Below are 44,076 nucleotides of genomic sequence, written 5' to 3' on the forward strand. Positions count from 1 at the left end.
GGTCGAGTACCCGCCCGCAGCCACGGCCCGATCCGACGAGCACGGGAAGGCGCGGTGGGTCCGCCTGCCCGGATGCTCGCATCCTAGGTGTCCCGGCCGATATCCGGCACCCGCCGCACCGCGCCGCCGCGAACCGACCTCGCCGGTGACGAGCGGGACCTGCCAGCCGGCCGTCCATCGGCCACGGCGCCGACGGAGTCGACGCCACCGCGCGCGCCGACAATCAAGAACCGCTGCCGGATGACGTAAAGCGCTGCCGCGCAGCGGTTTACAGTTTGAATCCAATACGTACGTTTGGTACATTATGGGGGTCGGGTTGGTCGCCTGAACGGCGCCCCGGCTTCTGCTCCCCGCTCGCTCATGGGCGGAATTCCGCGCAGCCACCGTCCTGTCACCCCCTCGGAAGGAACTCCACCGCGATGGTCGATTCGATCACCGAACCCGTCCGCACCGCCGCCGACGGCCCTCACGCCCGCCCTGCATTCGCCGGGGAACAGCGCTCGCGCACGCTCACCTGGCGCGTCGGCGCGCCCGGTGCCGCCGCGAACCCACGCGCCCGCCTCTGCATCGACCACCACAACTGCGCCGGATACTTCGCAACCCTGCGTGCGCTCGCTGCCACACCCGGGTCGGATCATCGCAGCGACCCGATCGCCAACCGTGGCACCCGGATCCTGGTCCTGCACACCACCAAACCGTTCAGCGCCAAGGAAATGAAACGCGCTCAGCGACTCGCTCTCACAGAGCTGCGACGGCTCTACGACGAGAACACCCCCGAAATCCTGGCCTATTTCGATCGCGCCTCCGAGCATCACCACCCCTGACACCCCACCGGCTCGCCCCGCCGGTGGGAGGCGAGCCGCCAGCCCCCGTTTGCCCTGCCCTCGAAAGGCATACCTGTGTCCGAATACTTCCTGCTCTCCGAGGTCCACGGCCCGGAGGCAGACCAGCTCTGCTACCGCCATTTCCACACTTCCGTCGACGGCAGGGAGGCCACCATCCTCGAGGACGGTCCCCGGCCGACCGAGACCAGCAAGGTGCTCGAACACGCACTCGGGTTCCCCGCCGATGCCCTGGGTGGATCGCCGGTCGATATCCGGGTCGAACTCGCCGTTGGCGCGCTGGTCTTTCCGGTGCAGGTCCGGGCGCGACTGTGCACGCTGCCGTCGTGCCTGGCCTACTGCGATGACGCCGAATGCCGCGCCATGGTCCCTGCCGTCCGCGAACCCGAACCCGGCGATCGCTGCCCCCAATGCCGCAACAGCGAACTCGTGCCCTGGAACGAATGCGGCTGGCTCGACGTTGCCCACGACCAGCGCTGGAGCTACGACTACGAACAGATCGTCGCCTGCATCTACCGCGACGAGCAACGCGAGGTCCGCATAGGCGAATACCACGGCCGTGTCATCGCGGGGGCATGGGCCAACCCCCACGACTATCCCGAGCTGTACCGATGGGTCGACGGCGCCACCGACTGCGCCCCGGAAACGCTGCGAGCCGAAGCCGAGAAGCTCGGCGGATCACTGCGCGGCTGCAAGGACCGCTGGAAGGAAGTCGGCCGCCCCGACCCGCAGATCGCCGCCGCCTACGCCCTGGAGAACTACCTGACCGACCTGGCCAACCCCCCGGCCTGACCGCCAAACCCGGGGCGCCGCACACCCAGCCGACGCCCCGGGCCCGCCACCGCACCGCCACGAAAGCCGCCGATGTCCTCACCGCTGTATCTCACCCCACCGTGCACCCCGGCCGTCCGCGCCGCGATCCGTGCCGGGCAGCTCGGTATGATCGCCAGCCCGCCGCAGGGCAACCGGATCGAAGACGGCTACACCTGGTGTGCCGACAATGCGGTCTTCGGCGGCAAATACCCCGGGGATGACCAGTATCTCGCGTGGCTGCGCAAACACCGCCGCCACGCCGAGCGCTGCCTGTTCGCCGTCGCGCCCGACGTCGTGGGCGACCACGTCGCCACCCTCGCCCGGTCCCGCGACATGCTCCGGCGCATCCGCGATCTCGGATACCCCGCCGCCCTGGCCGCCCAAAACGGTATGGAGCTGTGCAGCTGGGACCCCTGGGACGAGATCGACGCCCTGTTCATCGCAGGCGACACCGACTGGAAACTGAGCCGCCACGCCGCCGAACTCGCCGCAGTCGCCTCCAGCCTCGGGCTCTGGGTCCACATGGGCCGCGTCAACTCCGCCCGCCGCTACACCACCGCCACCGCATTCGGCTGCGACTCCGTCGACGGCACCTACATCACCCAGGCCCCCGACAAAAACCTGCCCACCCTGCTCTCCTGGACCCGCCCCACCGCCGACAACGAGACCCCACACACCACCGACGCGTAACCCCGCGCGCACCGGGCCGGCGCCCGCCCCACGGCCGCCGAGTGTCCGGACGATGGGCGGCCACAGACCGGCACACCTGAGCATATTCACCAAATCTATTGCCACGCAACGTATTACACGTTGCCTGTAATACGTACGTTTGGTACATTTCAAGAGCTGGGGCGTACGTCCTCGAGCGAATCCCCCTCGATCAGCACCCCACATGTGCCGACCGACTCCGAAATCCCCATTCCGAGGAGAACTTTCATGAACGCCGAGATTCTGACCGCCACCCGGAAACTGTGCGCGGACCTGACCGCCGACGGACTGAACGCCCAGCTCGACGACGGAATCGACAGTGTCGGCGACCGGCAGCCGCTCATCGACATCTGCCTGCCCGGCGGCGACCGCTACGAAATCTGGGCCCGCATCGTCACCGGGACCTACGCGATCCGCAAACCCCAGGACGACGGCTCCGGCACCTCCGAGGCACTGGCCTCCTCCGTCGGCCCCCTCTTCGTCCGGGCGATCTTCCTCGGCCTCGCCGCCCTCGAACAGGACAGGAACAACCCCGACACCGACACCGACGACTCCGGCACTCCCGCCGCCGCCAGCGGCCCCGAGCGCGACCGGCCCTGACTCCGCGCACACCGCCGGTATCGGCTCCACTCCCTCGCGCCCGGTCCGGGCGCGGGGCCTGGGGTGCCGATCCCCGAACCCGACACGAAAGCGAGACACCATGAACAGCAAAGACGAACGCGGCAAGGTGGTCGAGGTCCTGCGCGGCCACACGACCGCCGAAACTTCGGTCAGCGTGGACGACTACCCGTACGCCAGCACGTGGACCACGAGGCGGTACTGGGTCGAAACCGCCGAGAAAGGCGCGAAGAAGGGCCAGCAACGGCGGGTGGCCCAGACCCTGAACCCGAAGACCGGCCGATGGAACAAACCCCGCCTCAGCGGGTACGTGCACGGAATGCACCTGGTCCGGTACGAGAACGGCCAAATCGACGCCATTACCGAGCCGCACTGGGACTACATCGAGTGGGTGCGGTTCTGGCTCACCGGTATCTGGGACCACCTCAACGAATCCGAACGCAAGGTCAACGGGATCCTCCAAGACCTCCTGCCGCGCCGCGATCCCAAAGGCTGGCAGAACTGGTTCACGCTGGCCGACCGGATGACCGCTCGAGACCTGCCGCCCTACGACCAGTTCGACCGCGGCGACCTCACGGTGTACCTGGACGAGTCCCGCTACACCGACCTGCGTCAATACCTCGAACTCGGCGGACCCGACCTGCGGGTCGAAGGCTGGTTCAAACCCAGCAAGACCGCGATTGCCTGACACCCTCCGCTGCCCTCGGATCCCGGCATCGGCCCGCCCGTGCCGGGAGACCGGGTGGAGGTCACCACGCCGCACCGGCACCCGCCACGGGCGCCGGTGCGACGGACGAGGCAGCCACCCGCCTCACTCTCAAGCAGAAAGGCACACACCCCTCATGGGCGTACCAGAGATCACCGAGACCGACTACGAGGCCGCCCGCATCGGCCAGAACGCCGGACCGATCGACGAACTGTCGGAGCACACCCTCGCCAGCTGGCGGCGAGCGCACCCCGGATGGGACGGCCGGTACTGGGCAGTTCTCAACGACATCGAATTTCCGGTCAACGTCCTCACCGTCAGCGATCCACCCGGACCACACGGGCAGACCAGCCGAGACTCACCCCTCGGACGCAGCACCGTGATGTGGAACGTCGGAGTCGTCCCCGGTCGCGGTTTCGCCAAGGCGGAACTGACCGCAATGGAGAGCTACCAGGACGATTGCTTCCGCGCGACCCTCCACGCGGTAGTGGTCAAAGGGCCCTCGCTCCTCTTCCACCCACCTCGGTTCCTCGATATCTACACCGTTCCCGCCGAGGGCCCCCGCGCCACCGCGCTCGACGAACTCCTCGATGTCGCCGTCGCCGAGGTACAGCGCCGCTACGACGCCGCAGATCCCGAAGTGTGCCAATACTTCGACCCCACCTCCGACTGCTACACCACCCCGTAGAACCGCCAGCGCACTCGCGCTACGGGTCAGCCGGCAGCCGACACCCCGGTTCCAGTTCCGGACGTGTCGGCCGCCCGCCCGCCGCGACTGATGCCGCACGGCGCACGGAACGACTCTCCGTCAGGCCGGAGTCTGCACGAAAAGTGTTGCGGCACAGAACGATACGATTTGCACACAATGCGTACGTTTGGTACATTTTTGGTGTGGGGCCGACTGGCTCCCCGCACCAAATCCTCCCGCTGGCACCCGATAGTGCCCATTCATCGCGCCCACCCATCCCCGCGCCCCCGTGTGGGGCGCCGGGGTGATGCGCACGCAATCCGTGACGAAAGCGAGAAGCCATGGACAGCCACACCAACCACCAGGTCGCCGAAGTACTGCGAGGACACGACACCCTCGACAACGCACTGGTCGCACCCGATCAGCCCTATAACCGTGGCGGCAGCATCCGGACCACCTTCCGGTACTGGCACGAGACCACCGGCCGAGGACAACAGCAGCTGTTCACCCAGGCCCAGGACCCGCAGACCGGGATATGGAACCTGCACCGCTATGGCCCACCCGCCGCCGCCGTGTTCCTCGTCCGCTACCACAACGGGCGATTCGGCGGCATCGAAATCCCGGTGGTGTGGTGGCCCGCTGGCTGGGTTGCGTTCTGGCTCACCGGCATCTGGACGCATCTCACCGCCGATGAACGCAGCCGGATCGCACAGCGGCTGGGCCTCATGAAGGCACGCAACGAAATGCACTGGAGTGCGTGGAGTTCGCTCGTCGATCACATGCGCCAGCATCAGCTGCCCGCCTTCGAGCAGATGCTCGACATCCGAACGCATCTGCGTCCCGACGAATACGCGGCCCTGGCCCGATACATCCGACTCGGTGGCCCGGACCTGCGCGATGAGCACTGGTTCACCATCCCCACCGACTCCGGTCCGGCGGAGATCGAATCCCGCCCCGCCGACCAGTAGGTGCCCCGGGCGCGTGGAGGCCACCCCGCCGCACCGGCTCGCACTGCGGGCGCGCCGGTGCGGCGTACGAGGCAGCTACTCGCCTCACCCCTCTCGACAGAAAGACACCCCCGCTCATGCCCATTCATGAACTCACCCGCACCGAGTACCGGGCCGCCCGCAAACACGACAACGCCGGTCCCGCAACGCACCTGCGCGACAGCACCATCAACGCCTGGAGGCAGAGCTGCCCCGCCTGGAAGGGCAAGCATTGGGCCCTCATAGAAGGCACCGCCCTCGTCCCCGCCAACGTCGTCGCGGACCCGCCGACCGAGTCCCCCGAAACTGCTGCGGAGCGCGGAGACCTACCTCAGGCGCCCGAGCACATCGACCAGAGTGCTGGCACCGACGCGGTGGCCGAGGACAAACCCTTCCGAATCGAGATCCGCACCGACTTCTACGGCACCGAAGCTCAGGCATGGATTCACGCTCAGCAGCTCGCGAACCAGTGCTTCGGCGAGATCACCGCAATGTTCGACGTTGAGAACGACTTCGAGGAACTCCCCTACGACGACGAGCACGTGTGAACCGGGCATCGGCCCGTCGCGGACCTCGCCCCGCCGCCACCCCGGTGCCGGTGCGGCCGTCACCCCGGGCACGCAACCTCCATCCAACGATCCGGAAGGTCACTATGACCACGCTCGATCTCATCGCCCCGACCGGTGCGCTCACCGATCACATCGCACGCCGCCTGTGCACCGAATATCTGACCACCCTGGTCGAACTGGCCACCGAAGTAACCACCTGGTCGACCTCGTGGACCGAACTGCTGTGTTGCGCAGTCGATATCACCAACACCGAGGAACTGATCGTCTGCGGATGCTGCAATCGCCCGGTCGTCCTCACCGTCGCCGACGACGAAGAGCCCGACAGGCCCGGTACCGCCACGGTCGACATCATCCGAGTGCTCAACCACCAGGACCGCATCCTCACCGAGCACCGCTACCACCGGCCGCCCTCCGAGCCCCCGCGCGGGCCCCAACTCGATCTGCCCGCGCAAGCCCTGTAGGCGCTGCGCATCGTGCTCGACGACCTCAGCGCCTCAGGAACCCTGTCCACATGCCGGGCCGCCGCCGAGGCCCACCCCGGCGACGGGGACACATGATGAGCCTCGCCATCGGACACCGCGATCTGCCGCCACGCCACGGTTTCGACCCGGGTGCCGCGACCGCCCCCGCACTGTCCGGACTGCACAGCACGTAACCGACCGGCGGCCGGTCTCGACATGGCCGCGCCGCCCGGCAGGCCGCCGACTTCCGATACCGGTCGCGGCGCATGCCACGCCGAAACCGCACATCCTGCGCCCTCCCGGCTGTGAGCCGGGAGGGCCCCATCAATCGCTTCGCGAGAGGAGCCCCGCCCATGCCCAGCCTCGAACTCGTCATCGACGCTGCCGACCTCACACCACATATCGCCGAATGTCTGCGAACCGACTACCAGCACACCACACGCGATCTGACCGCGGACCCGACCAGATGGCCCGAGCTGTGGACAGAAGCTTTCCGGGCCGCCACCGAAGCCACCAACGATCGCGGCTGGGTCGTCAGCTCGTGCTGCCGCCACCCGATCGCACTCTGGGTCGAGAACGTCAAAGACGTCGACGAGACCGGCGGCCACAACGTCGAACTCGTCGAAGCCTGCACCCCGTCGGGACGCGTCCTGGCGCAGCAGGTCTACCACGACCCGCTGCCCCCGCGTCCCGGCCGCGACCAATGCACCGACATCACCGCTGACGCCCTGCATGCCCTGCACGCCGTAATCGCCGACCTCCGCATTCCCGAGTGCAGTCCGCAGTGCCCATCGGCCCAAGTGCCTCCCTGGGGCGACAAACCGGCTACCTGGATCGACGAACCACCGTTCTGATCGCTGCGGAGCCCTCACGCCGCTGCACCGGCCGAAACAGCCGGTGCAGCGTATGAGGCTTCCGCCTCGCCACGGACAACCCAGCAAGGACCACCGATGCATCACCCCCGACCCCGACCGCGACACCTGCCCGACTTTGCTCACCGCCACGGACAGCCCCGGCCGGCGACGCGGCACCCCGATCCCGGCGCCGGCGCGCGCCCCACAGCGGCCGCGCCGCGCGTCGTCACGGTGCGCGCCGACCCCCGCAGCATCCACCACAGCATCACCGACCTCCTCGCCCGCGACCCCGCACGCTTCGAAGGCGCCTGGACCGACGCCTGGCCGGACCTGCTGGAGGCTGCCTTGCGCGCCACCTGGCGCGACGCGCTCATCGCCTGTGCCTGCTGCCACGTTCCGCTGCTGGTGGCCCTGCAACACCGCAGCGCCGACAACGACCACCACCGATCGGTCTCGGTCGAAGCCCGCAACCTCGCCGGGCACGTGCTGTCACAACGCCCGCTCTCCCCGCCGATCCCACCGCCCGCCGGGACCGCAGACGTATCCGCCGCCATGCACGCACTGGACGCAGCACTGGACGCCCTCAATCAGCGGCCCCAGGCCACCCTGTGCAACGGCCTCGCTCCCACCGCGCCCGACGACCGAGCCAGCAGCGGCCGACCGGCCGCCGAGACGGTCCGGGTAGCGGTCATCACCACCGACGAGGACGACCGCGAATTCTGGAAGATCACCACCTGCCCGGTCGATGTGCTCGGCTACTACGACGGAGAAGCCTACGAGATCCCGTACACGATCAAAGGCGATGTCGTAGTCCTCGACGCCGTACCGGGCTTCCCCGCCGGTTGCGCGACCTGGTCGCAATTCAGCGACAGCGAGCCCGATCACGAACAGCCCCATCTCAGCGAACTCGCCCGCGCCCGCGCCGAGCATTTGAACTGCGAGCACGCCCTGTTCGGTGGCACACCACTCGATGGCTGGGTCCAGGACCCGGCCCCGACCGGCGGGCTGATCGAAGGCTGGACCTTCAACGCACTCACCTGGACAGCGACGATCACCCGAAGTTACGCCGACCCCGACACCGCCCACCTGTCGCTGTCCCCCCGCGACCGCCCGACCGTCACCGACACGATCACCTGCCGTGACACCGACGACGCGAAGCGGACCGCAATCGGCCTCCTGCGCAGCCACATCCTCGCCGAAGCCGACGTAGACCACACCCAGCCATAGAACCCCGAAAGCGAGAGACATCATGAACGCCTCGATGCCGACCATCACTGCCGACCAGATCAGCCGACCCGGCGACGGCACCGCCACCATTGCCATCTTGTCCGAGCTGGATGGTGTGCGCCTGCGCTACCACCTCTACTTCACCGATTCCATCAGCTATTGCGTCTTCACCGTCAAGGCATTCCACGCACCGGAGCTGGAGTGGAAGCTGCTGTGGGCGATCCCTTCCGGGCGGTACCGCTACCCGCAAGGCCCCATAGACAACGCGGCACTCCTCGATCCGGCGTCACCGGTGATCGCCCGACCGCGCGAGCGCGACGCTGCGAGCCTCGCGGCCAGCTGGAACAAAATCGTGCAGGACCTCGCCTCGCACGCCGAACAAATCCTCAGCCCGGGTCAGTGACCCACCGAGCACCCTCTGATACCCCGAAGGACACCTTCATGCCACTGCCACAGCAGGCCATCGCACGCGCCGAATGCGTCGCGGCGGACTTCGCAGCGCTGTACCACGACGGTTCACCCGTCGATGACCGCGACTACCTCGAGCGCGTCGCCGACCAGCTGACCATCGCCTACCTCCGCTCCGAAATCCTTTTCGCGAAGCAGTCGTTCAGGCATATCGCCCGGCACCTCCACGCCAACCCCGACCTGCTCACCTCCGCCCCGTACGAACGTGCCGAGAGGCGCCGACAGCGGATCAAGGAAGCGCAGGAGTTGCGCTCGCGGGCCGCGACCCTCGATGACGCGGCCGAGGCCGGGAGGCTGCGGGCGGCCGCAGCCGCCGCCACCCCATGCTGGAGGCTCATCGTTCGCGCGGACCGACCCGACACCACCGATATCTGGGACGCGCTCATCCTGCTCGATCTGCTCACCGGATTCACCACCGCCGCCGGGCCGATCCTGCGAGACCTCGTTCTGAGTCGCAGTTTCGAACTCACGACCACGATGCGCGATCAGATCCAGCAGATCACCGAAATGTATGTGATGCGAGCGAGCATCAACGCGGGGGAGGTCAGCGCCGACGCCGAGTTCGTGCGGCGCGCCTACCGGGCATGCGGCTACTGGCAGCAGGTGATGCCCCGCCTTACCCCCGCCGACCCGATCCACGACGACCACGCCGCGATCGGCGCGGCCGCAGTCGCGGCCCTGTCCTGGTGCCTCATCCGGCACGGTGTGGCACAAACCGAGCTGCACCTGAGCAACCTCACCCACAACCCGAAGCTGGCACCAGCCGCCGACGCGCCACACTGAATCCGATCCGAACAACCGACAGCCCCGGCCGACCATCGTCGGCCGGGGCTCTCTGCGCTCCGCGACGCGACCTCTACTGAGCCGTCATCGCTTCGGCTTGCCCGTCATCGCGCACGCCGTCCTCAGCCGGCCCCGGCCCGGGCGAGATCCGTTCGCCGCCCGGGAGCAGATCCACGTCGGGCTCGCTCGACTCTGCGCGCGGGGCGCCGGACTGGTCTGCGCTCGCGATCTTGAGCAACACGGCCACCTGCCGTGCGCTCTGACCGGTCGCCTCACCGATGTCTGCGACGCTCATCCCCCGCTCACGGATGCGGGCGAGCGCGCCCGCCTGGCGCCGACGCACACCGTGAACCGTGGTGTGGCACCCTCTGGCAGCGGCCAGCGCGGCGGCGCGGAACTCGGCAGCAGCGGTATCGAGGGCCGCCTCCAGCTCACCGAATCCCTCGACCTGCCCGCCGGGCTCATCGGCCGAGATCCGTTCCACCTGAGTCCGGAACGCGGCCACAGCCCCCGCGATCGACCGATCCCGGACTGTTCCCGCCCGCCGAAGTTCGGCGTCGAGTGTCTCCGCGGCCGCGGCCGCGGTACGGCTGTGTTCCAGGAACTCCGCGAGATCATCGGTGGTGGCTTGCATCGCCGCCTGCATCTGCGCCGCGCGCTGCGCCATAATGCGCTTCGCATCGGCACGGGCACGAACAGCGGATTTCCGACCTGTTGACATGTGCGCTCCTCCGTATCGCACCACCCGGATTCCACCGTACGCGTGGTGATGAGCCCGGCGCGCTCACCCGAGACGGCAGCGTCGGCCCCCCGCGCGGCGCGCGTTCATCAGCCGCCGGTCCCCGGGGCTACGCGACGACCCATCGGTTCGTGTCGCTCGCGACCGATCGCCTCCGTTCCCGTTTCTTCCTCGCTCCCTCAATCTGCCCCTCCGCGTCTCCTTCACGCCGCTCGCCCCTCGATGCCCTTGACCCGTCTTCCCGCATCGCTGCAACAGCCCTCTTCCAAACCCCCTCACTCACATCAAATCTCTTGCATTCTGGCCGTTAACTTCCCGTACCCTCGAAGATATGGGCGCCAACCTGCACAAGCTTTCAGCTGGTGACGGGTACACCTACCTCACAAAACAGGTCGCCGCGATGGACTCCAGCGAGCTCGGCGCGGCCACCCTGGCCGACTACTACTCCATGAAGGGTGAGGCCCCCGGGCGCTGGCTCGGTTCGGGACTGCGGGGCCTGCAGACGGTTACGGTCGGCGATATCGTCACCGAGGCCCAAATGAAGAGCCTGTTCGGTCTCGGACGCCACCCCAACGCCGACGCCATGGAAGCCGAAAAGATCGGTGAGTTGGTCGAGAAGTACTTCACGATCTACCGCCGCCGCGGACTCAGTGTCCGCAGCGCCCAGGCCAAAGCCCGGGACCGGGCGGCAGATGAGGCGTTGAAGGTGAGCCGGCTGGGCACGCCGTTCAAGGTCTTCAGTCAGGCCTCGGAGTTCCGGCAAGCGGTCGGCGCCGCGTTCAGCGAGTACAACACCACCCGCGGCCTGAAATGGAACGAACCCGTTCCAGAATCCGAGCGGTCTCGAATACGCACCGCGATCGGCCACCAGATGTTCGCGGCCGAGTTTGGCCGCGCACCGCTCGACGACCGCGAGCTATCAGGCTTCATCGCGCGCAACTCCCGCCAAACGACCCAGGCCTGTGCAGGCTACGACGTTACGGTGTTCCCGTTCGGCAAGAGCGTGTCCACGATGAAAGCGCTCGCCCCCGAGGAAGTCTCGGACGAGATCCTGTTTTGCCACCTCGCCGCCGCTGCCGATGCTGTCCGCTTCCTCGAACAGCGCGGCGTGTACACGCGCACCGGCGCCAACGGCGTCGCGCAGATCGACACCACCGGCGTGGTCGCGACGCTGTTCACCCACCGCGATTCCCGCGCCGGCGACCCGTACCTGCACTCCCACATCGCGATCTCGAACAAAGTGCAAACCGCCGACGGGCGGTGGCTGGCCCTCGACGGCCGCGCACTGCACAAGTTCGCGGTCTGGGCATCGGAGTACTACAACACACGCCTCGAGGTCTACCTCCGTCAGCGCCTCGGCCTGCGGTTCGAAGACCGCCCGAACAAAGATCCGAACAAGCGAGGGACCCGCGAAATCGTCGGGATCGACCTCGGACTGTGCGACCTGTGGTCCTCCCGCGATGCCGCCATCGAAAAACGTCGTGGCGAACTCGCCCGCCAGTTCCAGGCGAAATACGGGAGGGAGCCTTCACCACGCGAGGCATATGCACTCGCCCAACGCGCATCGGTGGAAACCCGCCAACGCAAACACGAACCCCGCTCCGAAGCCGAGCAGCGTGCGACGTGGTACGCCGAGGCCGTGCAATTCCTCGGCTCCGAGCGTGCGGTGTCGGACATGCTGCACGCCGCAATGAACCCCGCCCCAAGCGACACCGCACCGGTGGCGCCGCATGAACTCGACGCCTGGATCGAAGCAGCCGCTGACACCGTGGTCGAGCGCGTCTCTCGCGATCGTTCCACCTGGCAGGTCAACCACATCGGCGCCGAAGTCGAACGCACCGTACGCGCCGCCGCCCTCGACCCCGCCCTCGTCGCCGATGTCGCCGAACGCGTGCTCGATGCGGCACTGCACTCTTCGCGCAGCGTCGCACTGCCGCTGCCCGATGCCTTCGACGAACCCGCCGCACTGCGCCGCCGCGACGGCAGCAGCGTCTACATCACCGCCGGGACCCAGTCCTACACCAGCGAACCGATCATGGCCGCCGAACAACGCATCCTCGCCGCGGCCGCGCGGCGCGACGGCCGCCGTGTCGGTGAGGTCGGCGTCGGTGTCGCACTGCTCGAGCACGCAGCCAACAACCCCGACACCGTCCTCAACGACGGACAGGTAGCGCTCGTGCGCGGCTTCGCCACCAGCGGCGCCCGGGTGGACCTTGCGCTGTCGCCGGCCGGGACCGGAAAGACCACCGCCATGGCGGTGTTCGCCCGCGCCTGGGAGAACGACGGCGGCACCGTCATCGGGCTCGCCTCCACCGCCAACGCCGCCGCGGTCCTGCGCGATGAAATCGGCGCCACCTGCGACACCATCGACAAACTCCTCAGCAGCCTGCAACTCGCCGAGTTCGGCGCCGCCACCGGGACCGCGGTGCGCATCCCCGACTGGGTCCGCGCCATCGACGCGACCACGGTGGTGATCATCGACGAGGCCGCGCTCGCCTCGACCCACCAACTCGACCAGGTCATCGACTACACGCTCTCGCGTGGTGGCAGCGTGCGGGTGGTCGCCGACGACAAGCAACTCGCCGCGATCTCCGCCGGCGGGATCGTGCGCGCGCTGGCCGACGAATACGGCGCCTACACCCTCGAACACGTCGTCCGATTCCGCGACGCCGACGGCAACCCCCGCCACGACGAAGGCGCGGCCTCGCTGGCCCTGCGCGACGGCGAAACCGCCGCGATCGGCTACTACATCGACAACGGCCGCGTGCACACCGGCGACGAAGCCGGGATCGCCGACGCTGCCTACAGCGCCTGGGCCCAGGACATACGCGCCGGTCTCGACGCGGTGATGATGGCGCCCACCCACGAGATCACCCGCGGCCTCAACGAACGCGCCCGCACCGACCGCCTCGCCACCTGCGGACCCACCGGACCCGAAGCCGTACTGCGGGACGGGACCGCGGTCTCTGCCGGTGATGTCATCCGCACCATGCGCAACAACCGGCGATTGGCGATGTCGGGCACCGACTGGGTCCGCAACGGCTACCGGTGGCGCGTCGAGCACGTCCACCACGACGGCGCGCTGACCGTCCGGCACCTACGCACCGACCTGTCGATCACCCTGCCCACCTGGTACACCAGCGAACACGTGATGCTCGGCTACGCCTCGACGATCATGAGCTCCCAAGGCATCACCAGCGACACCAGCCATACCGTGCTGTCGGGCAACGAAACCCGCAACGACATCTACATGGCGCTCACCCGCGGCGCACGCCGCAACGACGTGTACTTCCCGACCGCCCTGTCCGGCGACGAACACTCGGTCATCAGCGACGACGCCATGAACCCGGTCACCGCAGTCGACCAGTTCACGAGGATGCTCGCCCGCGACGGCTCGCAGAAGGCCGCGACCACGATGATCCGGGAGCTGGCCGAACCCCGCACCCGGCTGGCTCCGGCGGTGGATGCCTACGTCCACGCCGTCGGCGCGGCCGCGGAATCCCTGCTCGCCCCCGAGGTCCTGCAGCGCATCGACGCCGGCGCCGAGCAACTGCATGCCGGGCTCACCGACGAACCCGCGTGGGCGACCCTGCGCGGTCACCTCGCTGTCATCGCCTTGTCCGGCGCCGATGCGATGGAGGTGCTGACCGCCGCCTACACCCGCCGCGAAGTCACCACCGCCGGTGACGTCGCGGCGGTGCTGGACTGGCGCCTCGACGCCTCCGGCAACCACTCCACCGGCCACGGCCCGCTGCCCTGGCTGACTGGCATCCCTCACACGCTGCGCGAACACGCCACCTTCGGCCCCTATCTGAGCGCGCGCGCCGATCTCGTGCGCGATCTCGCCGACCGGATCACCGCGGCGGCCGCCGAATGGGAACCGGGCAGCGCACCAGTGTGGGCGCGGCCGCTGTGCTCTCAGGACTCCCGCGCTCTACTCGGCGAGGTCGCGGTGTGGCGCGCGGCCGCTGCGGTGGCCGAGGAGGACCGGCGCCCCACCGGCGGTCCCCGGTTCTCGATCCGCGAAGGCCGCTATCAACGCAGACTGGACGAGCGTGTGGCCGCGCTACTGGGCAGCCCCCACCGCGCGGCCGCGCGGTGGACGCCGCTGGCCGAACGCATCGAACCCCGGCTACTGACAGACCCGTATTGGCCGGTGCTCGCCGACCAGCTCACCACCGCCGCCCGCGACGGCATCGACATCGCCGAGCTGACCGAAACAGTCGCCGCGCAACGCCCGCTGCCCGATGAACTGCCCGCCGCCGCGCTGTGGTGGCGCCTGACCCGGCACCTGGGCTCCCTCGAACGTGAGCAGACCGGTGAACGGCCACGGCCGGACTGGTTCCCGACCCTGCAACAGATCCTGGGCACGGAACTGGCCGAACAACTACTCGATGATGCCGCGTGGCCCGCGCTGGTCGCCGCGATCGAGGACGCCGAACACCGGTGGCTGGCCTCCGACATCCTGCGGCTGGCCGCCGACACCCTGCACGACCGGACCGACGACGACAGCCTCGATCCCGCGCGCCTGGCCGCCGCGCTGGCCACCCGCATCCACACCCTGCTCGACGCGCCCGCCCCCGACACCAGACCCGAACCGGATCCCCACACCTGGGCCGACGAGGAGCCGGTACCCGCCGACCAGGCTCCACCCGATCCCGCCGACTACCCCGCCGCAGACGCGACCAGCCCGGGCGAAGCCTCCGCCGATGCCGAGCCGGACGCGGACTACCTCGCCGCGGTCATGGCCGAGGAACCACCCGAACCCCGGTTCGCTGTGGCCGACGAACCACCACCGATCACGGTCGCCGCGGGCCCGGCCCGGCCCGGCACCCACATCGACTGGGATCTGCTCGGTGTTGGCGCAGACCCCGATCCACTGCCCTATCCAGACCTGCCGCCCCCGCAGCGTGTGGCACGGCTGCGCACGGATCTGGACGCCGCGCGGCGCACCGCCGCGCGACTGTGGTCGGCGCACCTGGCCGGCCAAGGCGAACGTCAACGCGAGGCCGCACTAATGCTCGCTGCGTTGCGCCGCCGCGCCGACGCCCAAACCCCCTACCGCGTCGCAGCGATGGATGCCCACCACGCGTGGGTGCTCGCCGACCGCGCCGCCACCACCGCCCGCGAAGCACACGCCAACCAGGTCCGGGCGGCGGCCGCCGCCCGGACAGGCGGCGACGAACTCGACGCAATGGGACTCGAGCTGGAGGCCAGCGTCCTGGAAACCGAGGCCCAGCTCACCGCCGCCGACGCCACGGCCGCCAAAGATGCTGCCGACCACGCCCATCAGCAATGGCGGGACGCCGCCGGCGCCGAAGGCACCCTCACCCCCGACTACGTCGACATCGTCGCCGACACCATCGACACCGCCGACCTCGATACCGTCACCGCCGCGCGCACCGAAGTCGAACTACTCGAAGCCCAGCTCCTGCGCGCCGAGAACGCCGCCGCACACGCCGCCGCCGAAGACGACGACCTCGACACCGACCTCACCGACGACCGGCCACTGTCCCCGGCCGGCGGACCGGTCGCGACACTGCCGCGGCCCGACACCGCCGCGCGGCGGCGCAAACTCATCGACCGCGCCAACACTGTCGCCGAACGACTACGCGGCCACCGGCTCACGATGCTCACCGACGCCGCCCTCGCCACCGAAATCGACACGCTGCGTGAACACCTGCGCCGCGCCCGCCGCCAACCCGACACCACCCTGTCGCCGACCGCGGTCGCCGACCAGGTCCGCGACCACCAACAGCGCCTCCACACCCAAGCCGACGCCATCACCACCGCCCGCACCGCCCACACCACCGCCGAGACCCGCGCCGAAGCGTTGACGCGGGCCCGCGAAGAACTCGCCGCACTGATCGATCGCCGCGACACCACCAAGGTCCGCGGCCGCGCCCGCCGAGAACTCGACGCCGCCATCACCGACCTGAACAACACACTCCCGAACCTGCTCGAACAGCACCGCGCCGCACAGGACGAAGCCACACGCGCTCAGACCGCGGCGATGGACCTGGGCACTGTTCCTCAGCAGTGGGACATCATCGTGGCCCGCGCCACCGACCACGACGGCCTGGAAACCGAACTCGGCGCCGCCGTCGAAGAAGACCGGCAACGCAACGAACGCAGCGCACAACGCCGAACCGAGATCGACGACTACACAGGCGCACTCGACGAAGCCCTCGCCGAAGCGCAGCGCCGCGCAGACCTCGACGACACCACACGCGAACTGGAACAACACATTCGCCACGAGCAACACCACAGCCGCCCGGTCAGCGAGGACCCGCACGACATCCACGACCGCACACCGCAGCCCGACACCGAGCCCGGCCTCGCCGATGAACCAGCAACCGAACCCGAGACCGACTTCCTCACCGCCCGGCCCGCACGCCGCCGCGACCGGCGCCCACCTCCGACCGGCCGCGACAGCCGGCATCGCCGCGGCCCCGCCCTATAGCTCATGAACGGAGGCCTCGCGGGCGCCCGCCGCATCGCAGCGCGGCGCGCCCCCGGCCGGGATGCGGCGTCCGACGGCATGGCGCATTCTCTGCTCCCGAATTGAGCGGATCGCGCGGCCAGTGGCTGATATCGTCGCCTCATACCCCGCCGATCGCGGGGGCGGAAAGGCCCTGTCCCCTTCGGGGCCTTCCTTTTTCCTCCGCGCGCCTCCCCTACCAGCATCGATAGGCAGGTTGGCCGCTAGGATTTCTGCGTGAGTGACGACCCTGCCCTATGCCAGATATGTCGCGAAGCCCCGGCCGGCCCCGGCGGCTTCTTGTGCCCGGGCTGCCGGACCTTGCTCGAGGAGCGGGCCCAAGACCCCTTTGGCGAGTGGTTCGAGCAGGCACGGCAGAGGGCTCACGAGCAGTAGGCCGAAAGCGCTCGTCGGTTCGTCGTGGGGGCCCCGACGCCTTGTGGCGCTGAGCCTTTGGTGTTGATACCGTCGAATCAGTCCCACCACCTGAATCCTCGGTGGTGGATGAGGTACTCGCGTTTCCGTTGTCGTCTGGGTACCGCTCGACCGGCTCGCATCGCGGACCTGGCACCATCCACCCAGATCAGGAATCCGCGGAAGCCACAAAGCCGGATCGCCGCATGAATCCGCAGCTCGCGGACATCCAGTGTTGCCCACATCCAGCCAGAGACAGCGACGCGCGATGGGAATGAGCTATCCCGGGCGACACCAGCTACGCCATTCGACCAGAGGAGAGCGATTCCAGTCATGACCCGATTTCACCGCACCCTTATCGAACGACTCCGGGGAGCCAAACTGCCCCAGGACTGGACGCTGGAGCAGCGCGAAGAGCACTTCGCCGCGCTGGAACCTTTGATCGCCTCACAGGTCGCCCGTGAGACCGACTTGGACTACCACGCCAGACTGGCCCGGTTCGGCACTGATCACGGTCGCCCGCCGAACGATGCCGAGAAGAACGGGATGCGTGACAGCGCCCGCGACACAGCCTACGAGATAGCCATTCTCGAACTCGACGACTACTACGACGAGGAGGAGGATCTCCAGGAGGAACCGGTCGAGGAGCTGGCTGATCTGGCCCTGGAACTGTGGGACGACCACGACACGGCGACCCAGAAAGCAGGCGCACAGCTGTTGCTGACTCGCTACAGGGCCAACCTGCCGATCCCGGCCTCCAACGACCACCCACTCTTCGAACAGATCCACCAGACCCTCCTACGGGAGATGTCCGCCGAAGAACGCCGCTCCGATCCGCTTCACTCGAGCAGCACGTAGACGCGGCGTTGCCCGGCCACTGGCCATCGATTCCATGCGGATGGAAGGGCACGGCCACTTCGCCGGCGGCGCGCGGACGTGACCGCGATCGCGGCCGCTCATGACCGCCGCAATCAGCCGTCAGCGTGCAACCGCCGCAGCGCGCTGACATACCCAGTCCCGCGTTCCACGGGGCGCAGACCGAGGCCGACGCCCTGCACGCTTCCATGGTCCCCCGGGACCGATTCGTGCACGGGTCTGGTACACGGCTCGTAACACGCTGGCGGAGCGCCTCATACGCTGATACCGTCGAAACAGCCCCACCACCTGGGTTCTCGGTGATGGATGAGGCGCTTACGACATTCCCTTTGTTGCCGCGCCGCCCGATCGTCTCGACCGTGGACCCAGCACACACACCACCACCCATTGCTGGGTTACCGGCATGGGGCCCCGTAGTTCGGTTCCTGCAACCCCTTCCCGGATCGAGAGGAGATCGGTGATGCCCACATCACGACAGAGGCAGTGCCTCACGATGCGGAGGGGCTACCGTTGCCGGAAGACACCGAACCCGCCCTATTCGAAAGCGGTGCTGGCCATGACCAAAGGGCTGCGCGAGCACGTCGAGCTGACCCAGCTGGATCAGCTGCGGCCGGAATGGACCCCGGCGCAGCGCGAGCAGCACCTTACCGAACTGACCGCGGAGATCAGCGTGCAGATAGCCCAGGCGGCGAAAACGCTGTATCACCACAACCTGGCAGAGTTCCGCCAGGTCCTGGGCCGCGACCCGAGCCCCGAGCAGAAGAGCGGGCTGCGCAACAACTCCCGCGATCAGGCTTACGAGCTGGCCTTGCGCGAGCTGTACGAGGGCTACGAGGACCCCTACGAGGACGAGGAACCCGACGAGGCGACCGAGATCGGGAACCAGATCGAAGCCCAGTGGATGACCCGCCCGCCGATGCAGCGGTGGGCGACTCCCTGGGCGGAAGACCCGGACGAGGACCTGTTCGACCTGGCCTTCGACCTGTGGGAGAACCACAGCATCGAGACCCAGATCGCGGCCGCGCACCTGCTGCACGCCCGCCGCACCGAGAACCTTCCGATCCCGGCCTCTCCCGAGGGCCCGCTGTTCGCCCAGATCCACCAGGCGCTGCTGCAGGGGATGGCCGAAGAAGAAACCCGCCGCGACCGCCTGCACTACAGCAGCACGGCCTAGAGCACCCGCCTCGACGCCCAGCATTCGCCGCGCTGGCCGAACGGCCCGCCCTCACCGACGTCCAGCCCGGCGATCTGCTGCTGATCACCACCGAAGCCCGCTCCCTGCTCGCCCGCGTCACCCAGCCCGCGCGCCTGTTCGAAGCCCCCCTGATCGTCGAGGAGCCGGCCACCGGCACCCGCCACGAATTCGGCTGGGGCGAGATGCCACGGGACTGGCGGGCTCTCACCTCCCTCGAACACCAGGCTCTCGCCGCCGCCGGCGACCCGATCACCGACATCACCGATCTGCACGCCGGCGACATCCTCATCAGCACCACCCCCGGTCACCCCGAACCCGAAATCGTGCGAGTTGTCGACCTGTCGACCGCCCAACTCAGCGAACATCGCACCATCGGCCGCGCCGTACTGGAACGCCTGGACACCGGCGCCCGCTACACCCGCACCGGCGCAGGCATAGGCCCGCACTGGCGCCGCACCCACCTACCCGACCACCACATCCGCACGTTCCCGCCCGCCCGCACCAGTGCGATCGCCCTCGCCAAACCCGCCCCGGAGTCCCCCGCCGCTGCCCCACCGCCGCGGCCTCCGAGGCCCGCGCCAGCCGCAGATGACCCGGCCACCGACGACACCGCGCCCGGAACCGACTCCGCAACCACGAGCGCCGATCCCGCCTCCGGTGATGGTGACCCGGCTCTGCAGGGTTGGCGCCAGCTCGGCGCCGAGTTGTTCGAACCCGCGCACCTGCTGACCGTGCCGGATCCCGCACGCCACCCCGACCTCGCCGCCGTACTGGCCGCAACCGGCACCACCGCGGCCGCGCAACGCATCCGGGATGCCTTCCTCGATGGCTGGCACGAGGCAAGCTCCACCGTCACCACCCCGGTGTGGACCACGCTGCGCACCCATATCGCCACCGCCCCCGAGGTCGACGACGCGGTGCGCCGCCTCGGCTACGACGCCCAGACGCTTTCGCGCACAACGGAGTTCCAGCAGCTGATCGCCGACCAGCTCAACGCGGTGCCCACCGCGGACCTCGGCGACGCTGCCCTGCGTGACGCCCGTTACCGCCACGCCCGCACCGGCGACCCCTTGCACGGTCTCGCGCACGAGATCGCCGCCGACGCGATCGTTCACACCCGCCGAAACTGGCGCGCCTCACTGCGCTCGGACGCCGATATCGCGCGGTGGCGAAGCTGGGCCGCCCAGGAACTACGCTCCGATCCGCTGCTGGCCGCCGACCTGAGCGCGGCCGGCCCGACCCGGCCGCGGGTCGTCGACGCGATCGCGGACACGCTGCTGGCCGAGGTCACCGACCAACTCCCCGACCTCGGTCTCGACACCGGCGAGGAAGACACCGCCCACTGGCTGCGCGCCGATATCCACCAGCACCTGGTGCCCACCCTCGACGACCACGACAGCACCGACTCCGCCTTCGGGCCCACCGCCCGGGGCTGGACCGTGCCCGGCAGCGGCGTCGAGGTCGCCCGCCACCGCGACGCCTGGTGGGTGGTGACCCAGGACGGCGATCGATGGGACTGCTGGGGGCGCGACCACCGCGCCGCCGTCGCCGAAGCCCTGCGCATCTGCGGCCGCGACGAGGAGATCCGGCCCACCGACCACGCCGTGCGTGCCCGCGTCGACGGGATCCGGCGAGCCCTCGACGACCGCGCCCGCCCCCACCTCGCCGCCAACGAACTGCTGCACGCCGCCGCCCGCTCGGAGCTGATGAACGCCCCCGCAGCCCCCGGCGCCACCGTGCCCGCCGCCCACACCTCGGTGGCCACCCGCGAGGCCGTCCGCGCCGCCGTCGCTGCGATCACCGACATCGAACCGGTCCTCATCGCCGAAGCGCGGCGCCTCGGATTGGCGCCGGAGCCGTTCCTGCGCGACACCGCGGCCGCCGAAGTCCTGACCGAGCTGCACCAGCAGGCCCAACACCCGGCCACCCTCGACGAGCCTGCGCTGTTCACCCCCCAGCTGCCGGGCGAGGATCTGGACCTGGACCCCGCCGATCCCACCACGGTGACCGTCACCACCCCCGACGGCGCCCGCATCCCCGTGAGCGAAGACCGCGACGGATGGAGCGCCCCGGCGCACGAAACCGGGGACACCATCACCGAACTCACCCTCACCGCCGCGATCACCCGGGCCCGCACCCCCTCCCAGCCCGCAACGACCGGAACCGTCCACGAACCCCGCCCCACCCCGGCAGTATCGGGCGCGGACGCCACCAGCACCGGAGCCGAGCCCACACGGTCACCGACCTCGCGGCCGCAGGAGGCGGCACCGACTGCCGACGCGGCGCCGGACGGGCCCACGCCGGCACCCGAGGCGGTGAGCGCGGCGGCAGAACCCGCGGTGACCGACCGTGCGCTCGGGGTGCCGTGTGTGGGTTTGTCCGGCATCGACCGGGCGGTGATCCGCTGCACGACACAGGACATGGCCGGAAACCACTACGGTGGTGTGCTCGACATCGACCGCATCGCCTTCTCCGTCGCCACCGTTCAGCTCCCGAAGCTGATCGGCCGCTACGGGTTACGCCAAGTCGTCGCCGAGACCGCAGGCGTCCTGCGGGCCGATCCCGAGATCCCTACCCGCTCGTGGCCACGCCGCTCCAAGATCACCGAAGACCGCCGCCTTGCCGCCGAACAGCTGCGCGCCGCCGCCCTCCAACATTGCGACACCGGCGACTACGACACCGCCCTGGCCACCCTGCACCAGGCGCAACTCACCGACCCCCTCTGGAACGGCGCCGGGCCCGACAGCTACCCGCAACTGCTGTCCCGCATCCGCGACGAACGCCAGATCGCCGAAGGCGGCCCCGGACACGACCCCTACACCAGCGAATGGCAGCCGCACCCGTTCCGCGACGCCGCAACCTTGCGGCAGTGGCGGGACTGGGCGACCACAGAACTGGCCTTCGACCCCGTCCTCGGCCTCGTCGAGCCCAATAGTTGGCGCACGCACCAGGGTCGCTTGGTCGACGAACTCACCGACCGCCTGATCGACGATCTCCCGCGCCGAGCACCGGAGCTGTTGACCGGTCTGCGCCGCGACGAGACCACCGACTGGCTCACCGCCGATGTCCACCACACGATCCTGCCCGCACTGCTGGCTCCCGCCAGTTCGGTGTGGACCAGCTCCACACACGGCTGGGCCATCGAATCCCGCGAGATCAGCGTCCACTGGTACACCGACAGCTGGATCGTGGAGACCGGCCCACGCGAGACACGGCAGAAACAGCAGTGGGGCAACGATCACCGCGCCGCCCGCGCCCAAGCCTTGCACCTGGCCGGCTGCGCCGACCTCCTCACCCCCGACGACGCCCGCATCCACGCCGCAGTCCGCACAGCCCGCACCGCGCTCATCGACCGAGCCCGCGTACCGCTGCACGCCCACGAGATGATGCACGCCTACGCCCGCTCGCCGGTGCTCATGCCCGACAACCTCGGCGACGCCCCGTTCATCGCACTGGTATACACCGCGATCGGTGACGTGATCGCCGATATCGAAGCCAGCGAACCCCACCTGCTCACCGCCCTGACCGAGCGCGCGATCAACCCACAGCAGTTGTTGCACGAAACGCTGGTCCCCGACACCCTGCAGACCCTGCACCGCGAGATCGCCGCCGACCCGCAACACCCGGCCTGGGCCACCGACCTGCGACCCGTGTCCTACCACACAATCCTCGTCGGAGACCCCGACGGCGCGCACGTCATCCTCGAACAACGCATCCAACCCCGCCTGCCCGGACAGAAAGAAGGCGACTACTGCTGGGTCGACATCACCGAAACCAACCCACGCATCCGCGAACAGGTTTTCCGTGACGCGCTCGCTCACGCCCGCCGCGAACTGGCCACCACCCCAACCCCTCCCGCACCGACCACCGTCGCACCAGAGATCGCGGAGTCGGCTCCCGATCCGCCGACGACCACCCCGCCTTCCCGCGCCGCGCAACCGCGGCCGCGCGCCCCGGCGGACCCGGCCCCTGACGACTTGCTCCTGTTCGAGCAGACCAGCAGCTCATTCGGCGACCACACAGTCAGCGCAACCCCATCCGGTTCGGCGCCGCCACCGCCGCGACCGCCCCGCGAGGAGCCCGCCACCGCCGCGCCAGTGGACTGGAGCCGAATTCGCGACACGATCGCCGCCGACCCCACCGTGCGCAAGGCGATCCAGCGACACCCCTACCCGGCCCACTATCTGGCCCGGCATCGCGGATTCAGCGAAATCGTGGACGCGCGCCTGTCGGAGCAACGACGCCTCAGCGGCGCCCACAACGTCACCATCGCCGCAGAAGGACGCGCGGCGCGCGGCGCGCAGGTGTATGAGCAGATCGCCGTCGCCGCACTGCGCGAGCGCGAGCAGTGGTGGGAGCCACCTTTCGCCGACGCCGCGCAGGTCAGCGCTTGGCGGGCGGCGGCCGCCGACGCGTTGCATGCCGACCCGGTGACCAGCACCTGGACGGGCATGCCGCTCACCGCGGCCCGGGTCGCCCCGCTCGACGAGGTCATCGAGGACCTGATCAGCGACCTGCCGCGGCTGCTGCCCGAGGCGAACCTCGATATCTCCGATTCCGATACCCGCGCCTGGCTCATCGGCGACGTCCGCATCCACGTCCAGCCGAACCTGCCTCTCCCCGACATCAACCGCGACACCGGCTGGCACGAGATCGACTTCGGTTACTCACCGATCCCGGTCGATCCCCGCAAGCCCTCCACCCGCCGGGTCCTGATCCGGCCTGGCTGGGAACTGACCCGCAACGCAGGACAGACCTGGGAGCAATGGGGCAGCGACCGCCGCGCCGCACTGGTCGAAGCCCGATGCGAACACCGCCTCCCCGACGGCGACCTGCCCGGTCATAACGCACCCGAGGTGCACCGCCGGGTCACCGCGGTCCGCGCCGAGCTGGCCGAGTCCGCCCGTACCCTACTGCACGGCGATGTACGGGTGCGCGCCGCCGCGAGCTCGGAAAGGTTGTGGAAGTACGACGTTGGCCGCGATGTATCCTTCAACGCGCTGAATTCGGCTCTGGTCGGCGACCCCCTCGACGAGATCACCGCCGCCCTGGCTCGCACACACACCGACCTGGTACACCGCGCCCACCACGCCGGCATCGACATCCGCCGATACCTTCACGACGAAGTCGCCCCCGAGGTCCTGCGCGAACTACACACCAGCACCGAGACGGCTCCGAGCTACCAGGTCATCGTCGGCGCTCTCGACCGCCGCCACATCGTGATGACCGCGGTCGCTTCCGACGACCGCACCGACGAACAGATCCACCCCGACCAGCTCGCCGAGGCGATCACCGCCGCACGCGAGCAACTCGACCCGGCCGCAGACCGAGGTGGGCATTCCACCCCCGCGAACATTCAATCCCTGGACCGGCTGCCGTCTCAGCTCACCGCGCTCATCGACCGCGCGACCGCCACCGGCTGGAACCCTGGACCGGGGTATCGCACCATCGGAGACGACACCCCGGTGTTCGAGGTGCGGCTGCACACCGAAACCGACTACGGCGCCTGGGACCTCACGCTGGCCTGGGAACACCCTGACCGGCGCACCTACAACTACAGCGAAACCCACTCCCACATCCGCTGGCGCCGAAGCGACGGCACCACCGAGGACTTCCATCCCCGCCAGAGCTTCGCCACCAGCCTCCTCCGAGCCCACACCACACCACTGGCCTGGTCGGAGATCAGCAGCCTCACCGACACGCGGCCCGCACCGAGCACCGAGCGTGACCCCGATGTCATCGACATCGACACGCCGGCCTACCCGCCGCCGCGCGCGGCCATCGACAAAGCCTCGGTCGCGCGCAGCCTCGGATGGCGACCCGCCACCACCCACCTCACCTACGACGGGATTCCCGGCTATGAACTGCGCCTGACCCCGCCCAGCGGCGACCACGACCGCAGCCTGGTGCTGACCTGGCTGCTCGACGCAGCAACCGGGCACTACAACTACGACCGCTGGCGTTCGGGAACTGCAACGGCCGCAGGCGATCTGGACCGCGGGTTGACCCTGTCCGCGGTCACCACACTGTTCGATGATCTGGCAGCGCAGTCGGATATGCCGACGCTGTTCGAGGCCGACGGACAGATCTCGGCGGAGCTCGCCGCCGGCGACTGGTCGCAACTGCTGCCTCCCACGCCGCCGGTGCAGCTGAGCCCTGAGCAGCAGCGGCTGCTGTGGGCCGGATGCCACGGCGCCACACTCCCCCGGATCGCCGCCGCGCTGGCCGACCCCGACCACGCCATCGCGGCCTTGTTCGCCACCACTACCCGCACCCCGCCACGCCCCGACGCCGCACTGCCCGACACCCCATGGCCCGATTCGGCGCTGTGGGAGATCGATGCCGCCGCCCAGCTCATCACCATCCACGACCCCGCCCACGCCGACACCGCAGCCGCGCGCTTGACCCGCGACGACCTGACCGCCACCGCCTACCAGCTGCCCCCCGAAACCCGCGCCGCACTGACCGAGACGACCGATCCCGCAGCGCTGACAGACCTCATCGGCCGAGACGTCCTGGGCTTGCCCATCACCGAACCCCAGCCCGAACCGTCGCCGCCGAGCCTCACCACTGCCCAGGCAACCGAGCCTCGGCCGGGACAGCCGCCCACAGCTGCCGACCAGCCACAACCTGATCCCCTCGATCCGGTGCCAGCCGACGGGCCGGCTTCGCCACCCGTGCCGCAGGACGCCACCACCAGCGGCGACATTTTCGGCACGCCCGTGCATCCGCAGCTGTGGCAGGCGCTGCGACACGAGCTGACCGTACGCGACGCAGCCGCCGACCGCGGGAGCAATCGCGCCGGCGTCGAGGACCGCGAACTCGCCTATCACGACGCGGTAGTGCAGCGGCTCACGATCGAGGTCGATATCGCGACCGGCCATCGCACCAAAACCGTGCTCGCCCGCCAGCTCACCCGAGCCCGCGCCGCGCTCGACACCCACCAGCGGCTCACCGCGATCCGCGACGCCGCAGAAACCGCCGCCACCCCGGCCCGCCGACGGCTCGATGCGGCCGCCGCCGACCGGCTCGGCGACCTCCTCGACACAGCTGCCCGCACCGCCGCCACCGACGGACAGCACACCGACCTCGTCGCCGCACTGGATGCCCTCGCGGTGTCGGCCACCGACATCGACGCCATCACCAGCGCACTCACCCAGGCCGCCCACGCCCACACCATCGCCTTCGCCGATACTTCCTCCGCACCACTCGATCCCGGGCCACGATGGCAACTTCCTACCGCGTCTCCCCGCAGCTTGCCCACCAAGAAAAAGCTGGCCGAAATACTGGGCACCGCCGAACAGGCCAGCGACAGCGCGGCCGACCGTGCAGCACTCGAAATCGCCCGCACCGCCTTGACCTCCACCCGCTGGAACAAATACGGCGGAACACAGGAGCAAGCCCGCCGATTGGCCGACACCGACGATCGCGTGCTGGTGGGCCAAGACCTCGACCGCAGCGATATCGACGCGCAAGTCGACGCGATCGCGGACCTGGCCGACGAACTCGAACGGCGCGGCTATGGGCGCGTCGAGGTCGCCAAAGACCACGCCAGCCACCCCGAAATCAGGAACTATCTCCACGAATACGCCCACGCCTACCGCACGCGCCGCGCCCAAACCCACCCCCGGGACCACACCGTCTTACCCTTGGCTGCCGGTCAATCCGCGGTGGAACCGTACTCACCGATCGCCGCCGCGGCGCGCGCGTTCGGCTATCGCGTCGAGGAACTCGACGATATCGGCAACCACGTGCTCCACGTGGCCCGAGACCACGACAGCGACCGCCGCGAACACCGGCTGGTCTGGACAAACCCACCACCCGGCAGGCGGCCGGTGTTCCGGCGGTCGCTGTCGTGGAGCCGGCCGCTGGCCGACTCCGATCAGATCACCCGCCACGCCCTGCCGGCGGTGGTGTTCGCGCAGCTGCTGCTCAACCCCGACGCGGACGCCGCTGACGAGGACCCCCTGGATTCGCTGCGTGCCGCCGAGTCGCATGCCGAAACCGCGGTGAGGCTGACCGGTGACCTCGGCCCCGCATTTCTCGGAGCCACCAGCCTGCAACGCACCTGGCGCCGAGCCCAGCTCGCCCGCGCCGAAGCCGAACTCGCCGAAGACGAAACGTCGGCCGAACTGCGCACCCAGTGCGACAACTACCGGCGCGCACTCACCGACCTCGACCAGATCACCGAGGTCGAACAACAACTACGACCCCACATCGAATCCGAAACGCTCACCTTCGGTGCCCTCACCGACCGCCAGATCAACGAATTCCTGCACGGCATCGCCACCAACCCGCAAGGCAGCACCGGCTCCGGGGACCTGCGCCCGCCGCTGGCCGCCTACCTCGACGTCGCCGGGCTCTCGGAAACCGAACGCGACGCCTGGCTGACCTTTGTGCCCGCCCTGTCCACCACTTCAGCACCCTCACTCCCGGACACCTCAGCCGGTCCGACCCCCGCGCAGCCGGACTATGACCGCGACGCGATTCAGGAACTGGTGCGGGCGCACTACGCGCCGCGATGGTGGATGACTCCACGCGAACAGCAATGGATCAACACCGAAACCACCGTGCCCGCCGACGTCATCACCTGGGACAACGATCGACCCCAAGTGCGCTACCGCTACGTCGCCGCCGGAACATACTGCGAAGTCACCGGCATCAACTCCCGGCGCGAGCCCACCACCGCCCGCGGATACCTCGTCAACTCCGGTCCACTTCGCGGCGGCTGGGGCTCACCGGAAACCGTCGGACGTGTCACTCTCGCCGAGCACCCCACCACACCCACGGCCCAGCGAACCACCATCGAAACCGACCCCGACCACGCGCGGGTCACCATCCTCGACCCGCCCACCGGCATGCCTGCGGGCGCGGCCGCGCCCTGGCTGCGGATGCCCACCGAACATCAAGTGCTGCATGCCCGCCCGATCCTGGGGCTGGCCATCGACATCGATCAGCACTTCGTCCGCGTGCAAGGTTGCGACGAGCGCCACGCCAGCGAAGTCGCGTGGTGGCTGTTCGGTGGAAATTACGGCGCATGGGAACCCCGCGCGTTCCCCACCTTCGCCCAGAACCGCATCGACGCCGCCCTCGCCGAGGACCGCTACACACCCGACGTCATCCGCGATCAGCCCGCACCCGACACCGGCTCCCAATTCACCACCGCGACGTCGACCACCGAACTCGCCTCACCCGACCACGATCCCGAGACCGGAACAGACACCTCCGCCGAACTCACCCCGCCACCCGCCACCTCGGGCTCCGGCGCCGAGACCGCGACCAGTGACAGCACAACCTCGGTCGACGACATCGCGGCCGCACTGGCCCGGCGTGCGGTATCACCACGGTGGCTTAGCGCGCTGCTGCGCCACCGCGGCTACCGGCCATTCGCCGAAACCACCCACCCGAGCCCCACCTGGATCCGCGTCGAGAACACCACCCACACCAGCACCATTCGAGATGTTCCCGAACGTGCCTCGGAATCCGGCTACACCGACCGAGTGGCCGCAGTCCTCACCGCACTGGCCGGAGGCCCGCTCGCCGGCGCCGAACCGCAGCTTCGCGCCCGCTGGGACAGCGTGCTCGACGACCTTGACACGACCGCGGAATTCGACACCGTGGAGCTGGCGCGGCTGCGCTGCGTGATCAACGACGAAGCGCACCGCTTCGCCCACCTGCCCACCCCCGCCCGTTACCTGAGCGAACTGCCCGCCTTGCAGCCGCTGCGCGACCGGCACGACCCGGCCCGGGTGCAGCACGCGGTGACGCAGTACCTTACCCGCAACCCGCATCGTCTCGACGACACCAGCGCGGTTGCCGCGCAGCGGCGCAGCGCCCGCGAGGAATCGGCAGCGGGCTACCGTCAGCTGGCCGAGGAGGCCATCAACGAACTCGACTTCACCGCCGCCCTCGACCGTCTCGGCGTCGCCGAAGTCACCGACCCGTTATGGCACACCACAGACCTGATCCACGCCGAACTGCGCCAGCGCTACACCGCACTGTCCCGCGAAACCAGCGCACTCATCGACGCCGCGGCCGCCGACCCGATGCTGACCCGCTTCGCCGCCGAAGCACCGCCCGCACTGTATGGCGCCCTCGGTATCACCGCCGCCCGACAGGCCATCGAAGATCAACTTGCCACCCCGGAACCGGACCCCAGCCTCAGCCGCCGGGCACTACGCGAGATCGTCTTCCACTCCCTTCCCGGCACCGACCAGCGTGAGACACGGATGCTTCTGGCCGGCCGCACGGCCCAGAAGGCATGGCGAGCCCACTACGGCTCGGCTCTGCAGCACCTCGGCGGCGGACTGGAATTGGATCCGCAGTACGAGAGATTCACCGGGGTCATCGGCGCCCGCGACGAAGACATACCGATCGTGGGCGTGCACGCCGGCGGCCAGGTCTATCCCCTCATCCACCACCCCAGCAATGGTGGCACAGGGGTGTATCACAGCGAGAACCAGCAACTCGACTACCTGGGGTTTGTGGGCAACCACCCACTGACCGAGGTGATGGGCGCGGTGCGCGAGCGCGCGGCCCGCTTCGCGGTGGACGACGCCGATATCGAAGCCAGCCAGCGCGCCGGACATCCGGCCGAGTACTCCCCGCTGCCGGCCCCTGCGGTCTACGAACATCGCCGCGACTTCGCCGCCCTGCCCTACCCGGTGCGCGCAGTGGCCGCGGCCGCAGCCGCCACCGGGTGGAGCACCGCGGTACACCACCGTGACGACCAGATACATCTCGTCGTCGAAAACGACCTCGACGACAGGCATATCACCGTCGCGATGGCCTGGCCCGTCGACCGCCTCGGCCGCTCCTGCGCCCCGCGATCGGGCTGGACCAGCACGACCTATCAAGGAACCTCGGACACCGACCCCCGGACACCGGAACTCGATGTCGTATTCGGCCTGTTTCAGCAGACCGCCGTCCACCAGGATCTGGGTAGCCACTTCGCCGACAAGCACGCCGCCACCTCCGCCCGCAGCCTGCCCACCGAAGAAAACGCCCGCCGCCGACGCCGCAACAGCGACGCCTTCGATATCGAATACTGGCAAACACTGGCACTGACCGCCTACGCCGACATCGCCTTCAGCGATGACCCGGACGAGGCCCGCGAACGCGCCGCCATCGCCGAAACCGAACTGTCGCACACACACCACATCGCTGCGGCCCGCGCCGCCGTGCTTGAGCTGGTCCCCATGCGGAGCATCACAGCCGAAGGCTATCTCGACGCCACGCTGGACCGCGCCATCCAGCAACTGGTGCGCCAGGGCGAATCCGCTCCCGCTGCCGAGGCAGCGCTGAGCGAGGCACTGACCACCGAACTCGTGCCCGGCGATCGCCTCGACGCCATCGACGCAATCCTCGACCGCCTGCGCAGCACCAGCACTGACGGCGCCTCGTCCGACGAAGATCCCGGTACCGCGGCCGACGAGCCGGCCCCCGTGGCCACCCACGAGATCCCCGATCCGCCCGCCGGAATCGACGCGGCCAATGCCGCGACCGCAACACGGCCTGAGCCCACCCCTACCGGCGGTAGTCCTGCGACCGAGCGCGTCACCGTGGCCGTGCCGGAGCACCCCATCGCCACGCAGATCCTCGACAGGGAGAAGTTCGCGCCCACCGCGCAGCAGGCCGCGATCTACAACGCGGTGCTGGCCGGTCTGGACGTGAAAGTGCAAGCCGGAGCGGGTGCGGGCAAAACCAGCACGCTCGAAGGCCTGTCCCGCCGCATCGGGCAGGTCGATCCCAGCGCACGCATCGTCTACATCGCGTTCAACCGGTCGGTGCGTGAGGAAGCCGACGAGCGGATGCCGGCGAATGTGGAATCGCGCACCGGTCATTCCATCGCCTACACGTGGTCGTCCAGGGCGATGCAGAAGCGTTCGAAAAAGACCGACGCCTTGCGGCGCCCTGACGAGGTCGCGCGGCATTTGGGCATCCGGCGCGCTGCGGAGTCCGCAGCGGAGCAGGCTGTGGCCGCGATGGCAGCCGTCGACACCTACGCCACCAGCGCCGAGGACGACATCAGTCACCGCCACCTACCGCCTCGAGCGCGTGAGTGGCCCGCTCCTCAGCAAGACCGCGTAGTCGAGTACGCAAGGGCTGCTTGGGCGGATTTGTGCACCGAAAACGGGAAGCTTCGCCTCACTCTCGATCATCTCCGCAAGCAGTGGGCGCTGTCGCGACCCGATCTGACCAAACCTGGGGCGGGGCTTCGCCGACCGGCCACCGTGCTGATGCTCGACGAAGGGCAAGACACCCCGCCGGTGCTGGCCAAGGTGGTTGCCGACCAGGCGATGCGCAAGATCCTGGTCGGTGACCAGAACCAGGCCATATACGGATTCACCGGAGCCGTGGACTTTCTCGACACTGCCACCGCCGACACCATCTTGCCGTTGACCGTGTCATTCCGGTTCGGCCCGGAAGTTGCCTCGATGGGCAATCGGTTCCTACAACTGCTCGACTCTCCACTACGCATCGCCGGCGGCGGCCCAGCCTCGGAAATCATCGCCTCGGGCACGATGGCCGACCCTGATGCGATACTGGTGCGCTCCAACGGCGGCGCTCTGAAAGAGATCGCCCGCGAACTCGACGCCGGCCGTCGCGTCGGCGTACCGAAAGGGACGAAAGCCGACCTGCTATCGGTCGTGGACACCGCACGGTATCTGAAGGGGCAGGGCTCGCGCCCACCGCAACTCCACGACGACCTGGCAACTTACCGGACCTGGGCCGAGGCCGCCGACCGCGCCGAACGCGGCGAGGACGCGAAACTGAGCATGCTGGTCCGCATTGTCGATACCAACGGCGTCGATGACCTCGAAGGCTTGGTCCGGCAAGTCCACGAACTCGGCGAAAACCCCCTCGCAGACCTGGCATTCCCCGAGACCGACGTCGGGATCGTCGCCGAAGGCCGCACCTACAACGCCACCTATGCGGCCCGATTCTTACTCGCAAAAGCCCGATTCACTCGCAGAGAGCTGCCAGGCGCCGGTGTCTACAAGTTCGGAAAGAACAAGGGCCTACCTGTCCGCGCCTGGATCGCGGAGGGAAGTGCGCAGGAGCGCGAAGCGAAGTTGGCGCGTTTGCGGGAGTTGGCCACCGTGCCGCCCCCGGATGTGGTGGTCTCCACCGCCCACAAAGCCAAAGGACTCGAATGGAACAACGTCCGGATCGGTGACGATTTCAAAGGCCCAGAACTCGACAACGCCACCGGCGAACTCTCCATGCCGTCGGAGGAGGAACTGCGCCTGGCTTACGTCGCGGTCACCCGCGCCAAGAAGAAACTCGACCTCGGCTCACTGACCTACGTCCTCGACCACACCGAACCCAACGGCGGCGTGGCACCGGCCACCCCGCAACCCCCGCAGCTCTCCCCCACCGCCACAGACGGCGACACGACGCATATCGCCTCCGAGCCCGTCACGGCGGCGGAGAACCGGCGCGCTGAGCAGGTGCTATCGCCAGACCAGCGGCTCCTGCTCTACGCGGTGGCGGCCTCGACATCAGGTGCCCAACGGCTCATGTCGAGCCTCAAGTCCCGCAACGAGGGATCACCTCTTCTGACCACCGACCTGTTGGCTTCGCTGCCGTTGCCGGTGCGCTCACTGCGCCCCGCATGGGAACAGTGCTCGGTGCAGGTGGCCGACCACGAGATCCGGTTGACACACCAGCGCGGCACGCTCCCGCACACGATCGCGGCGGTCACCATCACCGCACAGGAGTTCGACGCCTTCGCGTCCTCGGTGACGATCCCCGCCCCGGCGCCCACCACGCTGGACGAGATCGACGCCCTGATCCACGAACTGCTCGCCATCACCGCCATAGCGCCCGCACCCGACCCGACCGACCACAACGCCACCGCCACCACGGCCCCGCGGCCTGCAGAGCCCACACCGACAGGTGAGGACACTCCCCGCGAAGAGCGCGCCACACTGCTCACAGCCGAGCTTGAGGGCGACGCCGGCCCGGACCGAACTCCAGAACCTGCGGCAGCCGCCAGCGCGGTCGAACCGCGTACCGGGTTGCCCGAACCAGGCACCACGGCCGCGGAGTTGGAACGCCTGGCCGCGCCGCTGCTGCGCAGCAACCCCGTGCTGCGTGTACTGGCAGCCTCGAACAGCGGAGTCACGGCCGCAGAGGAGCAGCCGGCCTCTGTCGCGTTCGGTGATCAGCCGTCGATCCCCGAGGAGCGGATGCCGATCACCGCGCAATCGGTTTCCCGGAAACTGACCCGGCTGGGTTTCTCGGTCCGCCCCAACACCAGACTCGACTGGAACGGAATCCGCGTAGGGAAACACCCCATCCAGAATGTGGTGTCGGTCTATGCCGTCCACGAGCTTTCCAACCATCAAACGCAGATGGCCGAGGAAGCCGCCGAAGCGCTGGTCGAGCAAGGCTATTACGTCCATCGCCGCGACACGGGATCGGCCCACATGACCGTGAGCCGGCCCGCCGCACCCACCACCGCACCGACCGCGGCACCCGCGCCGACGCTGGCGCCCGAGATGCTGCACTCGCCGCTGACCCGCTCGGCGGCCGAAGACGTCTACTCCGCGCTCATCGCCTCCGCCGACAACAACGCTCTGATCAGCGCCGTGACGAAAGCCGGGGTCGATCCGATCGACCACCTCCATCAGCAGGCGGTGCCCACCGCGCTGGCGGCAATGGCAGCCGAACAACCCGTTGAGTCGGCGGCCGACACCGCCGACGATATCGCCGATCTGCAGGTGATCGACCCCCGGACTCTGGTGGTCGGCGACCCGGCGGCGGTCCATGTCCGCCTGATCCACGGTGCCACCGACACCGGGAAGCTGCGGCGCTGGACCGCGCAGCCCAGCCAGTACACCCGCACCTTCGAAAGCCGGTCCCTACTCGCCGCAATCGAACGCGCCCGCGGCGTCGTCACACAACACCACGATTCGCTTGACCCCTCGCCTGCCGAACACACCGGCGACGATCCCCTCGGGCTCATCGCGCCCTACGAACGCGATGCAGGGGTAGACGGACACCACCAAATCCTGGAAGCGGGCGGGCACCACTACATCATCAAACGCCGCCGCAGCGGCCCGGAATCGCTGTCGCTGTGGAGGGCTCGCCCCGCCGACACCGACAGCGACCTGGGCTGGGCGCCCGACCGGATGGTCGACCACGACCTGGGCAGCGTCGGCGAGGCCGTCGATCGGCTGCGCGAGGATCTGGTGGTTCAGGCCGAAGACGATGCACACGACGAGGAACGACAGCGGCTGTTCGACGAGGCCGCCCAGACCGCACCACTGTTCGCGGACCTGCACGGCCAGCGGCTGCGACTCGAACTCCTCGACCCCGCCGAGCGTTACCTGGGCGTCCTGCCGGAGACCGAGCCCGCCGGCCGGCGGCTGTTGCTCGCCCTCGGTGACCGGCACTACATCGTGCACCAAGTGCTCGCCGGTCCGCACGTCGTCTCTGGTCTACCGGGCGATCACTCCTCGCTGGAGCCCTACCGCTACGAGCTGCACACCGCGGAGCCCGAGGCCGGGGGCCCGGATCCCACGGCCGTCGCACCCGGTGCTCATCTGGGAACCACCGACCGCACCGAAACCCTCATGCAGGGTTTGCGGCACTTCCACCTCCTACAGATCCTTGACGAGGCATACCAGGCCAACGAGCGGCCCGCCTCCAGCGCCCCGGGTATCGAGGCCGCCGGGGAAGCCGTGGCGGCCCATTGGGAGATCAGGCAATTCGCCGACACACACGACCTGGGCGACGAACGCATCCGGCAGGCGGCTCGCGTGCTGGCGATGCGGCTGGTCACCGCGCATCTCAACGGCATCCTGCTCGACCCCGACCAGGACACGCGCCACGAACAGGCGCGGGCCTTGTATAACCACCACCGCGGTGACCTCGTAGACCGGGTTCTGTCCCAGTTCACCAGCACAGATCACAGCGGCAGCGCTGCCGAGAACGCCGCGTTCGCGACGGTGCTGGGATCACCGGTCACCGGCACGGTGCCCGAACAGCTGCGTCAGCGGCTGACCGCCGAGAGCACCGCGCGCGACAGCGTCCTCGCCTCCGAGGACGCCGATATCCCCTGGCGCCAGCAGTTGCGCCGCCAAAGGATCTACACCCAGGCCAGAATTGAACGCCTGCACACCGAACTCGGGCTGGATCCGGCCGAATGGCCCCGAAGCGCGGACCGCGCAGCGCTGGAACGGGAAATCCTCGGTGCACGCCACGATTTCGACTCCGCCCTCAGCGACTTTCCCGAACTATCCGACAACGAACGCCGTGGCCATCGCGACGACATCACTGCGCTCAGCGCATCGGCTCACGGGGCCGATGACGCTGAGCGCGACGACGAGTCCGGGTTCACCGACTGGGAAATCGCGGTCATCCACAGCCTGACCGACGACAACGCTGCCTTCTTCAACCACCCGGCCGCGGGCGGTGACGCCGCACGCTACGTCGCCGAAGTCGCTCTTAAACACCTCCCCGGACGCTCGCACGCCGACTCCTACACCGACATCAAGGCCGTCGCGGCAGCCCGCATCACTGACCAGGGCGAGACCATCCTCACCCTCACCCGAGCCCAAGTGAAACAGCGCCAACAGCAACGCCGCGACGCCGCCGAACAGCTGCTCAACACCGAGGCCTTCGAAGCGTTCCGCCGAGAAGACTTCGACACCGCGCTGGCCCTGGTGGACCGGGCACAGCTGACCGATCCGCTGTGGACCGGCCCCGACAGCAACAGTTTCGCGTTCATCCGCGACCGCATCACCGCCGCACGCGACGACTCCACGGCCGTCGACACCGACAGCGACGCGATGGACCTGTCGGGGGAACCGGCACCTGCCACGGAATCAGCCGAGACCGGCACCGAATCGGGCCCACTTGATGAAATCGATCGCAGCGGGGATTGGCGGCACCCGGGCACGGTCACCGTCCCCAGCGGGAAACGCTCCCGGGCCCGGGCGAACATGACCGCGATCGAGATCGTCCAGCGGCTCAACGACGAGGATCGGCCCGCCACCACCGCGGAACAGGAACAGTTGGCCCAGTGGTCGGGATGGGGCGCGGTCCCCGAGATATTCGATGCCCGGCAAGCCGACTGGGACAACGATCGCGAACGGCTGTACGGGCTGCTCGATGACAACGCCCGGGAGGCCGCACTCGACTCGGTACTCAGCGCCTACTACACCGATCCCGCGATCGTCGCCGCGATGTGGTCGGCGCTGGGGGCCGCTGGGTTCAGCGGCGGCCGCGTCCTGGAACCCGGGGCCGGAACAGGAACCTTCGCCGGCCTCGCGCCACGCAGTGCCGAGATGGTGTGCGTCGAGAACGAGCCGATCTCAGCGAGAATCGCCCACCACCTGTACCCGAGCGCGCTGGTACGCCTCGAAGGTTTCGAGCACACCAAACTTCCCCCCGATTCCTTTGTCGCCACGGTGGGAAACGTCCCGTTCGGCAAATTTGAGGTGCGCGATCCCACCTACAACCCGCGCGGGCATTCCATCCACAACGCGTTCATCCTGAAATCGCTGGCCATGACCGCGCCCGGCGGATATGTCGCAGTGGTCACCTCGTCGTGGACGATGGACGCCGAGAACGACCTCGCCCGTCGGGACATGCACGCGGTCGCCGATTTCGTCGGCGCTGTCCGGCTACCGAGCAAAGCGTTCTCCCGCGTCGCCGGAACCTCGGTGGTCTGCGACATCGTGATCCTGCGCAAACGAGACCCGACCATCAACCCATTCGAGCGCGACGCGCTGCCACCCGAACTCGTCACACGCAACTATCAATTCCGGCGGACCGAACCCGCCGAGATGGTCGACAAGGCGACCGGCGAACCCGTCACGCTGCCCGTGAACGCATGGTTCACCGAAAACCCCCAGTACGTGCTCGGCAAGATCTCCGCCGGTGGCGGAACACAGCGATCCGGACACCTCCACGTCGACCACACCGACCTCGACAACCTGCCGAGCGAAGTCTCTGCCGCCCTGCGCGACATCATCACAGGCGCCCGCATCGATGGCCTGGAGCTCTACGCCCGCGCCGAGTACCTGGTCGAGAGCTCCGAACCAATCTCGGGCCTACTGATCCACGACCCGGACCAAAGGTTCAAAGAGCCGATCGGCACAATGCGCTTTCACGCCAGCGGCTTCGAAGCGGTCACCGAATTCGGAACCTGGGAACCTGTCACTGTCTACGACAGCCGCAGCGTCGAGACCCGAGCCTTGCTCCGACTGCGAGACCTGGCGCAGCGAGTCGTCACGACGCAGCGAGAGGACCACGAGCCGCACGAACGCGAAGACGCTCGTAGCAGACTCAATGCCGAGTACGACGCCTACCTCGCAAAATATGGGGCCCTGAACCGCTTCACGTGGCAGGGCGGCCGGGAACGCACTGAAGAAGAGCGCGACAAGCGATACGCCGAGCTAGAGCGGAAGTGGCGAACAAAACACGCAGACCCCGACGGGAAGCCGTACGACGATGAGCTTCCCTACGAGATCTTCGAAGAACTCGACGAGAAAGCTTGGACCGCCGTCCCTCGGTCCAAGCGGCGCACCCATCTCGAAGGCGCGATCAGCCGGGACCCGGCGATCGCGGTCGTCCTCGCCTTGGAAGAGTACGACGAAAACACAGGTGAAACGCGCAAAGCCCCGATCTTCACCACCGATGTCGCCGCGGTCGCGGATCCTGTCACTTCCGTGGACGACCCCGGAGATGCGTTGTCGATCAGCTTGGCCAACGGCCGCGGCGTGGACCTGGCCCACATCGCGGACCTGCTGGGGGTTGACGAACAGGCAGCACGTAAGCAACTGACCGGACAGGTTTTCCGTGACCCTGATCAGCCCGAACGACTGCTGCCAGCGCCGAAATACCTCAGCGGCGACGTCCGCGAGAAACTGTTCCGCGCCCGCCTCGCCGCGATCGACGATGCCCAGTACGAGGAGAACGTCGAGGCACTGGAGGCCGTTCAGCCGAAGTGGATGGAAGCTGCCCGAATCACCGCCAAACCAGGCAGTATTTGGCTTCCTGCCTCGGATCATGTGGTGTTTGCCCGAGAGACCTTTGGGCTTTCAGACGCGAAAGGCGACCGCCTCAGCGGCCGGTGGCGCTTCGAGTCCGACAAGATCAGCTCGCGCGCCAAGGAGTGGGGAACGCGCGACTGGCCCGCACTGTCGCTGTTCGAGACCATGTGCAACAGCGAAAAGATTGTGGTCCACCACAGCGAAGAGGAGCGGGAGAACGGCGCACCGCTGGTCAACGTGAAAGCCACCGCGCATGCCCAAGCCCAGGCGGATCGCATCAAAGGCGAGTTCCAACGCTGGCTGTGGGCCGACGATGAGCGCCGCGACCGATTGGTCACGCTGTTCAACACGACGATGAACTGCTGGGTCGAGCCCCGCCATGACGGGAGCCGACTCACGATCCCCGGCCTCACAGGTGTGACCCCGTACTCCTACCAACTCGATGCCACCGCCAGGGCACTCAATGAGCCGACCGTGCTGCTCGACCACGTTGTCGGCGCAGGCAAGACCCTCACGATGCTGATGACCGCCTGGGAGTTCCGTCGCCGCGGGATGGCCCGGCAGCCGTGGATCGTTCTGCCCAACAACATCGTCGAAGATGTCGTCGCCGATGCCACACGGTGGTTTCCCACAGCGAGCATCTTGGCCGGCCCCCCAGGCATGGAGGGTCCCGATCGGCGCCGATTCATCGCGCAGACAGCCACCAGCGACTGGGATTTCGTCATCGTCGGGATGACGACCTTCGAACGCATCGGCGTAAAACCGGCCCGCCGCGCCCGCTACGTCAAAGATCAGATCGCCGAGATCACTGAGACCCTCACAGACGCCAAGGACGATCCGGAGATCACCCGCGGCAGCATCAAACAGCTCGTTCGTGCGCAGAAGGCGGCGGCGAGACGCCTGGAAAAGCTGCTGGCCGCAGAGAAAGAGCCGGGCCTCACCATCGAAGACAGCGGCCTGGACTACCTTCTGCTCGACGAATTCCACCTCTACAAGAACCGACACCGAGCCTCCCCCGTCCCCGAACTCGCGTTGTCCCCGGGATCGCAACGCGGCGCGAACGCCCACATGGTCAAGCAACTGCTGTTCGAGCGCGCCGGCACCCGGGCGCTGATGCGCGGCGCGGAACCCGATATCGAGGACATGCGGATCAACACGGGGGCCACCGGCACCAGGGTCGCGAACGCGCTCGCAGAGGAATACGGCAACCAGGAGTTCATGCGCCCTGACCTGCTCGAGGCGAAAGGAATCTACAACGTCACGGACTGGGGGTCGTCCTTCGCGGAAACCAAATCGGTGATCACCACCAACGCGTCGGGCAGCAGGATCACCGCATCCGAGAAACTGGTCTCGTATGCGAATGTCAGGCAGCTGTTGGCATTGACCCGCGTATTCACCGACATTGTCACCCGAGACCAAGTCCCGGTCGATCTACCGCGACCCAAACGCGTCATCATCACCATCAAGCCAGGACAAGAGGTCCGGGACTTCATCGCCGATCTGGATGTACGGCTGGACATGTTGGATCCCGCCACACCGTGGCTCGACAACCAGCTGAAAATTCTCAATGACGGGCGCAACGCTGCCCTGGACCCGCAACTGGTCGGACTGGAAGCCGCCGATCCCACCCAGACCCGCAGCTACGCGGTCGCCCGGGAAATGCTGACCCGGTATCACCAGCACAAGAACAATCGCTACCGCCGACCCGACGGATCACTACATCCGGTCCCCGGAGCGCTGCAGATCGGGTTCTGCGACCGCGGCACACCCGACGGCGCCAGCAGAAAGAACTCGCTCTACGACGCCATCAAGGCGCGGCTCATCGCTGGTATTCCCGAACTCGGCTTGGCGGGGATGCCCGAAGACAAGATCCGCTTCCGCCACGAAGCCCGGAAGCCGTCCCAAGTGCGGCAGCTCAGCAAAGACGCCAACAACGGCCACATCGCGGTACTGCTGGGCAGTACAGGCCTGATGGGCCATGGAATGAACATCCAGACCCGGGCCGTCGCCGAGCACCACATCGACGTGGCATGGCGGCCGGCCGATCTCGAACAGCGAGAGGGCCGCGTCTACCGTCAAGGCAATCAGAACGAGGAAGTGGAGCTGATCAACTACGCCGCCGAGGGCACCGTCGATGTGATGATGTACTCGACGGTCAAAACCAAGGGCGGATACATAAGCCAAATCCGAACCGGTGAATTCGAAGGCGACGAACTCGAGCATTTCGCCGAGGACGACCTGACGCAAGCTGCCGCGATGACCCGGGCGGCCGCGACCGGAGACCCACGCCACGTTCGGCTGGTCGATCTCGAACCCATCGTCGGACGACTCAGCGCTCTGGATGAAGCACACTCGGAAGCACGAGCCCGCGCCGCCGGGGACGTAAAGACGCTGCCTGGCCGAATCCGCGAACAACAGGCGCGGATAGATGGCCTGACAGAGCACATCGCAGCGGCGGAGGCATGGGCCAACGAACCCGGGCTCATTACGATCGGAAACAGAACCTTCGACGACCGCGGCACGGCGAACAGAGCATTGCTGGAGACCGTCCGGAGGACATATCGCAGCCTGTATGCCCAGCAGACGCAAGGAGATCGCACCTACCCACGAGCAATCGGCGCAATCGACGGACACACCCTCACCGCCGATCTGGGCTGGGTCGACAAGAAGCTCACGATCTGGATCGGCGACCTACCTGCTCACGTCGAGATCAAACGGGAACAACTGTTCAAGACGGTAGCCAAGACCACGAAACCCCGAGGCAACGCCACCTCCAGCGCAGCATCCGACGACGCGGCCATCGCACGCGGCCTGAATCAGCGCATTACCAACGCCTACGTAGGGTTCCCCGAAGCGATACCGGCGCTCTACGTGAAACTCGCAGAGGCTCGGGCCGACATCGAGCACGCGGAAAAGATCGTAGACGCACCGTTTGAGCATGCCGAGGAACTCCTCGCCGCCAGGGCCGAGCTCACAGAGATCCGGATCGCGCTGCGGCAGGCTCAAGACAGTCCCGAAGCACGCGCCGAAGAAGAAGCACGCAGACAGCGCATGGCCGAACAGGGTCGGTACCCCGGCTGGTCGCGCGAACTGAACCCCACCAAAAGGATGGTGGAAGAGTCAGGCCTACTCACCAAGGAACGATACGTTGCGGTCAAGAAGGCCGAAATGGCCGAATATGCCGCCGAATACGCCCAAATGAACAACGACGCTGCAGCCACCGAACACGAGCAGGAACCCGCCGGTCCGCCGGCCGCCGATGACCCATTGCAGGCTGCCAGCACATCAGATCCGTCGCCGAAGCCTGCCGAGGGTTCACCCGATGCCGCCCCAGCCGCGGGAGAAAACTCCACGTCGGCTGCCGACGGCGCGACGCAACATGCTGTCACGGAAACTCTCGATCCAGCCGGAAGGAGACGAAATATGTTGCACCGCAACAATACTCGAAAATCGGCAGGCCCCCGGATCTGAGTTGACCAGCGCAGGCCCGGCTCCTATCCTCCTCGTAGGACCGCTACCGGCGCAGTATCCGGTCCGCCACTCGTCACACCCAACCCTCGGGGGCCACCAATCATGTTCGAGTTCTTTGTCTTCGCCGCACTGGTGCTGATCTCCGTCGCCGTAATGCTCCTGGTTACCGCACCTGTTGCCGGGCTTCTGTTGGTCGTGGACTCGCTGCTCGGGCTGATGTTCGGTATGGAGCCGTTTTTCGCGCTGCTGTGGCTGGTAGTCGGTTCCGGCCTGTGGCTGTTCAGCCATCTCGCGATCGCGCACTTCAACGATGGCTTCTGGCGTTCCACGTTCGCCGAGCTGGTATTCCGGCTGCCGGGGCTTCGGGCGCTGCGGCCCACCTGGTGAGTGCTTACCGGTTCACAGGCGAGGTCGTCTCGGCCCGCTGGTCTGTGCAGCAGACCTGATGATCCGTCTTCGGCCGGGTGCGGCCGACGACGATGAAGCGGTCGATGTCGAGGCAGACGGTGGCGCGACGCTGGAGGCGTGAGGTGAGTGCGCGGCCAGCAGTGTCCGGCGTCTTTGCTCGATATCGCTGATCGACATCGTGAGCTCGCTGAATCGGTGCGGGTCATGCTGCGGGGAACAGCTCTTCAGCTCCGCGCGCAGTGTCTCCTTGCGATCGGCCAGATACTGGTCGGTGAGTTTGACCAGCAGGGACCCGACATGTCGGCCCGGTTCGGTGTCGGGAAGGCGCAGCGGTTCGGCCGCCAGCGCCGCCGCGGTGTCGGCGTGCGCGCCGAGATGATCGAGCACGGCGTGAGCCCAGCGGCCGGCGTCGGCGGGTGCGCCCGCGACGCCACCGAGGTCGGTGATCGCGGCGTGGATCCGTGCGCAGTCCGGATCGGTGAACACCTCGGGATCCAGGTCGTCGAATCCGTGGGCGGCGGCAAGCTGAGGGTGTTGCAGTGCCGCCTGCAGGGCGCCGTGCTGCCAGCGCAGCGGCCCCGGGGACCGGGCACGCTCGGTCGGTGACACCGGAGCGTCCCGGCTCGGCGCGGGGCCGGACTCGCGCAGCAGGGATACGGCGGCGGTGGGGTCGACACCGACGAGCTCGGCGAGTTTGCGGCCGTATTCGGTGCGCATCATCGGATCGGGCAGTTCGGCGAGTATCGATATCCCGTGGTGCATGGCCGCGACCCGGCCATCGATATCCTCGAGGTTGTGCTCGGCGATTGCGGCCTTGAGCACGAACCCCAGGAGCGAACTGCGCCGGGCGAGCAGGTCGTGCAACCCGTGCTCACCGTCGCGCTGCCACAGCTCGCACGGGTCGAGATCGCCCGGGGCGATCGCGACCGTGGCACGTCCTGGTATCGCTTTGACATGGGCGAATGCGCGGGTCGCGGCGGTGCGTCCGGCCTTGTCGCCGTCGAACAGGTAGCAGATTTCACCACGCCAGGTGCTGTCGTCGAGCAGGATCCGCCGCAGTGCGTTCAGGTGTGGTTCACCGAAAGCGGTGCCGCAGGTGGCGACCGCGTGCGGGATGCCGGCGGCGTGCATCGCCATCACGTCGGTGTAGCCCTCCACCACGATGGCCATGTGCCGGTTGCCGATCTGGCGGCGCGCCAGATCGAGGCCGAACAGCACCTGCGATTTCTTGTACAGCGGCGTCTCGCGGGTGTTGAGGTATTTCACCTCGATCGGGTCATCATCGAAGATGCGGCGGGCCCCGAACCCCAGGACCTCTCCGGCCGGGTTGCGGATCGGCCACATCAACCGGCCGCGGAACCGGTCGATGAGCCCAAGGCGTCCGGGCTGGGACAGGCCCGCGGTGGTGAGTTCTTCTTCGGTGTAGCCCTTGGAGCGCAGGTGTTTGGTCAGGCCGTCCCAGGATTTGGGCGCGAACCCGCAGCCGAAGGTGGTGATGACCGTGTCGTCGAATCCGCGGTCGGTGAGGAACCGCAGGGCACTGGCGCCGGCGTGGGTGCCGAGGTGCTCGCTGTAGTACTGGGCGGCGTCGGTGTTCGCGGCGACCAGTCGGGCGCGAGTGTCGCGCTGGCGTTGGGCGGTCAGTGAGGTGCCGCCGCCTTCGTAGCGGATGGTGTAGCCGATCCGGTCGGCGGCCATCTGCACGGCTTCGGGAAACCCGATCTGCTGGTGTTTTTGGAGGAATCCGAAAACGTCCCCG

21 protein-coding genes are annotated in these 44,076 nt (G+C 68.2%); 18 read left to right on the top strand and 3 right to left on the bottom strand.

Features of this window, described 5'->3' with window-relative positions; all coding sequences use genetic code 11:
- The first annotated feature begins 419 nt into the window (after positions 1–419).
- The 13 genes from ACWEWT_RS15600 to ACWEWT_RS15660 all read left to right on the top strand — a co-directional run bounded on the left by ACWEWT_RS15600 (position 420) and on the right by ACWEWT_RS15660 (position 9,723).
- A complete protein-coding gene (locus ACWEWT_RS15600) occupies positions 420–824 on the top strand; it encodes a hypothetical protein (protein ID WP_452559458.1) in 405 nt (134 codons plus the stop codon).
- Between the two features lie 75 nt (positions 825–899).
- Positions 900–1,634: a hypothetical protein gene (locus tag ACWEWT_RS15605; protein WP_452559459.1), complete on the top strand. Its 735-nt coding sequence runs from the start codon at positions 900–902 to the stop codon at positions 1,632–1,634.
- Between the two features lie 72 nt (positions 1,635–1,706).
- Positions 1,707–2,345, top strand: coding sequence for a hypothetical protein (locus tag ACWEWT_RS15610; RefSeq protein ID WP_452559461.1), 639 nt, complete (start codon positions 1,707–1,709; stop codon positions 2,343–2,345).
- A gap of 246 nt (positions 2,346–2,591) precedes the next feature.
- Positions 2,592–2,963: a hypothetical protein gene (locus ACWEWT_RS15615; protein WP_452559463.1), complete on the top strand. Its 372-nt coding sequence runs from the start codon at positions 2,592–2,594 to the stop codon at positions 2,961–2,963.
- Between the two features lie 100 nt (positions 2,964–3,063).
- Positions 3,064–3,669: a hypothetical protein gene (locus ACWEWT_RS15620; RefSeq protein WP_452559465.1), complete on the top strand. Its 606-nt coding sequence runs from the start codon at positions 3,064–3,066 to the stop codon at positions 3,667–3,669.
- A gap of 154 nt (positions 3,670–3,823) precedes the next feature.
- Positions 3,824–4,375, top strand: a complete 552-nt coding sequence (locus ACWEWT_RS15625) for a hypothetical protein (protein ID WP_452559467.1) — start codon at positions 3,824–3,826, stop codon at positions 4,373–4,375.
- A gap of 341 nt (positions 4,376–4,716) precedes the next feature.
- On the top strand, positions 4,717–5,343 hold the full coding sequence (locus tag ACWEWT_RS15630; RefSeq protein ID WP_452559469.1) for a hypothetical protein: 627 nt from the start codon (positions 4,717–4,719) through the stop codon (positions 5,341–5,343).
- A gap of 116 nt (positions 5,344–5,459) precedes the next feature.
- Entirely contained in the window at positions 5,460–5,909 is a 450-nt protein-coding gene (locus tag ACWEWT_RS15635; RefSeq protein WP_452559471.1) for a hypothetical protein, read from the top strand.
- A 104-nt stretch (positions 5,910–6,013) separates the two neighbouring features.
- On the top strand, positions 6,014–6,391 hold the full coding sequence (locus ACWEWT_RS15640) for a hypothetical protein (RefSeq protein ID WP_452559473.1): 378 nt from the start codon (positions 6,014–6,016) through the stop codon (positions 6,389–6,391).
- Between the two features lie 353 nt (positions 6,392–6,744).
- The gene (locus ACWEWT_RS15645; protein WP_452559474.1) at positions 6,745–7,245 is read left to right on the top strand and encodes a hypothetical protein; all 501 of its coding nucleotides are present in this window, start codon (positions 6,745–6,747) and stop codon (positions 7,243–7,245) included.
- 231 nt (positions 7,246–7,476) lie between these two features.
- A complete protein-coding gene (locus ACWEWT_RS15650; RefSeq protein WP_452559475.1) occupies positions 7,477–8,472 on the top strand; it encodes a hypothetical protein in 996 nt (331 codons plus the stop codon).
- Between the two features lie 22 nt (positions 8,473–8,494).
- Entirely contained in the window at positions 8,495–8,875 is a 381-nt protein-coding gene (locus ACWEWT_RS15655; protein WP_452559477.1) for a hypothetical protein, read from the top strand.
- Between the two features lie 38 nt (positions 8,876–8,913).
- Positions 8,914–9,723, top strand: a complete 810-nt coding sequence (locus ACWEWT_RS15660) for a hypothetical protein (RefSeq protein WP_452559478.1) — start codon at positions 8,914–8,916, stop codon at positions 9,721–9,723.
- 73 nt (positions 9,724–9,796) lie between these two features.
- Here ACWEWT_RS15660 and ACWEWT_RS15665 read toward each other — a convergent pair whose 3' ends face one another.
- A complete protein-coding gene (locus ACWEWT_RS15665; RefSeq protein WP_452559480.1) occupies positions 9,797–10,444 on the bottom strand; it encodes a hypothetical protein in 648 nt (215 codons plus the stop codon).
- Between the two features lie 349 nt (positions 10,445–10,793).
- Between ACWEWT_RS15665 and mobF the strand changes: the two genes are divergently transcribed.
- The 3 genes from mobF (at position 10,794) to ACWEWT_RS15680 (ending at position 19,407) form a co-directional block, all read left to right on the top strand.
- Complete coding sequence (gene mobF, locus ACWEWT_RS15670) at positions 10,794–16,925, top strand: MobF family relaxase (RefSeq protein WP_452559482.1); 6,132 nt, start codon at positions 10,794–10,796, stop codon at positions 16,923–16,925.
- Between the two features lie 765 nt (positions 16,926–17,690).
- Positions 17,691–18,215, top strand: a complete 525-nt coding sequence (locus ACWEWT_RS15675) for a hypothetical protein (protein ID WP_452559483.1) — start codon at positions 17,691–17,693, stop codon at positions 18,213–18,215.
- A gap of 574 nt (positions 18,216–18,789) precedes the next feature.
- Entirely contained in the window at positions 18,790–19,407 is a 618-nt protein-coding gene (locus tag ACWEWT_RS15680; protein ID WP_452559485.1) for a hypothetical protein, read from the top strand.
- Here the strand turns inward: ACWEWT_RS15680 and ACWEWT_RS15685 are convergent.
- Complete coding sequence (locus ACWEWT_RS15685; protein WP_452559487.1) at positions 19,404–19,592, bottom strand: hypothetical protein; 189 nt, start codon at positions 19,590–19,592, stop codon at positions 19,404–19,406. The two genes, ACWEWT_RS15680 and ACWEWT_RS15685, sit on opposite strands and share 4 nt — an antisense overlap.
- 18 nt (positions 19,593–19,610) lie before the next feature.
- Here ACWEWT_RS15685 and ACWEWT_RS15690 point away from each other — a divergent pair, with 18 nt between their 5' ends.
- Both ACWEWT_RS15690 and ACWEWT_RS15695 read left to right on the top strand, forming a co-directional pair.
- Positions 19,611–41,909, top strand: coding sequence for a UvrD-helicase domain-containing protein (locus ACWEWT_RS15690; protein ID WP_452559489.1), 22,299 nt, complete (start codon positions 19,611–19,613; stop codon positions 41,907–41,909).
- A gap of 102 nt (positions 41,910–42,011) precedes the next feature.
- Positions 42,012–42,296 carry a hypothetical protein gene (locus ACWEWT_RS15695; protein WP_452559490.1) on the top strand — a complete coding sequence of 95 codons (285 nt, stop codon included), beginning with the start codon at positions 42,012–42,014 and terminating at the stop codon, positions 42,294–42,296.
- 12 nt (positions 42,297–42,308) lie between these two features.
- On the opposite strand, the gene ACWEWT_RS15700 is transcribed toward ACWEWT_RS15695, so the two are convergent.
- Positions 42,309–44,076 (bottom strand): DNA primase (locus tag ACWEWT_RS15700; protein ID WP_452559492.1); only part of this gene is annotated, 1,768 nt, incomplete at its 5' end.

This window comes from Nocardia sp. NPDC003963 (genome assembly GCF_053605105.1).

Coding starts and splice junctions, on each gene's coding strand:
- ACWEWT_RS15600 (WP_452559458.1), top strand. CDS start 420: ATGGTCGATTCGATCACCGAACCCGTCCGCACCGCCGCCGACGGCCCT.
- ACWEWT_RS15610 (WP_452559461.1), top strand. CDS start 1,707: ATGTCCTCACCGCTGTATCTCACCCCACCGTGCACCCCGGCCGTCCGC.
- ACWEWT_RS15615 (WP_452559463.1), top strand. CDS start 2,592: ATGAACGCCGAGATTCTGACCGCCACCCGGAAACTGTGCGCGGACCTG.
- ACWEWT_RS15620 (WP_452559465.1), top strand. CDS start 3,064: ATGAACAGCAAAGACGAACGCGGCAAGGTGGTCGAGGTCCTGCGCGGC.
- ACWEWT_RS15625 (WP_452559467.1), top strand. CDS start 3,824: ATGGGCGTACCAGAGATCACCGAGACCGACTACGAGGCCGCCCGCATC.
- ACWEWT_RS15630 (WP_452559469.1), top strand. CDS start 4,717: ATGGACAGCCACACCAACCACCAGGTCGCCGAAGTACTGCGAGGACAC.
- ACWEWT_RS15635 (WP_452559471.1), top strand. CDS start 5,460: ATGCCCATTCATGAACTCACCCGCACCGAGTACCGGGCCGCCCGCAAA.
- ACWEWT_RS15640 (WP_452559473.1), top strand. CDS start 6,014: ATGACCACGCTCGATCTCATCGCCCCGACCGGTGCGCTCACCGATCAC.
- ACWEWT_RS15645 (WP_452559474.1), top strand. CDS start 6,745: ATGCCCAGCCTCGAACTCGTCATCGACGCTGCCGACCTCACACCACAT.
- ACWEWT_RS15655 (WP_452559477.1), top strand. CDS start 8,495: ATGAACGCCTCGATGCCGACCATCACTGCCGACCAGATCAGCCGACCC.
- ACWEWT_RS15660 (WP_452559478.1), top strand. CDS start 8,914: ATGCCACTGCCACAGCAGGCCATCGCACGCGCCGAATGCGTCGCGGCG.
- ACWEWT_RS15665 (WP_452559480.1), bottom strand. CDS start 10,444: ATGTCAACAGGTCGGAAATCCGCTGTTCGTGCCCGTGCCGATGCGAAG.
- mobF (WP_452559482.1), top strand. CDS start 10,794: ATGGGCGCCAACCTGCACAAGCTTTCAGCTGGTGACGGGTACACCTAC.
- ACWEWT_RS15675 (WP_452559483.1), top strand. CDS start 17,691: ATGACCCGATTTCACCGCACCCTTATCGAACGACTCCGGGGAGCCAAA.
- ACWEWT_RS15680 (WP_452559485.1), top strand. CDS start 18,790: ATGACCAAAGGGCTGCGCGAGCACGTCGAGCTGACCCAGCTGGATCAG.
- ACWEWT_RS15690 (WP_452559489.1), top strand. CDS start 19,611: ATGCCACGGGACTGGCGGGCTCTCACCTCCCTCGAACACCAGGCTCTC.
- ACWEWT_RS15695 (WP_452559490.1), top strand. CDS start 42,012: ATGTTCGAGTTCTTTGTCTTCGCCGCACTGGTGCTGATCTCCGTCGCC.